The organism is Bradyrhizobium cosmicum (genome assembly GCF_032290525.1).
GTDB lineage: Bacteria > Pseudomonadota > Alphaproteobacteria > Rhizobiales > Xanthobacteraceae > Bradyrhizobium > Bradyrhizobium cosmicum_A.
The window spans coordinates 1-54,198 of the sequence record NZ_JASXTA010000035.1; the positions used below are offsets into that span (position 1 = coordinate 1).

The following is a 54,198-nucleotide window of genomic DNA, read 5'->3' on the forward strand; positions in this document are numbered from 1 at the left end:
GGCACGACGGCGAGCCCAGTGGACAAAGTACCAAGGTCGCGTCGAAGCTGAGCGGCTGGTCTTTATCGACGAGACCTGGACCCGGACCGACATGGCGCCCTTGAGGGGATGGGCTCCGCGCGGGCACAGACTCAGCGCCAAGGTTCCTCACGGCCGCTGGAAAACCATGACCTTCCTGGCGGCTCTGCGCCATGACCGGATCGACGCGCCATGGTTCATCGAGGGACCAATCGATGGCGTAAGCTTCCGGATCTATGTCGAGAAGGTTCTCCTGCCGACCCTTCGTCCTGGCGATATCGTCGTCCTGGACAATCTCGGCAGCCACAGAAGCAAAGCCGTGCGCCAGCTCATCCGCTCCGCCGGAGCCAAACTGTTCTTCCTGCCAAAATACTCACCCGACCTGAACCCGATCGAACAGGTCTTTGCCAAGCTCAAACATCTGCTCCGCAAGGCAGCCGCACGAACCGTCGATGCGGTCTGCGCCGCCATCGGCGAGCTCCTTGACGCCTTCACGCCTGAAGAATGCGCCAACTACCTCAAAAACTCAGGCTATCGAAGCTAATGCCATCACGCTTTAGGAAAGATTAGGCCGCGCAGGCGGTGTAGACGGAACGCTTGCGGCGGATCGGCCAGGAGAATTGCGGGCCGGGCTCGCCGTGATCCGCGCTGCCGCCGAAATACTGGATGATCTCGCGGCAGGGCTCGCAATTGAAGAGGTTACGCGACGCGGATGCCTTGGTCATTTCCTTCAGGCAGTTCGGGCAATGGGGTTTCATGGGGTGTCCCGGAAAAAAGGAATTCTCAGTGCTGCCGCGGCGAGTGGAGCGAATGGTCCGCGTCGGAATTGTCGGGTCCGGCATCGTCGTTCGGTGCGCCCGCGGCATGCTCGAGGCGGCCAAAGAAATAATCGAGGTTCGGATGCGGGCGGCGCGGGATACGGCATCGGCGCTTCGGCTGACGTTTCACGATCGCGACTTGCATGGCATCAATTCCGGTGAAGGCGGGGATGAGCGATGCGGCCCGAACGTGCCGTGACTTTCACCGGTCCGGCAGATGGGCCAAACACAACAAATGCACAAAAACCAAGCCACAACGCCACGCCAGTCCAAACCAGGGTCGTCGTCATGATGTGCTCCCGTCAAAAGCAGGCGAGAATCACTTGTGGTGATTTGCACGAATCAGGGAAGCCCGGATGAGTACGGATTTTGGTTGCAATTTTAGGCGTCGCGCGTCGCAACACCCGAAGGGCCCGCAGGTTTTTGCGCGTGCGGCCGCTGCATCGTGCCTGCGCGCGCGCCTTCGAGGATATCGCGGACGCGCGGAGCGTTTCGAACACAGCGAAATCCATAGCGGCCGGTGTAGTCGGTATCGGGCGAACGGGTCGACCGCCCTGATGCGAAGTTGAGGTGACCGGCGCCGCGGCCGATGTCGAGGATTTCGAAGACCGCATCCATCGCCTGGAACGACGTCTGGCTGACCGTCCGTCTGCCCCAGGCCGTTCGCAGGATCAGCGTGCGGCGATCGGTGATCAGGTAGAGCGTTTGCAGGTCGTGCAGCAGCATCACGAGCGGGGCCGCGACCATCGCAACCCCGAGCATCACGAGAGGTTGGGCTGCCTGGCCGACCCAACCGTTTCTGATCGCGATAGCGGTCAGCAACAGCCAGGGGAATCCGATCCACCAGAGAAATCGCCACATGATCATGCGGACGACACCGTCGGGCTGGCCCTGCCAGATCACCTGCTCCCCGTCCTGCAGGGTTTCGACGAGCAGGCGCCGCAGGCCTGCGGAAAACAGAGTAGCGCGGATTTCATCCATTCGCATTGGTCGCAGCGGCGACGAGGCCGGTTCGGACCGCGACGAACTGTCAGATCGCTTCGCCGCGCGCCGTTGCCGCTGCGTTGCGGATCGCGGCGATGTTGGTCTTGTAGGCCTCCTGCGTGCCGCCCTTGAACACGGAGGTGCCGGCGACGAAGGCGTTGGCGCCGGCCGCCGCCAAGGGGCCGGCGACGTCGGGACCGACGCCGCCATCGACCTCGATGTCGATCGGACGGCCCGCAGTCATCGCGCGGATGTCGCGGATCTTGCCGATGGCGGAGGGGATGAAGGCCTGGCCGCCGAAGCCGGGATTGACCGACATCACCAGCACGAGGTCGACGAGATCCAGGACGTATTCGAGCGTGCTGATCGGCGTTCCCGGATTGAGCGACACGCCGGCCTTCTTGCCCAGCGCGCGGATCGCCTGGAGCGAGCGGTGCAGGTGAGGACCCGCCTCGGCATGCACGGTGATGTGGTCGCAGCCGGCCTTTGCAAAGGCCTCGAGATAGGGATCGCAGGGCGAGATCATCAAATGCGCGTCGAAGATCTTCTTGCTGTGCGGGCGCATCGCCTTGATGACGTCGGGGCCATAGGAAATGTTCGGGACGAAGTGGCCGTCCATCACGTCGAGATGGATCCAGTCGGCGCCGGCGGCGTCCACCGCGCGCACCTCTTCGCCGAGCCTGGAGAAATCCGAGGCCAGGATCGAGGGCGCAATGGCCAGGGGGCGGTGGGCGAAGGCTTGGGTCATGGCGCAGTTTCCCGTCGCGGCCGTGAGAGAACAGGCCTCGCCTAACATGGGCCTGTGCGCCGGGCAATGCAGGGGCGACGGGCTTCCCGTGGGCGGAAATTTCTGCCGTCTGCGGCATGAATTGCCGATGTTCCCGAGCTCCGCGCGGCGCGAGGGAAGCGGATTTCATTGAGCTTTTCGCGCTGGCACGAGGCTTGCTGACCTTCCAGCGAACATTTGCTGCGGCATGCCGCATCGGTTGGAGTTGTGCAATGTTGGCTGCTCTTGGTGCTGTAGGCAGTGCGCTCGACGCGCTGCAGTCGCTGACGAACTCGAAATTGTCATCGTCGAGCCAGAAGGCCGGGTCGACGCAAAAGACCGGATCGCAAGACGCGACCGGCCGGTTCGCCGTCGACAACCCCGCCAACATCGTGACCTCGCTGGTCGCCTCGAGCAAAGGTCCACAGCTCGCGCCGGAGACGATGAGCGCATTGCTTGCCATGCAAGGCCTGTCTTCGGACAGCGCGAGCAGCACCATCAATTCGGCGTCATCCAGCTCGGCATCGTCGAGCTCGGCATCCTCGAAGACGATGAGCCGCGAGGACGCGCTGAAGGACCTGTTCTCGCAGATCGATGCGGACGGTGACGGCAAGATCACCAAGTCCGAATTCGAAGACGCGCTTGGCGCCGGCGGCACCAACCTGGCGCAGGCCGACGACGTGTTCTCCAAGCTGGATGCGAATTCCGACGACAGCGTGAGCCTCGGAGAGTTGTCGAAGGCGCTGAAGGGCGGCCATCACCACGCGCAGGGTTCGGGCGGCTCCGGCGATGGATCGGAGTCCTCGTCGAAATCCGGCGGCGGCTCGACGTCGACCACGACGACGGGCGCAGACGGATCGACCACCACCACCGTCACCTATGCCGACGGCTTCAAGATGTCGACGACGGTCCCCGGCGCCTCCAGCTCGTCAAATGCGAACGGCGGGGGCAATTCGCCTTATGACTGGTTCGGCCAGATGATGCAGCGTCAGGCGCAGGCCTCGGCGGGATCTGCGGCATCATCGATGTCGATGAGCGTGTGAGCCGTATCCCCGGCCAACTGACATGGGCGTGATGTCACGATAGGCGTAACGATCACGGATTTCGTGATTGAAAAACGTGCCCTTTGAATATGCATTCCTGAACGCGGCGGCGACCTCAGGCGGAACATCCTCGTAGACATAGAGGCGTCCGCTGACGAAAGTCACCTCGAGCTCGCGCGTGTCGGGCGCATAATGGAAGAAGCGGATTACGGAAGACGGCATGGCGGCGCACCTCGGCCCGCCGGGATAACGCCGTATCCGCCGTTTCGTTGCTAAAGCGCGATGAGATTGGGATGAATCGTCATCGCGCTTAAGGTTCTTGTTTGAGCATGATCTATTCGGAAAACCGCTTCGCACTTTTCCGGATCATCTTCTAGCCGAACCGATCCTTCCACGCCGGCTGCGCGCCGGGAAACGGCAGGGCCGTGGCGTTGTAGATGCCGCGTGCGATCGCGCGCGCGACCACGTTGGCGGCGATCGTGCCGAGCTCGGTGAGGCCGACCAGCGGCTCGACCGGCTTCTCGCCGGTCGCAGCCGCAAACAGCACGTCGCCATCGGTCGGTGCATGCACCGGATAGATCGCGCGGGCAAATCCGGTGTGCGCGATCATTGCAAGCCGCTTGGCCTGAGCCTTGGTCAGCGCGGCATCGGTGACGACGAGACCGATCGTGGTGTTTTCACGGGCGCTCGCGGCGGGGCCGCCCTTGATGCGCATCGCCAGCATGTCCGGCGTGAATTTGGGCGGCAGGCCGCGCCCGCCGAACTCGCCGTTTTCTTCGAACGGCGCCGCCCAGAACCAGGGTCCCTCGCCGACGGTGGCGCTGCCGACTGCGTTGACCACCATGATCGCGGCGACCTTGATGCCGTTGGCGAGAACCGCCGAGGCCGAGCCGAGCCCACCCTTGAAGGTCGCGGTGGTGGCCCCCAAGCCGGCGCCGACGCTGCCCAGCGCGAAATCATGACCTGCCGCGACGGCTGCGGCGTAACCGAGGTCGCGATAGGGCGCGAAGCGCCCCCAGGCCTTGTCGCCGCCGTTGAGCAGGTCGAACACGATCGCACCCGGCACGATCGGGATCACCGCTTCGCGAATCCGCAAGCCGCGGCCCTGTTCGGCAAGCCACGCCTGGATGCCGCCACCGGCCTCGATTCCAAAGGCGGAGCCGCCGGACAGCGCAATCGCATCGACGCGCTCGACCGTGCTGGCGAGATCGAGCAACGCGTCCTCGCGGGTGCCGGGTCCGCCGCCGCGCACGTCGATCGCCGTGACCGCCGGGGAATCGAAGATGATCGCCGTGGTGCCGGAGGCGAGTTTTGCGTTTTCGGCGTGGCCGACGCGGACGCCGGCGATATCGGTGAGCAGATTTTTCAAGGGGCACTCCATGCGCTACGGGATGAGCGATAGCGCACCGATGCCGCGCGCTCAACTCGCCAGCGCCGTCCTGAGCATCTTGGCGAGCTCGGTTTTGCGGTAGGGCTTGGCCAGCAGCAGCACGCCGGAATCGAGCCGGCCGTGGTGGACGATGGCGTTCTCGGTGTAGCCCGAGGTGAACAGCGTCTTCAGGTCGGGACGCCGCCGCCCCGCCTCGTCCGCGAGCTGGCGGCCGTTCATGTGACCCGGCATGATGATGTCGGTGAACAGCAGGTCGATGCCCTGGTCGGCATCGATGATGGCGAGGGCTTCGGCCGCGTTGGCGGCTTCCAGCGCGGTATAGCCGAGGCTCTTGATCTGGGTCACGACGTATTGCCGCACCAGCGCGTCGTCCTCGACGATCAGGATCTTCTCGTCGCCGCCGGCGATGGGCACGTTCTGGAGTGCCTCGAAATCGGTCTCCTGCGCGCCGCTCGAGCGCGGCAGGTAGATCTTCACGCTCGTGCCGTGGCCTTCCTCGCTGTAGATCTTGATGTGTCCGCCGGACTGCTTGACGAAGCCGAACACCATGCTGAGCCCGAGCCCGGTGCCCTTGCCGACCTCCTTGGTGGTGAAGAAGGGATCGAACACCCGCTCGATCAGCTCGGGTGGAATGCCGGTGCCGGTGTCGCTGACCGCGATCATCACATAGCTGCCGGCGACGACGTCGGGATTCATGCTGGCATAGCCGTCGTCGAGGAAGATGTTGCGGGTCTCCAGCACCAGGGTGCCGCCGTCCGGCATGGCGTCGCGGGCGTTCAACGCGAGATTGAGGATCGCGGTGGAGAGCTGGCCGGGGTCGACGAGCGCCGGCCAGGCATCCTCGGTGAGCTGCGGCATGATGGTGATCTGCTCGCCGAGGGTCGGGTGCAGCAGCTTGGCGGCCTCGAGCGTCAGCGCATTGACGTCGATCTCGCGCGGCTGGAGCGGCTGCTTGCGGGCAAAGGCGAGCAGGTGCTTGGTCAGTTGCGCGCCGCGCTCGGCGGCGTCGTCGATCAGCTTGGTGATGGCGGCGAGCTCGGGACGGTCGGCCACCGCATCCGCGAGGATGCCGATCGTGCCGGTGATGACGGTGAGCACGTTGTTGAAATCGTGGGCGACGCCGCCGGTCAGCTGGCCGATGGAGTCCATCTTCTGGATCTGCCTGAGCTGGGCTTCGGCGGTCTGCTTCTCGGTGAGGTCGCGGCCGATGAAGAAATGGCGCTTCACCGGCTCCGACCAGGTGCCCATCCAGTTCAGCGTCACCTCGTGACCGTCGTAGTGGTAGTAGCGCGCCTCGAAGCTGCGCTTGACCGCGCCACGCCGGGCCGCGCGCATCTCGCTCCGCGTCCTGTCGAGGTCATCAGGATGAATGAACTCGATGGCGCTGTGCCCGATCATGTCCTCCGGATTATACCCGAGGATGTCCTTCACGCTCGGGCTGATCTGGATGAAATTGCCGTAACCGTCCGTCACGAGGATCAGGTCCTGCGAGGTCTCGAAGATGCGCTGGCGCTCCTCGATCTCGCGATTGAGAGCGGTCTCCGCCCGCTTCCGCTCGGTGATGTCGCGTGCGACCTTGGAGGCGCCGATGATCTTGCCGTCGCTCGATCGCAGCGGGACCTGACTCAGCACGACATCGATCAGCTGGCCGTTCTTGTGCAGCCGCACGGTCTCGTGCTGGTCGATGACCTCGCCGTTGCGGGTGCGGGCCAGCATTTCGGCGGCGTCCTCGCGCTGCCCCTCGGGCATGATGATATCGACCTGGCGGCCGATCGCCTCGTTGGCGGAGTAGCCGAAGACGCGCTCGGCCGCATGGTTCCAGGACGTGATGGTGCCATCGAGCGACTTCGTGATGATGGCGTCGTTGGAGGATTCGACGACGGCGCTGAACAGCCGCTCGCGCTCGGCATAATAGTTCCGTTCCGAGCTCGACTGCCGCTGTAGGGCGCCGACCATGCCCGCCATGTTCGCCTGGAGGCGCACGTTCTCGATGAGCAGCACCGCGAGCACGAAACTCGACGCACAGAGGCCGTAGAGCCGGCCGGCGTAGAAGCCGAGGTCGAAACGCGCGACGTTGACGATCGCCGACAGCGCGATGTCGAACAGCCAGGCGCACATCGTGACCATGAGCCAGACGTCGATCACCGTGTGTGGCTTGCGAAACCACAGCGTGACCAGGGCCGCAAAGCTCAGGGACCACACGAACGACACCACGCCGATCATGGTGGTGGTGTAGTGGCCGTCCTTCAACAAGACCGGCAGCAGGTCGTGCTGTGCAGTCACCAGCCAGGCGAAGACGGCGACCGCAATGAGCGCGCCGGCGACGGAGAGTGCAATTGCGTGCGCCGTCGAGGCGGCAACCCTGTTACCGCCGTTGTCGTCCCTCAGCCAGGCATAGGCCAGCACGAAAAGCGGAAAGCCGCCGTGCCAGATCATGTAGAGCCAGACGGTGGTCTGCGAACCGGCGCCGAACAGCCCGGCCGGAGCGAACAGCCCGGGAAAGGTGAGGGCGTGGGTCACCGCCGCCGCCGCCGTGAACAGGTAGCCGGTCGACAACAGCAGCAGCGCGCGGCCGCGCAATACGGCGAACTGCGACAGCAGCAAGACGCCAGTGATGATGTCGCTGACCGCGAGCGCCGACTGGTAGCTCGCCACGAAGGCCGGCACCTGCACGAGCGGCAAGCCGGCAAACGGTACGGCCAGCGCGAACAGGATCGCGGAGATGCCGACGATCGCCAATGCCGCCGTGCGATCGCTCCGCGTGGCCGGCAACGTCGACAGGAAAGTGCTTCGGTCGTTTGGCGCTAGCACGTCGATCTCTCGTAAGCCGGCATGATGACCTCGTACGCGAATCTCTTGCGGCGGGGTAGCCTACGTCATGGTAGCCGGCTCCGGGCGCGCATCCTGACGGAAAGCGCTTGCGACTCAACCGAGGGTTACAGCTTACTTAACTCGATGGGGGATTTGGAATAGGTATCTGGTAAGGGGTGCTTTACTGGACGGACTCATACTGCCCTGCCGCCCCTTGCTGTGAACTGAACCAGTTAATGATACGAAACCGGGAGTTGTTCCCATGCCCCGCGTCCTCGTTGTCGACGACCAGAAGGCCGTCCGCGCCATGGTCGCGATCGTGCTTCGGGTCAACCACTATGACGTGGTCGAGGCCGAGAGCGGCGCAGCGGGCGTGAAGGCCTTCGGCGAGGGCCCTTTCGATGCTGCCATTATCGACATTTTCCTGGCCGACACCAGCGGCGTTGACGTCATGCTGGCCATCCGTGAGCAGATTCCCGGCTTTCCGATCGTCGCGATCTCCGGCATGACCGCGCTGGATTTCATGGGCGAGGCGCCCGATCTGGCCGATGTGGTGTGCCTGCAAAAGCCGTTTCGGCCGAACGATCTCCTGCACGCGCTCCGGACGGCACAGGCAGCAGCAGGCGGCGAGCTCTCGGCAGCCGTCTGACCCTCCGGCAAAAAGCAACGCCCCGGCGAACCGGGGCGTTAGGATCGATCGAGTTAAAAGGTCAGGCTTCCTGTCTCAGGTGCCATTGCCCTTGATCTCGGCGTAGCCGCCCTTGGCGTCCCATTTGTAGACGACATAGTCGAGCAGCTTGATGTCGCCCTTGGAGTCATACTCGATCGGGCCGATCACGGTGTCCCACTTGCCGGCCTTGATTGCCGCCATGACCTTCTTCGCGTCGGTCGTGGCAGCCTTCTTCGCCGCCTGCGACCAGACCTGCATCGCCGCGTAGGTGTAGAGCGTATAGCCTTCGGGGTCGATGTTCTTGGCCTTGAAGGCGTCGACGATCTTCTTCGCGGTCGGCTTGTTGCGCGGATCGGGGCCGAAGGTGAACAGCGTGCCTTCGCCGGCCGGGCCGGTGATGGAGGCGTACTCCTTGTCAGCGAGCGCATCGCCGGCCATCAGGATCGTCTTGAGGCCCTGGTCACGCATCTGGCGCAGGATCAGGCCGCTTTCCTGATGGTAGCCGCCGACATAGACGAGGTCGATGTTGTCGCGCTTCAGGCGCGAGACGATCGCGTTGAAGTCCTTGTCGCCCTTGTTGTAGGACTCGTACATCTTCTCGGTGATGCCGGCCTTGTTGAGCGCCTTCTTGGTCTCGTCGGCTAGACCCTTGCCGTAGGTGGTCTTGTCGTTGAGAATCGCGATGTTCTTGCCCTTGAAATTCTTGGCGATGTACTGCGCCGCGACCAGGCCCTGCTGGTCGTCGCGGCCGCAGACGCGCGCCACGTTCCACAGCCCGCTGTCGGTGAATTTCGGATTGGTCGAGGCCGGGGTGATCTGGAGTACGTTGCCGTCGGCATAGGCCTCCGAGGCGGGGATCGACGAGGACGAGCAATAATGCCCGGCGACGAACGGGATTTTCGCGCCAGCGATCTTCTCGGCGATCGATCGCGCCTGCTTCGGATCGCAGGCGTCGTCCTCGACGGCGAGCGCGAGCTTCTTGCCGTTGACGCCGCCGGCGGCGTTGATGTCAGCCACGGCCATCTCGGCGCCGTTCTTCATCTGGCGGCCGAAGGCGGACTCGCCGCCGGTCATCGGGCCTGCGACTGCGACGGTGACATCCTGCGCGAATGCCGCGCTCGACAGCGCGATCGACGCGCCGAATGCCAAACCGATGAGCTTCAGTGATTTCATGAGATACCTCGCGGGTGGTCGCCTGTGGAAGTTGCCGGGTGCGCCCGGTCCAAACCGGCGCCATTCTTGAATGAATCTCGGGAGAAGTCACCGGCAAAATACGGGCACGGGTGGAGATATCTCGCCACATTCGGCCGCATGTGCTGCGCCGCCGGGCAGCTTCAGCCGTGCCGGCCGCCTTCCAGGTAGGCGGCGCGAATCTCGGGGCGCTGCAACAACTCGGCGCCGGTCCCGGCCAGCGTGATCAGGCCGTTGACCATGACGTAGCCGCGATGGGCGAGCTTCAGCGCATGGTTGGCGTTCTGCTCGACGATCAGCACGGTCAGGCCGTCCTGCCGGTTCAGGGTGCGGATCGCGTCGAAAATCTGGCGCGCGATCAGCGGCGCCAGTCCGAGCGAGGGCTCGTCGAGCAGCAGCAGGCGGGGGCGGCTCATCAGGGCGCGGCCGATCGCCAGCATCTGCTGCTCGCCGCCGGACAGCGTTCCGCCGCGCTGGGCGTAGCGCTCCTTCAGGCGCGGAAACAGCGTGAACACGCGCTGGAGCGTGGACTCGCGTTCCGCATCCGTGCATTCGGTGGCATCCGCCCCCATCTGGAGGTTTTCCGCGACGCTCATGCGCGGGAAGATGCGGCGGCCTTCCGGCGATTGCGCGATGCGCAGATGCGCGATCTCGTGGGTGGGAACGTCGGTGATGTCGCGGCCTTCGTACAGGATCTGGCCGGCGCGGGCGCGCGGCTTGCCGAAGATCGTCATCATCAGCGTCGATTTGCCGGCGCCGTTGGCGCCGATCAGCGCCACGATCTCGCCAGCCTCGATCTCGACGTCGACGCCCTTCAGCGCCTCGATCTTGCCGTAGGCGGCACGGAGGCCGCGGATCGCGAGCAGGGGAACGGGCGATGTCACAACCCGCTCTCCATCACGGCCACGGCCTCTTCCTCGTCGGCGCCGAGATAGGCTGCGATCACCTTGGGATCGTCGCGGACCTCGCGCGGCGTGCCTTGCGCGATCTTGACGCCATGGTCCATCACCACGATGTGGTCGGAGATCTCCATCACCACCGACATGTCGTGCTCGATCAAGAGGATCGAGGTGCCGAGCTCGTTGCGGATCGAGAGCAGGAGCTCGCTCAGGGCCGCGCTCTCGCGCGCATTGAGGCCGGCGGCGGGCTCGTCCAGGCACAGCAGCGCGGGCTCGGTGCACATCGCGCGCGCGATTTCGAGCCGGCGCTGGTCGCCATAGGCGAAATTGCCGGCGGCGTCGTCGGCGCGGTCGAGCAGATTAACACGCTTGAGCCAGTCGGTGGCGAGGTCGATCGCGCGCTTCTCGGCCTCCCGGTAAACGGGGGCTCCGACGAGACCCAGCAAGGTGAATCCGGAGGCGCGCATTAGGGCGTTGTGCTGTGCAACCATCAGGTTTTCCAGCGCGGTCATGCCCGGAAACAGGCGGATGTTCTGGAAGGTGCGCGCCACCTTGGCCTGCTTGGCGATGCGAAAATCGTTCAGCCGCTCGAGCGCGATCAGCTTGCCGTCGTCATGGGTCAGGCGAATGGCGCCGCCGCTCGGCTTGTAGAAGCCGGTGATGCAGTTGAAGACGGTGGTCTTGCCGGCGCCGTTCGGCCCGATCAGGGCGGTGATCTTCTTGCGCTCGGCGGCGAAGGAGAGGTCCTGCACGGCCACGATGCCGCCGAAGCGCATGGTCAGCCGGTCGACGCCGAGTATCGTGTCGCCGCTCATCCGTGCCCTTCCTTGACGAGGTCGGAGGAGATCGCGTGTGCCTTGGTCAGGTACACGGTGGGTGCGCGGTGGCCGATCAGACCGCGCGGTCGCCAGATCATGATCAGCACCATCGCCATGCCGAACACCAGCATGCGGTAGGTCTCGAGGCTGCGGAACAGCTCGAAGCCGCCGATCATGGCGAGCGCGGCGAGCGCCACGCCGAGCTGCGATCCCATGCCGCCGAGCACGACGATGGCGAGCACCAGCGCCGATTCCTGGAAGGTGAAGGATTCCGGACTGATGAAGCCCTGGCGCGTCGCGAAGAACGCACCGGCAAAGCCGCCGAACATGGCGCCGGTCGCGAACGCCGTGAGCTTGGTCGTCGTGGTGTTGATGCCGAGCGCGCGGCAGGCGACCTCGTCCTCGCGCAAGGCTTCCCAGGCGCGCCCGATCGGCAGCCGGCGCAGGCGGATCGTGACCCAGTTGGTGAGCAGCGCCAGCGCCAGGATCAGGTAGAACAGGAAGACGATGCGATGGGTCGACGAGTACTCGATGCCGAGTTTTGCCGCCAGCCCGTCATCGCTGTTGTCGAGCGGAATGCCGAAGAAGGTGGGGCGGGGAATGCCGGAGACGCCGTTGGGACCGCCGGTGAGCTCCTGCCAGTTGATGATGACGAGGCGGATGATCTCGCCGAAGGCGAGCGTCACGATGGCGAGGTAGTCGCCGCGCAGGCGCAGCACGGGGAAGCCGAGCAGTACGCCCCAGAACGCGGCGAGGATGCCCGCGAGCGGCAGGCAGACCCAGAACGACCAGCCGAAATTGGTGGCAAGCAGCCCGTAGGAATAGGCGCCGACCGCATAGAACGCGACGTAGCCGAGATCGAGCAGGCCCGCGAGCCCGACCACGACGTTGAGACCCCAGCCCAGCATGACGTAAGTGAGCACGAGAATCGCGAGGTCGAGGATGTAGCGCTGGTCGTAGAAGATCACAGGCACCAGCACCGTGAAGGTCAGGAGCGCCGTCGCGAGATAGCGGCCGACGAACGACATTCCGCTCCGCACTGCCGGCGGCACCAGCCTCTCGGTGCCGGTCGGGCCGATCCATTGCCGGAGCAGTTCGATCACGATCGAGCCGCCGAACACCGCGGCGACGAGGGAGGCGAGCTCGCCGAAGCGCGTCCAGTAGGTGAGCTGGCCCTCAGAGCCCGCCTCGGTGCGGATGCCGACCATCAGCGAGAACAGCACCAGCGCGATCAGTGCGTTGATGAAGGCGGTCTTCAGAAGGGCGGGGATGCCGGCGGTGCGACTTGCGTGCTTGGTTTCGTGCGGGATGGGTGTCACGCGGCGGTCCGTCAGACTTTTTCGACTTCGGGACGGCCAAGCAGGCCGGTCGGCATGAAGATCAGCACCACGATCAGGATCGAGAACGCCGCGACGTCCTTGTACCCGACCGAGAAATAGGCCGACCAGAAGGTCTCGATCAGGCCGATCGCGAGGCCGCCGAGCATGGCGCCGGGCAGCGAGCCGATGCCGCCGAGCACGGCCGCGGTGAATGCCTTGATGCCGGCGACGAAGCCCATGAAGAAATCGACCGTCCCGTAATAAAGCAGGTACATCAGGCCGGCGACCGCGGCGAGCCCAGCGCCGATCACGAAAGTCATGGAGATGGTGCGATCGACGTCGACGCCCAGCAGCGCAGCCATGGTCTGGTCCTGCTCGCAGGCGCGCATGTCGCGCCCGAGCCGGGTACGCGACACCAGCCAGGTGAAGAGTGCCAGCAGCACGACGGTGGTGACGACCACCATGATCTGGATATTGGAGAGCTGAATGACAAAGCCGTCGTTGCTCTCATGCAGCGTATAGCCGCCCGTGATGAAGGGCGGGATCGGCTTGACGCGGGCGCCTTGCGCCACCTGCGAGTAGTTGGTCAGCACGAAGGACATGCCGATCGCCGACAGCATCGGCGCAAGGCGGAACGAGTGGCGCAGCGGCCGGTAGGCGATGCGCTCGATGGTCCAGCCATAGAGGGCGGTGATCGCCATCGAGACCAGCAGCACCACCAGCAGGATCACCGGGATCGCGGTGAGGCCGGTCGAGATCAGAAGCAGGAAGGTGATCAGGGCGATGAAGCCGCCGATCATGAAGACGTCGCCATGGGCGAAGTTGATCATGCCGACGATGCCGTAGACCATCGTGTAGCCGATGGCGATCAGTCCGTAGATGGAGCCCAGGACGAGACCGTTGATGAGCTGCTGGGCGAAATAATCCATGGGTTGCCGTTACCAAACCTGACGCGGTTCAAAGGGAGCTCTTCGAGAGAGAGTTTTGAGTTTCTTCTCGGGCCCCGGCAGCCCTCAAGCATTCTTCCCGTTTTGTAACAGGAGGGAACTGGCCGCTGCAACAGCCCATGGCTCGGCAGGGAAGGATTGTACAGAGCATTTCGGTCACCGATGCCGTGTCCCGGTTCCGCGGCTGCGAGGAACCCGGTTCCGCACAGAACCAAAATGGATGTCGGCCGTTGTCTCCCTCTTACGTCCAACAAGGGAGTTTCCCGCGATGACGAAGCAGCAGAACCAGAATCCGGGCCAGCAGAACCAGACCCCAGGCCAGCGCCCCGGGCAGCAGGGCGGCGGCCAGAAGCCCGGACAGCAGCAGCAGAACGACCCGATGCGGCAGGGTGATCGGCCCGGCCAGCAGGGTGGTCAGCACGGTGAGGACAAGTAGTTTGGGAGCCCCGGAGTGATGAAGGGCCCCGCCGCAAGGCGGGGCCTTTTCTATGGCGGCGTGGCCAACCGGCCAGTTAAGGTAAACAAAGGGTTTAAATTGCCGCCACAGTCTGATGCGAGTTAGCTCCCCGCAAAGCCTTCGATCGAAGGCGCATGGCAGGCGAAGCGGGAAGCGGCATGTTCAGGAATTGGCAAATCGGCTCGATCAACGGCGCGCTGCTGGCGGCCTATTTCATCCCGGCCTGGAGCCTCGTCGCCTTCAACATCATGGTGGCACCAGTGCACGGCCTCTACGAGCGCCCGAGCGTTGCCGTCGCGCTGTTCCTCAGCGATCATCTCCAGATGGCGGGGATGGACACTGTGCGCGCCGCCTGGCTGCTGGCGCTGGGACGGCTGACCGTCGTGGCGTTCTTCGCGATCTATCTCGCGCTTCTCTGTATTCCCCGAATCCGCAAGAACGGCGGCAGCGACGAGGCGCTCGGCATTGCGCTTGCGATCGGCAGCCTGATCTCGTTTGCAAGCATGGTGATGGCCTCGAAGGTCGGAGAGATGGCCGCGCTGCGGCTGCACGCCACCGAGCTGCTGCTGCTGCTCGGCGCCGCGATCGTCGTGGTGATCGAACGGCCCGAGGCCGCGCCCAAGATCGTTCCGAAGACCGTCGAGACCGAGGCGTCGCTAGGTCTCGAGCAGGCCGAGCTCCTGCACAATCGCTGAGGCCTCCTTGACGGCGTGGTTCACCGCCGGCACGCCGCAATAGATCGCCTGCTGGAGCAGGATCTCCTTGATGTCGTCGGGCGTGAAGCCGCCCTCGGCGAGCGCTGCACGTACATGCAGGCGGAATTCGTCCCATTGCCCGAGCGCGACCATGGTGCCGATCACCAGCACCCGCCGCGTACGCTCGTCGAAATGGGGCCGCGTCCAGATCTCGCCCCAGGCATAGCGCGTGATCATGTCCTGGAAGTCGGTGTTGAAGGCGTTGCGACCCGCGATCGACTTGTCGACCCAGGCATTGCCCAACACCTTCCGGCGCACGTTCATGCCGGCATCGCGGCGCTTGTCGTCGTCCATGGTGTTTCTCCGGATCAGTGATTCCGGGACGATGCGAAGCATCGAATCCGGAATCTCGAGATTCCGGTTTGCCTCTTCGAGGTGCCCCGGAATGACGGTGATAGTGGCTAGCGCTGCGTCAGAAAACCCACCACCGCGTCAGTAAACGCATGCGGCTGTTCGACATTGGAAATATGGGCGGCGTCGATGATGGTCATGCTGGCGCCGGGAATGTTGGAGCGGATCAACTCGCCCGCCGCGATCGGCGTCGCCACGTCGTGGCGGCCGGCGATCACCAGCGTCGGGCTCTTGATGTCAGACAGCAGCGCGCGCTGGTCGAGCGTCGACAGCGCCTCGCAGCAGGCCAGATATCCCTCGACCGGGGTCGCGAGCAGCATCGCTTTCATCTTTGCGGTGACCTCAGGCTGGCGCTCGCGGAAATCCTGGGTCAGCCAGCCCGCGATCACGGCATCGGCGACCGCGGCGATGCCGCCCTTCTTCACGGCGTCGATGCGCTCCAGCCATTTGGTGGGTTCGGCGTAGTAACAGGAGGTGTTGGCGAGAATCAGCTTGCCGAAACGCTCAGGGGCATTCGCGCCCAGCCATTGCCCGACCATGCCGCCCATCGACAGGCCGCACCAGTGCACCTTCTCGATGTTGAGGTCGTCGAGGATCGCGAGCACGTCGCGGCCGAAGCGGTCCAGCGTGTAGGGGCCGGGCGGAACGTTCGACTTGCCGTGGCCGCGGCGGTCGTAGCGGATGACGCGGAACACCTGCGTCAGCGCCTTCATCTGCGGCTCCCACATCTGCAGCGTGCAACCGAGCGAATTGGACAGCATCAAGGTCGGTCCGCCGTCGCGGCCCTCGACGGAGACGTTGATCAGGCAACCGTCGGCATCGATCATGGGCATGCGGTCTCTCCGTCGTATTTGCCGTTTTTATTCGCGGTCGAGGCTGTCGAGCAGCCGGTCGATCAAGGCCTGGGATACCCCTTGATAGGCCATCGGCTCGAACAATGCCGCAATTTTTTCCGGTGTGAGATGTGCGGTAACCTGCGAATCGGCCGACAGCACCTCGCGCAGATGCTTCTTCTCGGCGACTGCGCGCTTGCTCGCCGCCTCGATCAGATGATGCGCGTCGCCCTTGCCGATCTTGTCGGCCAGCGCGAAGGTGACCGCCTCGGCCATGATCAACCCCTGCGTCGCGTCGAGATTCTTGCGCATGCGCGCGGCATCGACATCGAGGCCCTCGGCGATGTCGACGATGGCGGCAAGCGCGCCGGAGGTGATCAGCATCAGTTGCGGCAGCGTCGGCCATTCCGCGTGCCAGGGTCCGGCGCTGCGCTCGTGGTCCTGCACCTGTGCGGCAAAGATCGTCGCGGCGAGTTGCGGAGCCATGGTCGCACATCCCAGCGCACTTGCGGCCGCGACCGGATTGCGCTTGTGCGGCATGGTCGAGGAGCCGCCGCGGCCTTCGCCGGCGGGCTCGAACGCTTCGGCGACGTCGGTCTGCATCAGCAGCGAGACGTCGCGCGCGATCTTGCCGCAGCTTCCGGCGAGAATCGCGAAACCCGATGCGGCCTCCGCGATCCGGTCGCGATGGGTGTGCCAGGGTGCTTCCGGCAGCGGCAGGTCGAGCTCCTGCGCAAGCCGCTCCGCAACGACGAGCCCCTTGTCGCCGAGGGCGGCGAGCGTGCCGGCAGCACCGCCGAATTGCAGCGCAAGGCCCTCGCGCGAGAGCCTGCGCAAGCGGCAACGCGCGCGGGCAAGGCTCGATGCATATTCAGCGGCCTTCAGGCCGAACGGCATCGGCAGCGCGTGCTGGAGCCAGGTCCGCGCCACCATCGCGGTGTTGCGATGGTTGCGCGCGAGTGCGGCAAAACCCTTGATGGCGCGGCTGAGGTCGCCGTCTAGCGCATCGATGCCGGCGCGAAGCGTGAGCATGGTCGCGGTGTCGATCACGTCCTGGCTGGTCGCACCCCAATGCACGTAGCGCGCGGCGTCCGTATCGGCCTTGCCGACATTGGCGGTCAGCATCTTGACCAGGGGTATCGCCAGATTGCCTGACCGGGTTGCAGCCTCGGCGAGCGCGGCCATGTCGAAGCCATCAGCCTGGCAGGCGGCCTCGATCGGGCCCACGGCGGATGCGGGAATCACACCCGTGGCGGCCTCGGCCCGGGCCAGAGCTGCCTCGAAATCGAGCATGTTCTGGAGGGTTGACCGGTCGTCGCAGACCGCGCGCATCGGTGCGCTCGACAGCATCGGCGCGAGCAGAGGGGAGAGGGATGTACTCATGTTGTGCGCGACCTAATCACCATGCCCGGGCTCTGCCAATCCCAAACCATCGGCGCAAGCTTTTTGCAGTTGCGAATATGCATTGCACGTGACCGGGTGCCACCCTTTCCTTTGCGGCTGCCGTGCGTTACTTGATCGGCATCATAGTTGCGCGACCCAAGTCGAATTCCCGGGAGGTAACCCCATGGCCATGACAATGAACGGCGAAGTCCAGCTTGCGGCGCCGCGCGAGGCCGTGTGGGAGAAGCTCAACGATCCCGAGGTGCTGAAGGCCTGCATCCCCGGCTGCGAGGAGCTGGAGAAGACCGATGATGGCGGCTTTCGCGCGACCGCGAAGATGAAGGTCGGTCCGGTGTCGGCGCGCTTCAAGGGCAAGGTGATGCTGAGCGATCTCGATCCGCCGAACGGCTACAAGATCTCCGGTGAGGGCGAGGGCGGGGTGGCCGGATTCGCCAAGGGCGGCGCGGTGGTCAAGCTTGCGGAGAAGGATGGCGGCACGCTGCTCTCCTACGAGGTTGAGGCGCAGATCGGCGGCAAGTTGGCGCAGCTCGGCCAGCGCCTGATCAACGGCACCGCCAAGAAACTGGCCGACGAGTTTTTCGCGAACTTCGCCAAGGCGGTACAGGGCTGAAACCTATCGCCTTTCGGCATGGCGCCTTGCGTCCGGGGTGATGTTGCCCCGGGACATAATGGCCCATATGATGGGTTGGAATAATTATAAGAACCGCTTCGACGGGACCCGTCGGGGCGCTGATAGAGAGTGCTTATGGCAAAAATCTCCCTCATCGTGAACGGCAATCCTGTTACGGCCAACGTCGATCCCCGTACCCTCCTGGTGCAGTTTCTGCGCGAGAATCTGCGCCTCACCGGCACCCATGTCGGGTGCGATACCTCGCAGTGCGGCGCCTGCGTCGTGCATCTCGACGGCAAGGCCGTGAAGTCCTGCACCACGCTTGCCGTGATGGCCGACGGCCACGAGGTCAAGACTATCGAGGGGCTGGCCGCCGACGGTGCGCCGCTGCATCCGATGCAGGAGGCCTTTCGCGAGCACCACGGCCTCCAATGCGGCTTCTGCACGCCGGGCATGATCATGACCGCGATCGACATCGTCCATCGCAAGGGCCACGAGCTCGACGACCACACCATCCGCGAGGAGCTGGAAGGCAATCTCTGCCGGTGCACCGGTTACCAGAACATCGTCGCCTCGATCTCCGCCGGCGCCAAGGCGATGGCGAAATCCGATCTCGCCTAAACCGCGCACGCATCCCGCGATCAGGACATTCAGATGTACGAATTCAAATACCATCGCCCCGGGACCGTTCGTCAGGCCGCCAACCTCCTGGTGAAGAACGAAGACGCCAAGCTGGTCGCAGGCGGCCACACGCTTATTCCCGTCATGAAGCAGCGTCTCGCCAGTCCCCCGCATCTGGTCGACCTCTCCCATATCGAGGGGCTCAACACGATCGAGATGAAGGGCCGCGCGCTGGTGATCGGCGCCACCGCGAAGCACGCGGAGGTCGCGACCTCCGCGATCGTCGGTGAGGCGATCCCGGCGCTTGCCAATCTTGCCGGCGGAATCGGCGATCCGGCCGTGCGTCACAAGGGCACGATCGGCGGCTCGCTCGCCAACAACGATCCGACCGCGGACTATCCGGCCGCGGTGCTCGCGCTCGGTGCCACCATCGTCACCAACAAGCGCCGCCTCAAGGCGGAAGAGTACTTCCAGGGCCTGTTCACGACGGCGCTGGAAGCCGACGAGATCATCACCAAGGTGATGTTCCCGCTGCCGAAGAAAGCGGCCTACGTCAAGTTCCGCAACCAGGCCTCGCGCTACGCGCTGGTCGGCGTGTTCGTGGCACGGCGTCCGTCGGACGTGCGGGTCGCCGTCACCGGCGCCGGCTCCGAAGGCGTGTTCCGCGTCACCGCGTTCGAGGAAGCGTTGAAGAAACGTTTCGCGTCGAAGGCGCTTGACGGCATCGAGGTGCCGGCGGACGGCCTCAACAGTGACATCCATGGCAGCGCCGAATACCGCGCGCACCTCATCGGAGTGCTGACGCGGCGCGCTCTCGATGCCGCCAATGCCAAGGGGTGAGGTGACCTCACGCCTCGGCCGAAACTAGTCCCCGGTGGGGCGTAGCGAGACTGGCTTTTTTCATGACTTCAGCGGCCACTACCTCCGGGGCCATGCCGGCATCGGTCGATGCGATGCTCGAACTCCTGACGTCGCGCGGCTATCTCGCCGAGCGGTCGCTGGCGACCGTGACCTACCTGTCGTTGCGCATGGGCCGGCCGCTGTTCCTGGAAGGCGAGGCCGGCGTCGGCAAGACCGAGATCGCAAAGGTGCTGTCGGCGGCGTTGGGGCGGAAGCTGATCCGTTTGCAGTGCTACGAAGGCCTCGACGTCTCCTCCGCGGTCTACGAGTGGAACAGCGCGGCGCAGATGATCGCGATCCGGATGGCGGAAGCCGCCGGTGACACCGATCGCGATCAGCTATCGAGCGATATCTTCGCCGACCGCTACATGATCAAGCGGCCGCTGCTTCAGGCCCTGGAGCCCGACGTCGCTGGCCCGCCGGTGCTGCTGATCGACGAGCTCGACCGCGCCGACGAGGCGTTCGAAGCCTACCTGCTCGAGATTCTCAGCGACTTCCAGGTGACCATCCCCGAGTTCGGCACCGTGAGGGCGCCGCATCCGCCGATCGTCATCATCACCTCCAACCGCACCCGCGAGATCCATGACGCGCTGAAGCGGCGCTGTCTCTATCACTGGGTGGACTATCCCGCCGCCGATCGCGAGCTCGCGATCGTCAAATCGCGCGTGCCCGGCATCTCCGCCAAGCTCTCGCAGCAGGTGGTGCGCTTCGTGCAGGCCCTGCGCAACCAGGATTTCTACAAGTCGCCGGGCGTCGCCGAGACCATCGACTGGGCCACCGCCCTGTCCGAGCTCGATGCCCGCTCGCTGACCCCGCAAGTGGTCGGCGATACGCTGGGCGCGCTGCTCAAGTACCAGGACGACATCACCCGGATGCAGGGCGACGCCCTGCAGAAGGTGTTGAAGGAAGCGACGAGCGATTAGCCGTCATTCCGGGGCGCGCGCGAGCGCGAACCCGGAATCTCGCGCCACAATCTCTGGATTCCGGGTTCGTCGCTTCGCGACGCCCCGGAATGACGGAGCGAGGATAGACCATGGCCATCAACCACCTTGCGCCTGAGCAAACCGAGCAGTTCGCCGACAACATCGTCGGCTTTGCCCGTGCGCTGCGCGCCTCGGGCATGCCGGTGGGTCCAGGCGCCGTCATCGATGCCATGAGCGCGCTCCAGGCGATCGACATCGGCAACCGCGCCGACGTCTTCACCACGCTGGAGGCGATCTTCGTCAAGCGGCACGAGCATGCGCTGATCTTCAAGCAGGCCTTCAACCTGTTCTTCCGCGCCTCGGAGGAATGGAAGCACATGCTGGATTCGGTGCCGCTGCCGGAGCAGGCCAAGAAGAAGCCGCAGGCCGGCGCACGCCGCGTCCAGGAGGCGATGTCGCAGCCACGCATGACCGAGACACCGCAGCACCAGGAGCAGGATCTGCGGCTGTCGGTCTCCGACAAGGAGATTCTTCAGAAGAAGGATTTTGCGCAGATGAGCGCTGCGGAGATCACCGAGGCGCTCCACGCCGTCGAGCGGATGCGATTGCCGCAGGCCGAGCTTCTGACGCGCCGGCACCGGCCTGATGCGCGCGGGCTTCGCCTCGATTTGCGCCGCACCCTGCGTGCGTCCTTGCGCACCGGCGGCGACATCATCGACATCCACCGCCTCGGGCGGATCGAGAAGCCGGCGCCGATCGTGGCGCTGCTCGACATCTCGGGCTCGATGAGCGAATACACCCGCCTGTTCCTGCATTTCCTGCACGCCATCGGCGACGCACGCAAGCGCGTCTCGGTGTTCCTGTTCGGCACCCGCCTCACCAATGTCACCCGGGCGCTGCGCCAGCGCGATCCCGACGAGGCACTGGCGAGCTGCTCGGCCTCGGTCGAGGACTGGGCCGGCGGCACAAGGATCTCGGCCTCGCTGCACAACTTCAACAAATTGTGGGCGCGGCGCGTGCTCAGCCAGGGCGCCATCGTGCTCTTGATCTCCGACGGGCTGGAGCGGGAGGCCGATTCCAGGCTCGCGTTCGAGATGGACCGGCTGCATCGCTCCTGCCGGAGGCTGATCTGGCTGAACCCGTTGCTGCGCTTCGGCGGCTTCGAGGCCAAGGCCCAGGGCATCAAAATGATGCTCCCGCACGTTGACGAATTCCGCCCGGTGCATAATTTGAGTTCGATCCAGGAGCTGATCACCACGCTCTCCCGGCCGCTGCCGCCGCATCACCGCAGCCTGATCCGCTCCGCAGCTTGAGAGGCAAGTCATGCTCGATCGCGACGAGGATATTCTGAAGGCGGCGGAGGACTGGCAGAAGGCCGGCCGCGGCGTCGCGCTGGCCACCGTGGTCGAGACCTGGGGCTCGGCGCCGCGCCCGGCGGGCTCGAGCCTTGTGATCAACGATGAGGGCACGTTCCTGGGCTCGGTCTCCGGCGGCTGCGTCGAGGGCGCCGTGGTCACCGAGGCCATGGACGTGATCCAGAGCGGCAAGCCGAGGATGCTGGAGTTCGGCGTCGCCGACGAGACCGCCTGGAATGTCGGGCTGTCCTGCGGCGGCACCATCCGCGTCTTCGTCGAGAAGGTCGGCTAGCCGTGAAGCTCGCAATCTTGCACGAACTCAATGCCGAGCGCGCGGCGCGCCGGCCGGTCATTCTGGTGACGGATACCGAGAGCGGCGAACAGCGCTTGGTGAAGGCCAAAGACTTTGCGAAAGACCCGCTCGGCGCCGAGCTGGAAAAACAGCTTCGGATGGGCAAGAGCGCCAATGTCGAGGCCGGCGGCAAGAAGCTGTTCCTCAACGTCTACGCGCCGACTGCCAAGCTCGTGATCGTCGGCGCAGTCCATATCAGCCAGGCCTTGGCGCCGCTGGCACGCTCGCTCGGCTACGACGTCACTGTCGTCGATCCCCGCACGGCCTTTGCGAGCCCCGAGCGCTTCCCCGATATTCCTCTCGTCGCCGAATGGCCCGACACGGCGCTTCCGCCGCTGAACGTCGACGCCTATACGGCGTTCGTCGCGGTGACGCACGATCCCAAGATCGACGACCCCGCGCTGCTGCACGCTTTCGAACGCAACTGCTTCTATATCGGCGCGCTCGGCTCGCGGAAGACGCATGCCAAGCGCGGCGACCGGCTGCGGGCGCTGGGCGCCAAGGAGAGCGACATCGCGCGCATCCATGCGCCCATTGGGCTTGCGATCGGCGCGGTCTCGCCGTCGGAGATTGCCGTGTCGATCATGGCCGAGATCACGGCGGTGCTGCGCCTGCCTCCCAAGGAAAAAGAAGAAGCGGCATGAAGTTCGGACCGGCGAGCCCCAGGGATGCGATCGGCGGGGTGACCGTCCACACCCTGCGCCAGGGTCCGCTGGTGCTGAAGAAGGGCACGACGATCGGGCCCGCCGAGGTCGAGGCTCTGGAGCGCGCCGGCATCAAGGACGTCGTCGTCGTGCGGATGGAAGAGGGCGACGTCTCCGAGGACGTCGCGGCCGCCAGCATCGCGCTCGCCGTCGGCGGCGAGGGCATTCATGTCGAGCGCGCCTTCACCGGCCGCGCCAATCTGTTCGCCGCGCAGCCAGGCGTGCTGGTGATCGACCACGCCGCGGTCGACCGCATCAACAGCATCGACGAGGCCATCACCTTTGCGACGCTCACCGCCTACAAGCCGGTGGTCGAAGGTGAGATGGTCGGCACCGTCAAGATCATCCCGTTCGGCGTCGAGGGAAATTTGCGCGACGCCGCGGTGGAGGCAGCGGGCAGGGACGTGCTGAAGATCGCGCCTTACGTCATCAAGCGCGTTGGTGTGGTCTCGACGCTGCTGCCGGGTCTGTCATCGAAGGTGATCGACAAGACGCTGCGCGTCACCGCCGAGCGGCTGGCGCCGGCCGGTGCCGGCATCATTGCCGAGCGTCGCGTGCAGCACGAGGAGCGGGTACTGTCGGCGGCGATCGAGGAATTGCTCGGCCTCGGCGCCGAACTCGTCATCGTGTTCGGCGCCTCCGCGATCGCCGACCGCCGCGACGTGATCCCGGCTGCGGTCACCGAAATCGGCGGCGAGATCGAGCATTTCGGCATGCCGGTCGATCCCGGCAACCTGCTGCTGATCGCCCGCGCCGGCGGCGTGCCGGTGCTGGGCGCGCCGGGCTGCGCCCGCTCGCCGGTCGAGAACGGGTTTGACTGGGTGCTGATGCGGCTCCTCGCCGGCATCAAGGTGACGCGGTCCGAGCTGATGGGCATGGGCGTCGGTGGTCTCCTGATGGAGATCGTCACCCGACCGCAGCCGCGCGCCAAGCCGGAGATCGAGGGCAACAGCCACGTCGCCGCCATCGTGCTCGCGGCGGGCCGTTCGACCCGCATGGGCGGGCCGAACAAGCTCTTGGCCGAGCTCGACGGAAAGAAGCTGGTGCAGATTGCGACCGAGCAGGCGCTGGCTTCCAAGGCATCCGAAGTGATCGTCGTCACCGGCCACCAGACCGAGCTGGTCGAGCAGGCGTTGCAAGGTCTGAAGGTGAAGTTCGTCAAAAATCCGGACTTCGCCGGCGGCATTGCGAGCTCGGTCAAGGCCGGTATCGCGGCCGTATCCGAAGCTTGCGACGGCGCCGTGGTTTGCCTCGGCGACATGCCGCTGATCGACGCCGGCCTGATCGACCGCCTCATCGACGGCTTCGCACCGGACCGAGGCAATCTCATCGTTGTGCCCGTCAGCGAGGGCCGCCGCGGCAATCCTGTGCTGTGGTCGCGTCGCTTCTTCAATGAGTTGATGACGCTCGACGGCGATGTCGGGGCGCGCCACTTGATCGCCAGGCACACCGAAGCGGTTGCCGAAGTGCCCGTGGACGGCGAGAGCGCCTTCCTCGACATCGACACGCCGCAGGCGCTGGAAGCGGCGCGGCGGGGATGATGGTGCGTAGGGTGGGCAAAGGCGCGTAGCGCCGTGCCCACCATCTCTCCATGCAGTGATCTGCAATTGGTGGGCACGCTTCGCTTTGCCCACCCTACGGCACCTACGGCACTTTTCATTCGTCCGATTTCAACGCCTCGTTCACCATCTGGAAACGACCGCCGCTTAGAGTCGCTCCCACCTGCCTTGGGGGGAGGGGTTTTTTCATGGCTTCGAATGTCGTCGCGCGCCGTTGCGCGATGTTTTTCTTTGCGCTGTCGGTTTGTGTCGCCGGTGCGCGCCACATCACGGATGCACATGCCGCCGGTGCGTTTGCGGTCGGCAAGTGCGGGGCCTATGGCCAGGCCTTTGATTACGGCGCCGAGCACGAGGCCCGCGCCGCGGCGCAGAAGCAGTGCAAGGGCGACTGCACGACGGTAACGATGAAACGCGCCTGCGCTGCGATGTCGGTCGATCTTTCAAATCCTTGCGGCGCCTATGGCTATGCCGTCAAGCCGAAGATCTCGGCCACGCTCAACGCCGCCACGCGCGAATGCTACAAATACGGCGGCAAGGAATGCGTGATCCGCGCCTGGGCCTGCGACGCGAAAGGCTGATTCCTCTTGCCGTCATTCCGGGGCGATGCGTAGCATTGCCCAAGGAATGACATTCGAGGAATTGCATGCAGTTCGACACCAAGATTGCCGTCGTGATCCGCACCGATCTTCAAGCCTGGCAGAAGCTCAACGTCGCGGCCTTTCTCACCAGCGGCATCGCGGCCGCGTTTCCTGACTGTATCGGCGAGCTCTATGAGGACGCCTCGGGTACGCAGTATCTTTCGCTGATCGGCCAGCCGATCCTGATCTACGGTGCCGATGGACCTGCACTGGCGCGCGCGCTCGACCGCGCGCTGACGCGCAACGTCAAGCCGGCGGTTTACACCGAGGACATGTTCAGGACCACCCATGATGCCGCCAATCGCGAGGCGGTGAGGGCGGTGACGCGGGCCGATCTCAATCTCGTCGGGATTGCGATGCGCGCGGAGCGCAAGGTGGTCGACAAGATTCTCGATGGGCTGAAGTTTCACAGCTGAATGAAAGTGCTGGTTGTTTAGCCTCTCCCGCAAAGCGAGCGGGAGAGGGAGCGCACCCCAAGTGCGGCCAGCGCCTCAGCCCGGCGGCATGCCTTCGAACATCGTCAGGCCAGGGTCGACGCGATCCCAGTCATGGCCGCGCGCGGCGAAAGTGACCGCCTGTGGCTTGTAGCGGGCGGGCTCGTCGAGGCTTGCTGCGCGGATCGTGAACACGTCGGGCTGTGCCGCGAAGGTCATGTACACAGGCACGCCGCATTGCGTGCAGAAGCCGCGCGTCTTCACGTTGCCGCTGTTGGCGACCATGTCCCAATGCTTGGCCTCGCCGGTCAGCGTGACGCCGGCGCGCGCGAAGCTCATGTACGAGCCGTGGCCGCTGCCGCTTTCGCGCTGGCAGTCCCGGCACTGGCAGTGATTGCTGAACAGCGGCTCACCAGCAATCGAATAGCGGATCGCACCGCAGGCGCAGCCGCCGGTATAGGGGTTATTCATCGCGATATCTCCTCACTCTTCGCCGCTGATCTCGTCGAGCTGGCGGACGACCTTCTTCCAGCCGCCACTCATGCCCGTGTAGGCCGACTCGTTTCTGGGCAAGACGAAGCCGGCATGAACCAGACGAATCCGCGTGCCGGCCTCGACCGGGGTGAGGGACCACGTCACGACGGTGTCGAGCGGCGCGCCGTAGCCGGTGTTGCGCTCATCGCCGCCCTTCCAGGCGTAGACGAGGCGGCGGTTCGGCACGACCTCCAGAACCCGGCAATGGATGACGCCGTCCCACGAACCGCCGGGCGTGGTCTGGAAGGTGAAGATGTTGCCTTCGACGGCCTCAAAGCCGCTTGGCTTCATCAGCCAGCGCGCGATCAACTGGGCACTGGTCAGCGTCTTCCAGATCGTCTCAGGCGCGTGAGGGAGTACTTCGTCAATGACGATGTCCCGGAAGTTATCCTGGACGTTTCCTTCTACGTTTCCTTCTAGGTTTCCTTGGGCGGTTCCTTGGCTCTCGGCTTTCAACTCGGCTGCACTCACGGATCGATCTCCTTCAAGAGGTCACGCAGATTCTGGAAGCGCTCGCGCCAGAAGACGCCGTAGTGATCCATCCAGGTCACCAGCGGCTCGAGTCCTGCAGGCGCGGCGCGGTAGTAGACGTTGCGACCCTCGGCGCGCTCGGCGACGAGTCCGGCCTGCTTCAGCGACTTCAGGTGCTGCGAGATCGCGCCCTGGGTCACGCCGCTGCCGCGCGTCAGCTCGGCGACGCTGATCTCCTCGCGCTCGAAGACGCGTTCGAACACGGCGCGCCGAGTCGGATCGGCGAGGGCGCGCATCACGGTGGTGACGGGGTTTGGGGCGGCTTCAATCATGGGATTCAAATTAGTCCACGCTAATCAATTAGTCAATGCTAATTCGTTCCAATTCCTGGATCAGGCGAATTTCTCTTGCGTATGACTGACCAGTCAGTCATTACTAGAGGATGACAAAGAAGCCGACGAAAGCCACGCCGTCTCCAGGTCGCGTCAGCGCGCAAGGGCAGGTGCCCGACGCCCGCGAAGCTGCCCCCGCCTCGAACCGCGCCGCGCGCGCGGCCGAGCGGCGCGCGGCGATCGTGGAAGCGGCACTGGAGGAGTTCATCGCGCGCGGATTCGCGGCGACCCGGCTCGACGACATCGCAAAGCGTGCGGGCGTGGCCAAGGGCACGATCTACCTGCACTTCAAGGACAAGGAATCGATGTTCGAGGAACTCGTCCGCACCGTGATGGTGCCGGTGGTGGAGCGGCTGACGGTTTTGCCACCGCCGACCGGCTCAGTGCGAGATCTCGTCGAGACCTTCGCCCGCAACTTCCTCAAGGAGGTCGCGAACACTCGCCGCGGCGATCTGGTGCGCCTCATCGTGGCGGAGGGGCCGCGCTTTCCGTCCGTCGCCGATTTCTATTACCGCGAGGTCGTTTCGCGCGGGGTCGGCGCCATGCGTGCGCTGATCGAACTCGGCATTGCCCGCGGCGAGATCCGCGAGAAGGACCTTGCACGCTATCCGCAGATCCTGGTCGCGCCGGCGATGATCGCGGTGATCTGGCAGAGCCTGTTTGCACGGCACGCGCCGCTCGACGCGCAGGACATGCTGCGCGTCCATCTCGATCTGATTTTTGGCGAACGGAGCACGACATGAGGTCGTCGCAAGCTATTTTCAGTCTCGCGTTGACGATCCTCCTCGCAACCGGTCTTGCCGGCTGCACGGAGAAGCGCGATCCCGGCTTCCAGGGCTGGGTCGAGGCCGACATGATCTTCGTCAGCCCGGACGAAGCCGGCCGGGTGACGAAGCTGGGCGTCCGCGAGGGCGACGAGGTCAAGGTCGGCGATCAGCTCTATTCCGTCGACGACGACCTTCAGCTTGCCGATCTCAACCAGAACAAGGCGACGCTGGCGAACGCACAGCAGACCTACGACCGCGCGGCTTCGCTGAGCAAGACCGGTTCCGGCACGCAGGCCAACCTCGACTCCGCAGTGTCCGCCTTGCGCGTTGCGGAAGCGCGGGTGGCGACGTCGGAGACGCGGATGGCACGGCGCAAGGGCTTTGCGCCCGTTGCCGGCACCATCCAGCAGATCTATTTTCGCGAGGGCGAGATGGTCGCGGCGCAGCGGCCGGTGCTCTCGATCATGCCTCCCGGCAACATGAAGCTGCGCTTCTTCGTGCCCGAGACCGAGCTGCCGAAGCTTGCGATCGGCGACACGGTGCGGATCTCCTGCGACAATTGCGCGGCCGATCTCACCGCGAAGATCTATTTCATCGCGACCTCGGCCGAATATACCCCCCCTGTGATCTACAGCCTCGATGAGCGCAACAAGCTGGTCTATTTGATCCAGGCGCGGCCCTCGCGGCCCGATGCCCTGCGGGTCGGACAACCGATCAACGTCTATCTCAATCCGAAAACGCCGGTGGCGGACAAGCGATGAGCGGTGACAACGGTATCGCGATCGACGTCAAGGGCCTGACCAAATCGTTCGGCGGCCGCGAGGTCGTGCACGATCTGTCGATGCAGGTGAAGCGCGGCTCGATTTACGGCTTCCTCGGTCCCAATGGCTCGGGCAAGACCACGACCATCCGCATCCTCTGCGGCCTGCTCACGCCCGACAGCGGCGAGGGCACCTGTCTCGGGTACGACATCCGCCGCGATGCCGAGAAGATCAAGCGCCAGGTCGGCTACATGACCCAGCGCTTCAGCCTCTACCAGGATCTCTCCGTCCGCGAAAACCTCGAATTCGTCGCGCGGCTCTATGGCCTCACCGACGCGCGTGGCGCCGCGCGCGACATGATCAAGCGGCTCGGGCTCTCGGGTCGCGAAGAGCAGCTCGCGGGCGAGCTCTCCGGCGGCTGGAAGCAGCGCCTTGCGTTGGGTGCCTGCACGCTGCCCAGCCCGAAACTGCTGCTGCTCGATGAGCCCACCGCCGGCGTCGATCCCAAGGCGCGGCGCGATTTCTGGAACGAGATCCATGCGCTCGCCGCCGACGGTCTCACCGTGCTGGTTTCGACCCATTACATGGATGAGGCCGAGCGTTGTCACGAGATCGCCTATATCGCCTATGGCCATTTGCTGGCGCGCGGCACGGTGGAGGAGGTGATCGCGAAATCCGCGCTGACAACCTACACCGTGACCGGGGAGGACCTGAACGAGCTCGCGGCCGCGCTGGTCGGCAAGCCAGGGGTGGACATGGTGGCGCCGTTCGGCACCTCGTTGCACGTCTCGGGGCGCGACGTCGCGGCGCTCGAAGCCAGCATCGCGCCGTGGCAGGAGCGAAGCGGCCTGCACTGGCAGAAATCGTCGCCCTCACTCGAAGACGTGTTCATCGAACTGATGGGCCGCTCCAAGGACAATTTCCAATGAGCGCCGTCGACGGACCGAGCCCCGCGCGCGAGATCCGGGAACGCTTCGGCTTCCTGAGGCGCTCCTATGCGATGCTGATCAAGGAGTTCATCCAGCTCAGGCGCGATCGCGTGTCCTTCGCCATGATCGTGATGCTGCCGGTGATGCAGCTCATGCTGTTCGGCTATGCCATCAACACCACGCCGCGTAATCTGCCCAGCGCCGTGCTGCTCCAGGAGGATTCGGATCTCGCCCGCTCGATCCTGAAGGCGCTGGAGAACACCGCCTATTTCCGCTTCCTCTATGAGGTGCACGATATCGACGATTTCGACAATCTGCTGAAATCCGGCAAGGTGCTGTTCGGCGTCGAGATCCCGCGCGGCTTCGAGCGTGCGGTGCGGCGCGGCGACAAGCCGGCGCTCTTGGTTGCGGCCGACGCCACCGATCCGGTTGCGGCGAGCGCCGCGATCGGCTCGCTCGGCATGGTCGTGCAGACCGCGCTCAAGCACGATCTCTATATCGGCGATCCCCCGGAGATGCCGTTCGAGATCCGCGCGCATGCCCGCTACAACCCGGCCGCGGCCTCCAGCCTCAACATCGTGCCGGGTCTGGTCGGCACCATCCTCACCATGACCATGCTGATCTTCACCTCGCTCTCCGTCACGCGCGAGGTCGAGCGCGGCACCATGGAGAGCCTGTTGTCGATGCCGATCAGGCCGGTCGAGGTGATGTTCGGCAAGATCATCCCTTACGTGCTGGTCGGTTTCGTCCAGGCCTTCCTCATCATCGGCATCGGCGTCGGGCTGTTCGGCGTGCCCGTGCTCGGCAATTTGTTCCTGCTGGCGCTGCTCTCGACGCTGTTCATCACCACCAATCTGGCGATTGGCTACACGATCTCGACGCTGGTGCAGAACCAGCTCCAGGCCATGCAGATGTCGATGATGTTCTTCCTGCCGAGCATCCTGCTCTCCGGCTTCATGTTCCCGTTCGCCGGCATGCCGGTCTGGGCGCAATATCTCGGCGAATGCCTGCCGCTGACGCATTATCTGCGTATCGTCCGCGCCATCATGCTGAAGGGCGCGACCATGGAGAATTTGCGCTTCGACACCCTGGCGCTGGCGGCCCTGATGCTGGTCGCCATGACCATCGCCGTGACGCGCTTCCGCCGCACGCTGGATTGAGGCACAATGCCCCGGAATCGAGGGGTGGAATGGTCAGGTTTGCGAGCAGGAAAACGCGGCAGCATGCTGCATTGTCGGAGGATTTCGAGCGCGAGCTGACCCGGGAAGTGCTGCGCACCGAGCTTTTGCGGGTGCGGGCGCTGATCATGACGGGCTGCGTCATGATGGTGTTCCTTACAGCGATCTATCTGTTCGAGCCCGCTGTCGTGAACCGGGTCTGGCGCGGTACGGAGGGGCTTGTCGAGGTCTACGGCCTTCTTATCGGCTTCATCCTGTTCGAGGCCTGGGTCCACACCCAGATCAGGAAAAATCTCAAGCTCCGTCGCGATTTGCCCGTGGTCCGGCGCTATATCGGCGCGCTGATCGAGACGTCGCTGCCGACACTCATCCTGATCCTCCAGATCCGAAGCATGGGGGCGAGCCAGGCGCTCGGCTTCGTCGTGCCGTTGATCTATTTCATCTTCGTCATCCTCTCGACCCTGCGGCTCGATTTCTGGCTCTCCACGTTCACCGGTTTCGTCGCCGCGGCCGAACTGCTCACCGTCGCGCTGATCTACGATTCCACGAGCGCGGCCGGTGAGCCGCAGATCTATTTCCATGCGGTGCGCAGCACCATCATCCTGATCTGCGGCGTGCTCGCAGGCTCCGTCGGCGCACAACTCCGCCGGCAATTTGCAGCGAGCATCGCGGCCGCCACCGCCCGCGACCGCGTGACCAATCTGTTCGGCCAGCACGTCTCCCCGCAGGTGGTGGAGCGGTTGATGGCGGCGGGGACCAGCACGAGCGGCGATCTCCGCCGTGCCGCCGTGATGTTCGTCGACTTCCGCGGTTTCACCGCCGGTGCCCAGACGCGCACGCCGCATGAGGTGGTCGACCGGCTCGATGGGGCCTTCGCCGTGCTGGTCGACATTCTCGACCGCCAGGGCGGCATCGTGAACAAGTTTCTCGGCGACGGCTTTCTCGCCCTGTTCGGCGCGCCGCTGGAGGCTTCCGACGCCGCAAATCGCGCGGTCGCCGCGGGCCGCGAGATGCTGACCGCGATGGACCGCATCAACGCGCAAACCAGCTGGCCGCTCAGGATCGGCATCGGCATCCATTTCGGCGAAGTCGTCGCCGGCAATATCGGCTCGCCCCGCCGCAAGGAATACACCGTGATCGGCGACACCGTGAACTTCGCCTCGCGGCTCGAAGCATTGAACAAGGAGTTCGGTTCGCAACTCCTGATCTCCGCATCCGTGCGCGAGGCGCTCGGCGACGACGGCAAGGATGCCGTCGCGCTCGGCGAAGTCGAGGTGCGCGGCTACGAGCAGAAGGTGCCGGTATTTCAATTGGGGTAGCGCGTCTTCAAATCTGACTCGCGTTTCGTTGAAGCGGATCGCGCGCCGTTGAACGTGCGTGATGAACCATCTCTGCTAGCCTTCGGGTCTCGCATGCTGGAAGCCGAACATCTCGCCTTCCGTCTGTAACCCGGAGAAAGCCAATGACCCGAATGACCCTTGTTGCGGCCGCCCTGATCGCGGCCGCAATCACCCAGACCCAGGCCGCATCTGCGCGCCACACCGCTCCCCAGCGCAGCGCCGCAACGCAGGTGACGACCGACTCCTGCGTCAGGGCGCCGGCTGAGGGCGCCTATGCATCTGAGCCCTACAAGCAGCCGCCCTGTCTGCCGAACACGGGCTATTCGTCCCCTTACGCGTACGGCTACTAACGATCGCGACAGACGATGCCGGGCCGGTGAAGTCTGCCAGACCGGCATCGCGAACGTCTTCAACTTCGCTTCCAGCACGACATTGCGATTGCTCCGAATGCTCCGAATTTTGGGGCATGACGAGCGATGTCACGGGCTTGTAGACTGCTGCGCGATGCGACCGGCCGCGGCCGCGACTTGCATGAGGAAGCGAAAGATGCAGCGCCGCTACATCACCGTCGACGTGTTCACCGGCCGCGCTTTCGGCGGCAACCAGCTCGCCGTGGTTCTCGACGCCGGCGGGCTATCGACTGCGCAGATGCAGGCGATCGCGACCGAGATCAACTATTCCGAGACGACCTTCGTGCTGCCGCCGCGCGACAAGGCCCATGACGCCGAGGTGCGCATCTTCACGCCGGTGGTGGAGATTGCTTTTGCGGGCCATCCCAATGTCGGCACCGCCTTCGTGCTTACCTCGATGGCGAAAGAGCCGAAGCCGCGCCTGCTGTTCGAGGAGAAGGCCGGGCTCGTGCCGGTCGAGATCGTGAAAGAGCAGGGCCGGGTGGTCAGAACCGAGCTAACCGCGCCGCAGCCGCTCGCGCGGCATGCGCCGCTGTCACCTGCTGAAGCCGCGAGCTGCATCTCGCTCAGCGCGGATGACATCAAGACCGATAACCACGCACCGCATGTCGTCACCGTCGGAAACGCGTTTCTGGTGATGGAGCTGCATTCGCGCGAGGCGCTGAAGCGGGCCCGGCCGGATGCTGCGGCCTATGGCAAGATATTGCCGCGTGATGGTGCCCGCTCCGTGTGGTTCTATACGCGCGACGTGCCCGCGGCCGAGGCGCCTTGCGAGCGGCAGGCGCGGATGTTCATGCGCGGCGCCAGCGGTCTCGTCGAGGACCCCGCGACCGGCAGCGCCACCGTTGCCGCCGCCGCGCTGCTTGCCGATCTCGATCCGATGGGTGATGGTGAATTGAAACTCACGGTCGGTCAGGGCTTTGACATGGGTCGGCCGAGCCTGTTGCTGACCCGCGTGCGCAAGCAGGACGGCAGGATCGTCTCCGCCCATGTCGGCGGGCAATGCGTGCAGATGATGGAAGGGACGTTCCGGCTGGCGGGGGAGGAATGAGGTCTCTCCACTTCTCATTCCGAACTCGCTCCGCAGACGGCCCCGTCATCCTGAGGTGCGAGCCCTTGCGAGCCTCGAAGGATGGACGGCCGAGATGCAACGCCGGCGGCACGCCGTCGTCCTTCGAGGGCCGCTGAAGAAGCGGCCGCTACGGATGGGGCGTCGTTTTGCCCTTCCCGGCCTTGGCGGCGGCTACGCCTGCCGCCCCGCCAAATTCCTCACCGCGACGCCGTCGCGCTCCTCGATGATTTCTGCGATCATCTGGCGGTGGCAGTGGGTGTGATCGCGCTCGTAGCAGAGCAGGCACACCGGGCCTGCCTTCTTCACCAGCGCCGAGAGCTCGTCCATCTCTTCGCGCGCCTGCGGCGTCTTCAGATGCTTGGCGTAGATCTTCTCGAGCACATCGTATTGCCCGCTGCGCGCGGCGAGGCGGCCTTCCTTCGGCGTGCCGAGAGCGGCGAGATGGACATAGGCGATGCCGCGCTCGTCGAGCCCGGCAGAGAGCTGCTTCTTGGAAAAGCCGGGCCGGCGCGATGACGTCACCGCGCGCACGTCGACCACGAGCTTGACGCCGGCCTGTTCAAGCTCGTCCAGCACCGCCTTCGGCGGCGTCTGCTCATAGCCGATGGTGAAGAGCTGTTTCGCCTTTGCCATGAACCATCCTCAGCTCACTCGCGCGATCAGTTCCATGGCGCCGGCCGGTGCGCGCACCTTGCCCTCGTGGATGACGTAGGCGAACACGTCGCGCGGCTGCTTCTTCGGCTTGGCGTGGTCGACCTTCGGCAGGTCGTCGGGTTCACCGCCGTCGGCCCAGGCCTGAAAGCGCTCGGCCCAGGCATCGAGCTGTTTCGGCGGATAGCAGGTCTTGATCTCGTCATTGCCCTTCTGAAGCCGGGCATAGACGAAATCGCCGGCGACGTCGGCGATCGCCGGATATTTGCCGTGCTCGGCGAACACCACGGGCGTCTCGAATTCGCGGATCAGTGCGACGAAATCAGGCGTGCAAAAACTGTCGTGGCGGACTTCCACCACATGACGCAACGCGCGCCCCTCGAGCTTGCGCGGCAACAGATCCAGGAACTTGCCGAAGTCGGCGCCGTCGAATTTCTTGGTCGGCGCGAACTGCCACAGCACGGGGCCGAGACGCTCGCCGAGCTCCAGCACGCCGGAATCGTAGAACCGCTTGATGGAATCGCCGGCCTCGGCGAGCACGCGGCGATTGGTGGCAAAGCGCGGTCCCTTCACCGAGAATACGAAACCATCGGGCACTTCGCTCGCCCATTTGCGAAAGCTCTCCGGCTTCTGCGAGCCGTAATAGGTGCCGTTGATCTCGATCGAGGTCAGCTTCGAGGCGGCGTACGACAGTTCCTTCGCCTGCGTCAGCTTCTCCGGATAGAACACGCCGCGCCACGGCTCGAAGGTCCAGCCGCCGATACCGATGAAGATGTTGCCGGATTTTTTGGACGCGGTTTTTGCTTTGGCCACGGGAATGTCTCGCATCGACGGGGGAGGGACCTCATCCTAATCAAAGCAAATGTGATTGGCCAGTTGGCCCGTCCCGTCTAGGCTCGCCATAGGCCCGCGAAAAACGGAGAAGGAGATGCGGATGATGATGGTGGGAGCGGCGCTCGTCATGATGACATCTGCTGCCATGGTATCTGCTGCTCTGGCGGACGACGACGACGCAACGGGATCACAGAAGCTCGCCCAGCAGGGCCGTGACGATTATTGGCATTGCCTCGCCCGGGAATATTCGCGGGGCTCCAATCAGGGAATGTCAGAACAGGATTTTGCCCGCTCGGTCGCCGGCGCCTGTCCGTCGGAGCGGCAATATTACCGGGTGGCGCTGCTCGACTATCTCACCACGCAATATCCGGCCATCGACGCCGGCGCCCATCTCGCGACCGCGAACAGGGCGGTCGAGTCGGCGCAGAAGGATATCGTCACAGCCTTCGTCAAGCACCGGCCACCGCAGAAATAGACACCGAACGGTTGCCGTCCAGGAGCCCTTCCGGCGCCGCGCTCATTCATGGTATTACTCGGCCCATCTGAAACAGGGACGGGTTTCCATGTCGTCTGAGTCGATGGGTGGCATTCTGGGCGCGATCGTTGCGGCGGTTGTTCTTGCGGTCGCCGTCGTCTTCGGGCCAATCGGTCAGTACGGCAAGCCGCCCAGGCCGGCGAAGGTCGAGCCGGCCGCGGCGCCCGCAGTCCCCGCCGCACCGGCGCCACGAGGCCCGATCATCAAGGAAGTCCCGAACTAGCAACGGGGCGAAAAAGGGTGCTTTGGCCCCTTGCGAAGCGGGTTTTCCGTTCCTATCTAGCTTTTAACGGCGACGTTGAGCGAAAACTCCGGCGCTGGAACGACCTTGGAATAGCTTGGCCTGCGCCGGATGTACGCGCGGTCCGCCGTTCCGGGGTCGTTGGCATTTTAGGGCCTCTTTGGGCCATTCCCCACACAATCCCCGGCTTGGCAGCGCAGGACGCGGCGGATATACGCTGCCGTCATGAATGAAGCGATCAGACCGGGCGCCGACAACCCGCCGCAGGCTCACGAAGGGCCGGAACTGTCGGTCATCGTCCCGACCTTCAACGAGCGCGACAATGTCACGGTGCTGTACCGGCGGCTGGAGGCGACGCTCGTCAACGTCGCCTGGGAAGTCGTGTTCGTCGACGACAATTCGCCCGACGGCACCTGGGACGTCGTGCGCGCGCTGGCGCAGCGCGACAGCCGCGTCCGCTGTGTCCGCCGCATCGGCCGCCGCGGTCTGTCGGGCGCTTGCATCGAGGGCATCCTGGCCTCGAGCGCGCCCTTTGTGGCCGTGATTGACGCCGACCTTCAGCACGACGAGTCGCAGCTGCCGAAGATGCTGTTGCTGCTCGCAAGCGACGAGGCCGATCTCGTCGTCGGCAGCCGCTACATCGAGGGCTACAAGAGCGAAGGGTTCAACAAGCAGCGCGCCGGCGCCAGCGCGCTGGCGACCGAGGTCGCCAGGAAGATGCTGCGGGTCGAGATCGCCGATCCCATGAGCGGCTTCTTCATGGTCCGCCGCGACCGTTTCGAGCAGCTCGCGCCGAAACTGTCGGTGCACGGCTTCAAGATCCTGCTCGACCTCGTCGCGAGCGCAAACGGTGGCTTGCGAGCCGTTGAAATTCCCTACACGTTCGGTCAGCGCCAGCACGGCGAGAGCAAGCTCGATTCGATGGTCGCGCTGGATTTTCTCGGTCTGTTGCTGGCCAAGTTCACAAACGATGCTGTCTCGCTGCGCTTCATCCTGTTCGCGATGGTCGGCGGCATCGGCCTCGTGGTGCATCTGGCCACGCTGTTCATCGGCCTTCAGCTGTTCAAGGCGCCGTTCGCCGAGGCGCAGGCCGCCGGCGCCATCGTCGCCATGACCAGCAATTTCGTCCTCAACAACTTTCTCACCTACCGCGACCAGCGGCTGAAGGGCTTTGCGCTGTTGCGCGGCCTGATCGCGTTCTACATCGTGTGCAGCGTCGGCCTGCTCGCCAATGTCGGCGTCGCCTTCTCGGTCTACGACCAGGAGCCGATCTGGTGGCTGGCCGGCATGGCCGGCGCGCTGATGGGCGTGGTGTGGAACTACGCGATGTCCGGACTGTTCGTCTGGCGCAAGAAATAGCGCACGATGGGCGGAGCTGACGCGCGGATCGTCCGCAATACCGCGCTGGTGATCCTCGCGCTGGTGGCCCTGCGGCTCGTCGCGGCCGCGTTCACGCCGATCACCTTCGACGAAGCCTATTACTGGATATGGTCGAAGAACCTCGCGGGCGGTTATTACGACCACCCGCCGATGGTCGCCTACGTCATTCGCGCCGGCACCATGATCGCCGGCGATACCGAGCTCGGCGTTCGCCTCGTCTCGATCCTGCTTGCGCTGCCGATGAGCTACGCGATCTACCGCTCCGCCGCGATCCTGTTCGGTGGCGCGCGGGTGGCGGCGAGCAGCGCAATCCTGCTCAACGTGACGATGATGGCCTCTGTCGGCACGCTGATCGTCACGCCGGACGCGCCGCTGCTGGTGGCCTCCAGCTTCGTGCTGTTCTTTCTCGCCAAGGTGCTGGAGACCGGCCGCGGCGCCTGGTGGCTCGCGGTCGGCGCAGCCGTCGGTGCGGCGCTGCTGTCGAAATACACGGCGATGTTCTTCGGGCTGGCGATCCTGATCTGGCTCGCTTCCGTGCCGAAGCTGCGGCGCTGGTTTGTCTCGCCCTGGCCGTATCTCGGCGGCCTCGTTGCGCTCGCGCTGTTCTCGCCGGTGATCTTCTGGAATGCGGATCATCAATGGGTCTCGTTCGCAAAGCAGCTCGGCCGCGCCAAGATCGAGGACTTCCGCCCCGTCTTCATCGCCGAGCTGGTCCCGACCCAGATTGCGTTCGCAACCCCGCTCGTCTTCATCCTCGGCGCCATGGGCCTGCACGCGCTGACCTGGCGCCGGGCCGGCGCGCTGGCCTCACGGGTGCTGATCGAGACCATGTTCTGGACCATCGTCGCCTATTTCGTCTGGCATTCGCTGCACGCCCGTGTCGAGGCCAACTGGTTCGCGCCGGTCTATCCGCCCTTCGTCGTTGCGGCGGCGGCTGCCGCAAATCTCGTGCAGTGGAAACCGCGCGCACGCCGCCTGGTCGATTTCTGCCTGCGCTGGGCCGCACCAACAGGCATCGTGATGTTTGCAGCCCTGATCGTGCAGGCCAACACCGGCTGGCTGTCGGGCTATCGCCGCGATGCGACCGTGCGCAGCGTCGGCGTCGGCTGGCGCGAGCTTGCCGCAGGGATCGAAGCCGTGCGCGTGCGTAATGGCGCCACCTGCGTGCTAGCGCAGGACTACGGCACCACGGGCTGGCTCGCCTTCTACCTGCCGCGCGGCACCTGCGTGGCGCAGCAGAACCAGCGTATCCGCTGGGCCAACATGCCCGAACCCGATCCGAAGCTGCTCGCCGGCAAGCTGCTCTTTGTCGACGAGTTGCGCCCGGATGGCCATCCCGCCCTCAACGAGCTCTTCGCGCGTGTGACGCAGGTTGCGCAATTGCAGCGCAAGCGCGGCCCGCTCGTGGTCGAGACCTACGGCATCGATCTGCTCGACGGTGCCAGGGGCGACGTGCTGGATCGCTCGCCGCCGCCGGAAGCGCGATAGCTGCCTCAGTCGAGCATCTCGGCCTTGGCCGCAGCCTGGTCCGGCCTGTTCTGGTCGCGCCAGAACCAGACGGTCACGACGCCGGCGCGGCCGCGGACCTGGGTGAGCAGCGGGCCCGACAGAACGCCGTCGCCCTGGAAGTCGGCCGCATCCAGCAGCGTATCGGTCAGCGCGAGCCGCGCATCGTGCTGGGCGGCGACCTCCATCAGCCGGCTGGCGACGTTGACGGTGTCGCCCGTCGCCGTGATGTGCTGGTGGCTTTCGCCGAGGCGGGAGGCGACGATCGGGCCGAAATGCGTGCCGATCTTGAAGCCAAGCTGACCCGCGATGGCGGGCGGCAACGAGGCAATCCAGCGTTCGACGCTGCGATGCAGGTCGATCGAGCATTTCAGCGCGCGCGCCGCGTCGTCGGGCATCGCGCCGGGGAGGCCGAACAGAATCATGGCGCCGTCGCCGAGAAAGCCGGTGATCATGCCGCTGCTATCGACCGCGGCCTTGTCGATCAGCGCGTGAAACCCCTTCAGCAGATCCTGCAGCTCGTCCGGATCGATCTTTTCGCTGAGTGCGGTGAAGCCCGAGAGATCGATGAAGACGACGGCAGCGTCTTGCCGGACCGGCTTGGACAGGAAATCCGGATCGCGCGCCAGCCATTCCTGCACGGCGGGCGCCTGGAATTGCGCGAGCGACCGGCTCTTGGCGGCGAAATACTGAGTGCGGCGGCCGCCGGCCCACAATTGCACGCCGGCAAAGGCCGCAACCGGCGGCACTGCGGCCACGAGCGTGGTCGCCGCATTCAGCCAGACGCCATGCGTGAACGCGAACAGATTGAGCCCGGCCCAGGCCATCATCACCACGGCGGCCGCCACGATGCCGGGCGCGCTGCGCCGCCAGGCCAGCAGGCTGATCAGCAGCAGCGGCAGCAGGATCGCCGTGAGTGCATCGGCGATGCGGACCTTGCGGTCGCGCACGATGCCGTCGCCGGCGACGAGATGGGTGATCGCGGTCGCGACCACCTCGACGCCGGGCATCAGCGAATCGAACGGCGTCGGATAGAAGTCGCCGCCGCCGGCGACCGAGGCGCCGATCACGACGATTCGGTTCTCGATGGCGGCGCGATCGAGCGTGCCGTCGAAGATGCTCTGCGCGCTGACGGTGCGGATGGTGCGGCGCGGTCCGTAATAGGTGATCGGCAGCGCGAAATCGCTGTCGGTCGGCGCCGCGCGATCGCCGAGCATGAGATGATCCGGTGCGATCGTCAGCGGCTTGTCGAGCGCGCGCGCCGCGACCCGCAACGGGAACGACAGCTCGACCTTGTCGCGCGTCCGGAACAGCATCGGCACCGAGAGCGGCGAACCCGATTGTCCCGTCGCGACGTTGACGACGCCGACCTCGGCGTGATCGGCGAAGGCGGGTAACGGCAGGAGGAAGCGCTCGGCCTGCGGCAGGACGGCGAGGGGACCCTGGCTCCCTGGCTCCACGGTCTCGCTGGCGGACGGAAAGATCGCCGCGGCGGCGAGGACCATGGGACCGGTGGCCAGCGTGCTGGCGAGCGTCGCGTCGCCGATCGCAGCGCTGCGGTCCACCAGCAACAGGTCGATGCCGACGACCTTCGGCTTGAACTGCACGATGGTATCGACGACTCGGGCGAGATCTGCGCGCGGCAACGGATAGCTGCCGCCGCGCTTCACGACGGTATCGTCGATCGCGACGATGGTGACGAGATCGGGTGGAGCCTTCACGCCGCGGACCTGGGTGCGCCAATCCGTCAGCGTCGCTTCGAGACGGTCGAGAAAGCGCAGATGGCCGTTGGCGTGGCCGGCATAGATGCCCGCGCCCCACAGCGCGGTGAGGACGAGTGCCACCAGGATCTGAACGCGTCTCGTCATGACGTACTGCAATCTTCTTTGTCGCCCGCGCCTTGCTGCGCGGGTCTTAAATTGTCCAGGCCTTGTTGGCCCCGTCTTATTGACCAAGCCTTATTGACCAAGTCTCGCCATCAGCGCGTCGACGCGCGGCTGGCCCCATGTCTTCACGGTCAGCGGACCGGTTGCTTCGACATCGACGCCTTCGCCCGGACCGAGCACGACGCCGCCTCGACGAGCCCTGCGGACCACGCCGACACGGCCGTCGGCGACGAACACGGAGGTCTTGGCATCAGCGACGTCGACGGTCCATTTGGTGCCGCGCACCGCGGCGATCGCTTGCGGCGTCAGCACCTTGAAGGGATTGCCGCCGGGCTTCTTGGGCACCTCGACCAGCAGCGCTTTGCTGCTCAACTCCACGGAGTCTATATGTCCGTCGCGGTTAGCGTCCTTAAGTTCAAATCTGGCGCCGCTTTCGGCAACGATCGTGATGCCGTTGTCGCAGCGCCAAATTTGCGTGCCGGCAGCCGACGGCGATGCCGTGCAGCCCGCATTGGCGGCAGGTTGTGCAGTTGCAGATCCGATCAATAGAAACGACGTCGCCAGAGCGAAAAACCCTGCGCGCGCGAACCCTCTCATGCCAGCCTCCGTTTGCGTGCCCGGCACAGTTCAAGGCGATGTTGATACGGTACCGTATCACACGCAGAGGCTGCCGAAAAGTGCCGCTCTCGCAGCTATTTCCTCGCTGCGGCCTTTTCCAGACTGGCGTGATCAACTTTCAGTCAGGCGGTCGGATGCGCGCGCCAGCCTCGCGCAACGTTTCCCCGCTATCCTCCGGATATTGAAGACCACGAAAACGACTTGGTTGGTGGGTCTAGAGAGGCGGCCGGTGAGGTTCGCTGAGCGATCCGAACCGGCCGAGAATTATAGTTAACAATGTCGCCTAAGTCCGTAGTTCTGCGAGCTTTTTTCTCGAAATGGTACAGCGTTAACGCGTTGCCTAACATCGGCCCGAACTTAATCCGCATTTAACTAAAAGTCGCCTTAATGACGCTCCGACCTCCTGCGAGATGCTGTTCCCGGATCGTGACCAGCGGCACTTCGAAGGGGGACTGAGTGACACCGTCCTGGACGCAAGGCGAATGAGTACGAGTATCGCTGCGCAGAGTAACGCGGCACGGAAGTCCAAGAATTTCTCGAAGCACAATTCGCGGAAATCTTCCCGGAAAATGACCACGACCAATTGGCTTGGCGCCGCGGCGATCGGCTGCGCCGTGATGGGCGCCGGCTGGACCATCTACAGCAACGTCTTTGGGGCGAGCGTCTATCCGACCGTCGGCAGCATCGGCTATGACGAGCCGGTGATCAAGCGCGCCCCCAGGGTCGCGCTGCGCGAAGCGGGCGACGCCATCAAGGAGACCTTTGCGCTGCTGCCCGACCGGCTCCAGGTCGCAGCCCCAATCTCGCGCGAGGCGTTCAACGAGCGCTTTGCTGCGGCTGCGACGCGCGGCGTGGAGTCGAATGCGGCTAGTGCCGTGCCCGCAACCCAGGTCGCTATGGCCAGGGAAACGTCGAAGGACGCCCCGAAGCAGAGCGTGATCGCAAAGGTCGCGGAAGCTTTGAAGCCGGCTGCCCCGGCCAGGACGACCGACAAGGCTGCGGACAAGACCAAGCGCGCGCCGGATGCCCAGATGCAGCTCGCCTCGGCCGATCCGGCCGAGATCGTGCCGGCGCCCGAGGCGAAGCCGAAATCGATTGCCGATCGCGCCAAGGCTGCGGTCATGTCGATCACCGGGCCGCGCCAGTCGATGGTCGAGAAGCTCTGGGGCAAGCGTGAGCCGTCCGGCGGGCTTCTCGCCTATGCGTCCGCCGATGCCAGCGTGACCGCCTCGATCGCGCCGAGGGAGCAGAATCCCATGCTCGGCGGTTCGGCACCGTATGAGCGCGACACGGCGGTCTACGACATCAGCGCCAAGACGGTTTACCTGCCTGATGGGACCAAGCTCGAGGCGCATTCCGGCCTCGGCTCCAATCTCGACGACCCGCGCTCCTCGCGCCTGCGCATGCGCGGCGTGACGCCGCCGCACATCTACACGCTGAAGCCGCGCGAGGCGCTGTTCCACGGCGTGCCGGCGCTGCGCCTCACCCCGATCGGCGGCGAGAGCGCGATCTACGGCCGCGACGGCCTGCTCGCGCACACCTTCATGCTCGGGCCGAACGGCGATTCCAACGGCTGCGTGTCGTTCAAGGACTACTACGCGTTCCTCGATGCCTACCGCAACAAGGGCATCCGCAAGCTCGCGGTGTTGGCGCGGGTGGAGTGAGGCGCAACGCGCCTCACCACTCTCTCACGATCAGCGCTTGACGAACACCAGATTGCAGGGACGCGCCTCGTTGCGCTTGCCGCTGCCGCGGCTGCGTTCGAACTGGGCATCGACCGTGAAGGCGTAAGGCGAGCCGGGCGCAAGGTTGTTGAGCGTGTAGGCACTCACGCCCGTCGTTCCGCGCGCGCTCAAGGTCGTCTTGCCGTCGGCAGCGATCTGGCCGTCGATCTCCAGGTGGTTGACGCCTTCCTTGCCCTGCGCTTCGGCGTGAAATACGCCGTTGGTCACGGTGGCGGCAAGGGGCCGGGTGAATCCCTGCGCCTTGCCGGTCGGCGGGCAGTTCAGCGTCACGTCCCAGTTGCCGTCGAAATCCTTGCTGCTGCCGGTCCGGGCGTTGCCTGAGGGCGCCAGTGCCACCTTCTGCTTCAACCCTTCGACTCGCGTCCTGGCGAGCGTGGCGAAGATGCAGTTCGGGAACCTCGCGAGATGATCTTCATAGGCACCCACCGTGCCGATGCCGTCAGCGGCCTTCCAGTGCACCTCGGCGGCCGCGCAAGGGTCGGCCCGCGGCGCGGCCTGCGGCGCCGCAGGAGCGACCGTGACCGACACCGGCCCGTTCAGATAGAACTTGCCGATGATCGACAGCGACAGCTCCGGCAGCTGGGTCTTGCCGCTTGAATCATAGACGTCGCTGCTGATGTCGCGAAAGACCTCGCCGATTTCCTGCGGCTCCTCGATGTGCTTGAGGAACGCGGTCGTATAGGGGCTGTTGCGGCCGACGCCATCGGCCGCAACCTGCCCGGATTGCGTCGAGAAGGACACGATCGTGCCGCGCGGCGCCTCGACTTTCGACAACCCGCGTCCGATCGAGGTGGCGCGCGTCGAGCCGGCGGAGCGCTTCAGCATTTCCGCCAGCGGATTGTCGCGGCAGGAATCCAGCACGAGGATGCGCAAATTCTTGGCTTGCTGCAAATCGTTCACGATGTCGTCGACCCGTATGAAGCGCTTCAGGTCCGCCTCGTCAGTCAGCACGGCGTCGACCGGCATCAGATAGTTGACGCCGTTGTACTGCATCGCATGGCCGCTGTAGTAGAACATGGCGACGTCGGCCCGGCTCGCGGCGCGCGCGAAGCGGATGGTCAGGTCCTGCATGTCGGCCTGGCGCAGGTCGATGCCCTGAAACACCTCGAAGCCGCTGCGCTTGAGCGAGGCCGTGACGTCCTCGGCATCGTGCGACGGATTGGGAAGTTGTGCCGTGCTGACATAGGCGCCGTTGCCGATCACCAGCGCGACCCGCGTGTCCGCCGATGCGGGAGCAAGGCTCAGCCAGAAGGCGAGGAGGGGCAGGCAGATTCCGGGTACATGACGTCTGGAAAGAGCGCGCATGAATACCGTCCAAGGAAAAATCGAAAAATATCCCCCAGATTAGCGCATGCCGCGCCGGTATCAATGCCTTCGCCGTGGACGCTTCGGATGTGGCGGCCGTGACATCCTGTCACGCCGGGTTCGCCGCCGCCGTCTTGCGCAGCGCCATCTCGATCGCAACCGCTGCCCGCACGGCGGGCCGCGCCTGCATGCGCGCGAGATAGGCCGACAAGGGCGGCCATTGCGCGATGTCGACGCCTGCGGGACGGAGCAGCAACAGGGCCCAGGTGAGGTGGGCATCCGCGACCGTGAAGCGGTCTCCGACGAGGAATTCGCGATCTGCAAGGTGCGCTGATGGCACCGACAATGTCTGTGTGATCCTTGCGCGCGGCTTGGCGAGCGAGCCGTCGTCCTTGTACCAGAAGGCCGGAAACAGGAACGCCTTGTGGATCTCGGCGCCGGTGAAGCTCAGCCATTCCTGGAGGCGGTATCGGTCGGGGTCGTCGAACCCCGGCGCAAGGCCCGCCTCGGGTTTCAGATCGGCGATGTATTGCAGCACCGCCGCGCTTTCAGTCAGCCGCTCGCCGTTCTCCAGCACCAGGACCGGCACCGCGCCCTTCGGCGAGACGCTGCGGAAATCGCTGCCGTTGTCCACGACCGTCTTCGTCCAGATATGGGCGAGGTGATAGTGCGCATCGATACCGGCCTCCATCAGCGCGATGCGGCTCGCGAGCGAGCAGGCCATCGGAAAGAAATAGAGTTGCAGCATCGCTCACGCTCCGCCAGGCCAGCGCTTCACCCTGTGTGATGATCGCGAAACGGTCCGACAGTTCGGCCAGCGCGACCTCGTGAATGGTTCTCGCGGAGAGCGCGCCGCCGCGGCCGTCGGGCAGGTCGCGTGTGGCGCAGGCATCGGCTGCGATCGTGGTGCGCAGGCCGAGATCGAGCGCGGCCCGCGCCGTCGAAGAGACGCACATATGGGTCATGAAGCCCGCCAGCACGATGTTGGTGCGTCCGGTCGCAGCGATCCTGCTTTGCAGGTCGGTGCCGGCGAAGGAATTCGGCAGTGCTTTCTCAATCACGGGCTCGTTCGCGAGGGGCGCCAGGCTCGACACGATCGCGCCACGCTCGCCCTCGCGGTCGAACAGGCCGCCGGCGCGGCCCCTGTGGGCGACGTGGAAGATCGCAGCGCCGCTCGCCCTCGCGCGGGTGAGCAGCTTCGCGGCGACAGCGATCGCGGGCTCTGCGTCCGGCAGGGCGAGGGGGCCAGCGCGGTATTCGTTCTGGATGTCGATCAGCACGAGGCAGGACTCGGCGAGCCCAGGCGGATTGAGGTCGGCGCCGGACAATTCGAGCAGGGTTTTTGGAGGGGGCATGCAGGTCAGCCTTCTTGGGACGTCGGATGGCGCGACACTAGCGCGGCGGCGGCCTGCCATTGTGCAGGACTATTGCAGCATATGGCTGCAAATTTGCAGGGAGAGGCGCTGCCTGCTAGGCTCGCCCGCAATGAACTGGGACGATCTGCGCATCATCGCTGCCGTGAGGGACGAGGGCACCTATGCCGGCGCCAGCGCGCGGCTGCGCATCGACGAAACCACCGTCGGCCGCAGGCTCGCGCGCATCCAGCGCGATCTCGGCGTGCCGCTGTTCGATGCGGTGGACGGCTTGCGCCGTCCGACCCGCCATTGCGAGGCGGTGCTCGAGCACGTCGGTGCGATGGCCGCGCATGTCGCGGCGATCGATCGGATCGGCGAGAGCCAGCCCGGCCCGGTCGGCCGCCTGCGCATCGCCTCGACCAATGCGGTCGCCGAGGAGTTGCTGGCGCCGCACGCCAGCGCCTTCCTGCGCGATCATCCCGGCCTGACGCTTCAGTTTCTGACCTCCAGCGGCAACGTCAAATTCTCGCGCTGGCAAGCCGACCTCGCCATCCGCCTGCGCAAGCCGGACAAGGGCGACTTCACCATCTCCAAGCTCGGCGATGTCAGGCTGTATTTCTTCGAGCCCGCCGATCGGGCCGGCGGCGAGCCGGTCGCCTGCGTCTATCCGGACGAGCTCGATAACATTCCCGAACAGCAGTTCCTGCGGTCGAAACGCCTGAACAACATGCGTTGCGTCACCGACAATGTCCGCATCATCCGCGCCATGATCCAGTCGCATCAGGCCGTCGGCGTGCTGCCCGAGCACAGCTGCGGGCCGCTGCTCGCCGACCGCGGCCTGCGCGCGACGCTTCTGCCGAAACGCCGCGACGTGTGGCTCCTGGTGCAGAACCACCTCAAGCGCGATCCCGCGACACGGCTGACCATCGAATGGGTGCGTCACTGCTTCAGGGATTTGTCACGAAACTGATTGCGTGAACGCGATCGACGCGGGGCGCGACCAAGTCAAGGGATTGCACGCCCGTGCAGGTTGCGTAATCTCGCAGGCGAAAGTCGAGATCAGGGCAGACGCATGACCATCCTCCAGGAAACCCTACGGCCGCAGGCCAAACCGCGGGAATGGAAGGCGATCGTCGTCCTGATCCTGCTGATCCCGGTGCTGTGGTCGCCGCCGTTCCTGTTTCGCTTCTTCCTGTACCAGCCGTTCAGCATCCCCAGCGGTTCGATGCTGCCGACGCTGATGACCGGCGACTACGTGTTTGCTTCGAAGCGAGCCTATGGCTACGGGCCCTATTCGTTTCCCTTCGCGTCCTCCTTGATCTCCGGCCGCGTCTTCGCAGCGGAGCCCGAGCATGGCGACATCGTCGTGTTTCGCACGCCGAAGGACATTTCGGTCGACTACATCAAACGGGTGGTCGGGCTGCCCGGCGACCGCATCCAGATGCGGCAGGGCCAGCTCTTCCTCAACGATCGTCAGGTGACACGCGTTGCCCTGAAGGAGACGGACGGCGAATCCGCCTGCAACAGCGACGAGGCGAAGGTCAAAAGCTGGCGCGAGACGCTGCCGAACGGCGCGTCCTACATCACCTACGATTGCCTCGACAACGGCCATTACGACAACACCCCCGTCTACACGGTGCCGCCAGGCCATCTCTTCGTGCTCGGCGACAACCGCGACAACTCCACCGACAGCCGCGTGACGACCGCGATGGGGTTCGTGCCGATGGACAATCTCGTCGGCAAGGTGACGCGGATCTTCTGGTCACTGGACGACGATGGCGACCCGCGCTTCGAGCGGATGGGAAGGGTGTGGTGATTCGAGTTCGTCATTCCGGGGCGGCGCGAAGCGCCGAGCCCGGAATCCATAACCCCAGGCAGCTGTGATGGCCTACTACGTCTATATCCTTGCACGTAAGAAGTACGGCACGCTCTATATCGGCGTGACCAACGACCTCGTGCGTCGCGTGCACGAGCACAGGACCAAAGCCGTTCCTGGCTTCACGACGAAGTACGGCATCGACAAGCTCGTCCTGTTCGATATCTTCGACGACGCCGTAACTGCCATCACCCGCGAGAAAGAGCTCAAGAAGTGGCGACGCGACCGGAAGACGCGGCTGATCGAGGAGCAAAACCCGAACTGGGATGATCTCTATCCCGGGATAGCTAACTGAGGATCGTGGTTATGGATTCTCAGGTGCGCAATTGCGCACCGTAGCTCGCGCTTCGCGCGCCCCGGAATGACGGACTCAACAAAAACCCCGGCATCGCTGCCGGGGTTTCGTAGTCCTTGAGGTCGCTGGACCTTAGAAGTCCATGCCGCCCATGCCGCCGCCCGGGGGCATCGCCGGACCGGCGCCGCCCTTCTTGGGCAGCTCGGCGACCATGGCTTCCGTGGTGATCAGCAGGGCCGCAACCGAGGCTGCGTTCTGGATCGCGGTACGGACCACCTTGGTCGGGTCGATGATGCCCTTCTTGACGAGGTCGGCATATTCGCCGGTCTGGGAGTCGAAGCCGTAGGCGTACGACTTGTTCTCCAGCACCTTGCCGACGATCACCGAGCCGTCTTCACCGGCGTTGATCGCGATCTGGCGAGCGGGAGCCGACAGCGCCTTGCGGACGATCTCGACGCCGGTCTTCTGATCGTCGTTCTTGGTGCGCAGGCCCTTGAGCTGCTCGGAAGCACGGAGCAGGGCGACGCCGCCGCCCGGGACAATGCCTTCTTCCACAGCTGCGCGGGTCGCATGCATCGCGTCATCAACGCGATCCTTGCGCTCCTTCACCTCGACCTCGGTCGCGCCGCCGACGCGGATCACCGCGACGCCGCCCGCGAGCTTGGCAAGACGCTCCTGGAGCTTCTCACGGTCGTAGTCCGAGGTGGTCTCCTCGATCTGCGCCTTGATCTGGGCCACGCGCGCCTCGATGTCGGCTTTCTTGCCGGCGCCGTTGACGATCGTGGTGTTCTCCTTGTCGATCATCACCTTCTTGGCGCGACCGAGCATGTTGAGCGTGACGTTCTCGAGCTTGATACCGAGATCTTCCGAGATCGCCTGGCCGCCGGTCAGGATCGCGATGTCCTGCAGCATGGCCTTGCGGCGATCGCCGAAGCCCGGAGCCTTGACGGCCGCGACCTTCAGACCACCGCGCAGGCGGTTGACGACCAGGGTCGCGAGGGCTTCGCCTTCGACGTCCTCGGCGACGATGACCAGCGGCTTGCCGGTCTGCACCACGGCCTCGAGCAGCGGGAGCAGCTCGTTCAGCGAGGAGAGCTTCTTCTCGTTGATGAGGATGTAGGCGTCGTCCATCTCAACGCGCATCTTGTCGGCGTTGGTGACGAAGTAGGGCGAGATGTAGCCGCGGTCGAACTGCATGCCCTCGACGACGTCGAGCTCGGTCTCGAGCGACTTGGCTTCCTCGACGGTGATGACACCCTCGTTGCCGACCTTCTTCATGGCGTCGGCGAGGAACTTGCCGATCTCCGCGTCGCCGTTGGCCGAGATGGTGCCGACCTGGGCGATCTCGTCGTTCGAGGTGACCTTCTTGGAGTTCTTCTGGAGGTCCGCGACGACGGCCTCGACCGCGAGGTCGATACCGCGCTTGAGGTCCATCGGGTTCATGCCGGCGGCAACCGACTTGGCGCCTTCGCGCACGATCGCCTGGGCCAGCACGGTGGCGGTGGTGGTGCCGTCGCCGGCCGCGTCAGCGGACTTGGAGGCGACTTCGCGCACCATCTGCGCGCCCATGTTCTCGAACTTGTCCTCGAGCTCGATCTCCTTGGCGACGGTGACGCCGTCCTTGGTGATGCGGGGAGCGCCGAACGACTTGTCGAGCACGACGTTGCGGCCCTTCGGGCCGAGCGTGACCTTCACCGCGTTGGCGAGGATGTCGACGCCGCGCAGCATCTTGTCGCGCGCTTCAACCGAGAATTTGACTTCTTTGGCTGCCATCTGGATTTTTCCTTGAGGTTTTTGACGGGAGGGAGAGAGGGGCTGTTAGGCCGCCTTCTTCTTGGAAGCGGGGACGTCGAGAACGCCCATGATGTCGCTTTCCTTCATGATCAGCAGATCGACATTGTCGATCTTGACCTCAGTGCCGGACCACTTGCCGAACAGCACGCGGTCGCCGACCTTCAGGTCGATCGGGATCAGCTTGCCGGCCTCGTCGCGGCCACCCGGGCCGACGGCGACGATTTCGCCCTGCGAAGGCTTTTCCTTGGCAGTGTCGGGAATGATGATGCCGCCAGCGGTCTTCTCTTCTGCGTCAATGCGCTTGACCACGACGCGGTCGTGAAGCGGACGGAAGTTCATGCAGTCCTCCTAAGCATTTGCTCAGATTGATGATTTCAGGGTGTTAGCAATCGATGCCCGCGAGTGCCAATGCGGGTGAAGCTGAGATAAGCCAGGATTTTTGCGGGGGCAAGGGCTTCTAGCAGAAAAATAAGCACTCAGAAGGCCCGGGTGCCAGAATTCTTTACCATCGTTAACCGATCTTGGTCGGCTTCTTGGGGTCCGTATTAGCACGGAGCCGTCTCTGCTGCTAACGCATTGAATTTCAACAGCTTGTTAAACTTTTGGGCTTGAGATGGATTATCAGTTTGCGTCACATTTCTCGCATGTGAGCGCATCTCCACCGGGTGGCTCGTGAGCAGCGTACCGGCAAGCCACCCTTGAATGCGCTCCTGCAAAGGAGGTTGGCATGGGCTTGCGGAGTGGTGCCGTTTCCGACGATTTCCGGAAACAGGTGCTGGGTTATGGACTGACGACGGCACAGATTCTCTACCGGATGCCGGATCATCCCTCGCTGCTTCAGACTTACGTCTGGCAGAATTACGATCTGTTCCCGAAATTTCCGGCGCTGAAGGACTTCCTGGCGTTCTGGCAGCAGAAGCTCGACGGCCCGCTGTTCTCGGTGACCGTGGCGCACTCCAAGCTGATCAAGCCGGCCGAGCTGCGTGCCGTGGATGGCGTGTTCCGGCTGCATTGAGATAGAGCGCCGCTCTCGTAGGGTGGCAAAGGCGCGCACTTCGCGCGCCGTGCCCACCAAGTCTCCGCGATCGCATTCATGAATGGTGGGCACGCTTCTGCCTTCGCTCTTCGAGCTACGGCGGACAAGTCGCTTTGCCCACCCTACGATATCTCATTCCGTGCTAGCCTCTTCCGATAACAACAGGGAGGCAGCCCATGGCCAAGAAAGTAAAATCGCGCAGCGCGGCGCAAGCCGCGGTCAAGAAGCGGAGCGGAACCAAGGCCGCCGCGCGCTCTCCCGCGCGCAAGGCGGTGAAATCGAAAGCGCGCTCCGCGCCGACCAGGACGCCGGCGAAAAAGCCCGCCCGTCCCAGGCAGCGCATCGCCATCAGCCATCATCGAGAGGAAGACTTCAAGGCCGACGGCCTGCGCGCCTACGCGAAATATCGCGACCTCGGCATTGCCGAAGCAACCCACGGTCTCGCGCAAGCCCACGTGATCCGCCTTCAGAGTCCCTGCGATCCGGCCGAGGTGTCAAAACTGCACTTCCACGCCGTCGACTTCCAGATGGTCTACGTCCTCAAGGGCTGGGTGAAGACCTACATGGACGGCCAGGGCGAGACCCTGATGAAGGAGGGCAGCGCCTGGACCCAGCCGCCGAAGATCAAGCACATGATCCTGGATTATTCGGATGACGTCGAACTGCTGGAGGTGATTTTGCCGGCGGAGTTCAAGACCGTGGAGTTGAAGGCGTAGCTCCTCGTCATTCCGTGGCGCGCCTCTTGGCGCGAACCCGGAATCCATCGGGCCACATTGCGCGCGGTGAAATGGATTCCGGGTTCGCGCTATGCGCGCCCCGGAATGACGGCCGGGGAGAGCCTAACTCACCACCCCCACCACCGCCCCCATCAGACACGTCGTCAGCGTGCCCGACACGATCGACTTCAGCCCGAGCGCGTTGATCTCCGCGCGCCGCTCCGGCGCCATCACGCCCAGGCCGCCGATCATGATGCCGAGGCTGGCGAAGTTGGCGAAGCCGCACATCGCATAGAGCATGATCAGGCGCGAGCGCGGATCGAGCGCATCGGGCGAGAGCTTTGAGAAGTCGACATAGGCGATCAGCTCGTTGAGCACGGTCTTGGTGCCCATCAGGCTGCCGGCCGTCACCGCCTGGTCCCAGGGCAACCCCATCAGCCAGCACACCGGTGCCATCACCAGGCCAAGCAGGCGCTGGAGCGAGATCGCAGCGCCGCCGATGTTTGGCAGCAGGCCGAGGATGGCATTGACGAGATAGACCAGCGCCACCAGCACCAGGAGCATTGCGACGATGTTGAGCAGCAGCTCGAGGCCGGCGGTGGTGCCCTTCACGATCGCGTCCATCGGGCCGGAGATTTCCATCTCGGGATCCTCCAATGCGCCGCCTGTACGCCTGTCGCTGGTTTCAGGCACCATGATCAGGCTGACGAGGATCGCGGCCGGCGCGCCCAGCACGGACGCAATGACGAAATGCGCGGCGGCATCGGGGATCAGCGGGGCAAGCAGCGTCGCATAGAGCACCAGCACCGTGCCGGCAATGCCGGCCATGCCGCCGGTCATCACCAGGAACAGTTCGCTGCGCGTCATCTGCGCCAGATACGGCCGGATGAACAGCGGCGCCTCGACCATGCCGAGGAAGATGTTGGCGGCGGTTGAGAGGCCGACCGCGCCGCCGACGCCGAGTGTCCGCTCCAGCAGCCACGCCATGCCGCGCACGACCGGCGGCAGCACCCGCCAATAGAACAGCAGCGTCGTCAGCACGCTCATGACCAAAACGATCGGCAGCGCCTGGAACGCCAGGATGAAATCGGCGCCCGGCACCTTCACATCGAAGGGCAGGGTGCCGCCGCCGACATAGCCGAACACGAAGGAGGAGCCGGCGTGCGAGGCCGCCGAGATCGCGCCGACAGCATCGTTGATGGCCCCGAAGGCGCGCGCGACCACGGGCACCTTCAGCAGCACGATCGCGGTGACGAAGGTCGCGACGAGGCCGATCGCAGCCTGCCGCAACGAGACCGCGCGCCTATTCTCCGCCACTGCGAAGGCGAGCAGCAGCAATGCGAAAACGCCGAGTGCCGATTGCAGCCGCAGCATGATGTCCCCAAGCCCCCGGTGATTATGGCCGTGCGTGCGTTGCAAACGCAATGCCGGGAATGTTGCCGGCGGTCCCGCTGTTGACAAGCAGGCCCGCGTCAGCCACCCGGGGCACGGCGAGATCAGGGGGCGGACGGTCCGAGCGTGACCCAAGAGGCGATGACAGAGCAGCCAGTTTCGGTGAATCCGCCGGTCAGCGCCCGCGCGCTGCTCTCCCACCGCGCCTTCCTGTTCTTCCTGCTCTCGCGCAGCCTGTCGCGCTTTTCCAGCCAGATCGCGGCGGTCGCGATCGGCTGGCAGATCTACGATCTCACCAACTCGGCGTTCGACCTCGGCATGGTCGGCCTCGTGCAGTTCCTGCCGACGGCGCTGCTGGTGTTCGTCGCCGGCCACGCCGCCGATCGCTATGAGCGCAAGCGCGTCGTCCAGCTCTGCCAGCTCGTGGAAGCGGCAACCGCGCTCTATCTCGCCGTCATCACCTATCTCGGTGCCGTCAGCGAGGTGCAGATCTTCATTGCGACCTTCGTGCTCGGCATTGCCGGCGCCTTCGAGAGCCCGACCACCGCGGCGCTGCTGCCGCTGATCGCGCCGCAGGGCTCGCTCCAGCGCGCGACGGCCGTGTCCAGCGGCGCGGCGCAAGTCGCGACCATCACCGGTCCCGCGCTCGGCGGTCTTGCTTACGCGATCGCGCCGCATCTCGCCTACGCCGTGATGCTGCTGTTCTGGATTCTTGGCATGATCCTGACTGGATTCATCCGGCCGCGGCCGCAGGCGATCATCAAGGCGGGGACGGGCTCGGACAACATCTTTGCCGGCGTCCGCTTCATCCGCAGCAATCCGGCGATTCTCGGCACCATCTCGCTCGATCTGTTCGCGGTGCTGTTCGGCGGCGTCACCGCGCTGCTGCCGATCTACGCCCGCGACATCCTCCAGACCGGCCCGATGGGACTCGGGATCTTGCGCGCTGCGCCGGCGGTCGGCGCGCTCTTGATGACGATGGTGCTGGCGCGCCACGCCATCTCGCGACACGTCGGCCTGCGCATGTTCCAGGCCGTGATCGTGTTCGGCCTCGCCACGATTGTGTTCGCGCTGTCGTCCTGGATGTGGCTGTCGGTGCTCGCGCTCGCCGTCCTCGGTGCCGCCGATACGATCAGCGTCGTGATCCGCTTTTCGCTGGTGCAATTGTCCACGCCCGACGAGATGCGCGGCCGCGTCGGCGCGGTGAACTTCCTCTTCATCAACGCCTCGAACCAGCTCGGCCAGTTCGAGAGCGGGGTCGCAGCCGCGCTGCTCGGCGCCATGCCGGCCGCCGTCCTCGGCGGCGTCGCCACGGTCGCGGTCGCGCTGCTCTGGATGAGGCTGTTTCCGAGCCTGCGGAAGGTGGAGAGCTTGGAATAGGAGAAGGTCTCGTGTCCCAGACGCGGCGCAGCGCGTAGCGGTGCGCCGCAGAGCCGGGACCCAGAAGGCCAAGAACGAGATCGCGGAGGCGTGGGCCCCGGCTCAGCAGCGCGTCATTGCATGCCGCGCTGCGTCCGGGGCACGAGAGCGGCGGCTAAAGCGGGATGGGGTTAGGCTGAATCGATTTGGGATTCCCAAATCAGTGTGTTTCTGATTCACCATGCTGGCT

60 protein-coding genes and 1 pseudogene are annotated in these 54,198 nt (G+C 64.9%); 34 read left to right on the plus strand and 27 right to left on the minus strand.

Features of this window, described 5'->3' with window-relative positions; genetic code table 11:
- The coding region (locus tag QSV46_RS36260) for an IS630 family transposase (RefSeq protein WP_314963095.1) at nt 1–562 on the plus strand (562 nt) is incomplete at its 5' end.
- A gap of 22 nt (nt 563–584) precedes the next feature.
- On the opposite strand, the gene QSV46_RS36265 is transcribed toward QSV46_RS36260, so the two are convergent.
- Nucleotides 585–776: a hypothetical protein gene (locus tag QSV46_RS36265; protein ID WP_314963096.1), complete on the minus strand. Its 192-nt coding sequence runs from the start codon at nt 774–776 to the stop codon at nt 585–587.
- A 52-nt stretch (nt 777–828) separates the two neighbouring features.
- On the opposite strand from QSV46_RS36265, the gene QSV46_RS36270 reads away from it, so the two are divergent.
- Nucleotides 829–1,035, plus strand: coding sequence for a hypothetical protein (locus tag QSV46_RS36270; protein ID WP_314963099.1), 207 nt, complete (start codon nt 829–831; stop codon nt 1,033–1,035).
- A 182-nt stretch (nt 1,036–1,217) separates the two neighbouring features.
- Here QSV46_RS36270 and QSV46_RS36275 read toward each other — a convergent pair whose 3' ends face one another.
- On the minus strand, nt 1,218–1,817 hold the full coding sequence (locus QSV46_RS36275; RefSeq protein ID WP_314963103.1) for a hypothetical protein: 600 nt from the start codon (nt 1,815–1,817) through the stop codon (nt 1,218–1,220).
- Between the two features lie 49 nt (nt 1,818–1,866).
- Entirely contained in the window at nt 1,867–2,568 is a 702-nt protein-coding gene (gene rpe, locus QSV46_RS36280; RefSeq protein WP_314963106.1) for a ribulose-phosphate 3-epimerase, read from the minus strand.
- A gap of 251 nt (nt 2,569–2,819) precedes the next feature.
- On the opposite strand from rpe, the gene QSV46_RS36285 reads away from it, so the two are divergent.
- Nucleotides 2,820–3,629, plus strand: coding sequence for an EF-hand domain-containing protein (locus QSV46_RS36285; protein ID WP_314963109.1), 810 nt, complete (start codon nt 2,820–2,822; stop codon nt 3,627–3,629).
- Here QSV46_RS36285 and QSV46_RS36290 read toward each other — a convergent pair.
- From QSV46_RS36290 to QSV46_RS36300, 3 genes are all read right to left on the minus strand, one after another.
- Nucleotides 3,606–3,851 carry a KTSC domain-containing protein gene (locus QSV46_RS36290; protein WP_314963112.1) on the minus strand — a complete coding sequence of 82 codons (246 nt, stop codon included), beginning with the start codon at nt 3,849–3,851 and terminating at the stop codon, nt 3,606–3,608. The genes QSV46_RS36285 and QSV46_RS36290 overlap by 24 nt on opposite strands.
- A gap of 151 nt (nt 3,852–4,002) precedes the next feature.
- A complete protein-coding gene (locus QSV46_RS36295; RefSeq protein WP_314963115.1) occupies nt 4,003–4,998 on the minus strand; it encodes a P1 family peptidase in 996 nt (331 codons plus the stop codon).
- A 51-nt stretch (nt 4,999–5,049) separates the two neighbouring features.
- On the minus strand, nt 5,050–7,830 hold the full coding sequence (locus QSV46_RS36300) for a PAS domain S-box protein (protein ID WP_314963116.1): 2,781 nt from the start codon (nt 7,828–7,830) through the stop codon (nt 5,050–5,052).
- A gap of 262 nt (nt 7,831–8,092) precedes the next feature.
- On the opposite strand from QSV46_RS36300, the gene QSV46_RS36305 reads away from it, so the two are divergent.
- Nucleotides 8,093–8,479, plus strand: a complete 387-nt coding sequence (locus QSV46_RS36305; RefSeq protein WP_314963119.1) for a response regulator — start codon at nt 8,093–8,095, stop codon at nt 8,477–8,479.
- 75 nt (nt 8,480–8,554) lie between these two features.
- On the opposite strand, the gene QSV46_RS36310 is transcribed toward QSV46_RS36305, so the two are convergent.
- The 5 genes from QSV46_RS36310 to QSV46_RS36330 form a co-directional block, all read right to left on the minus strand.
- On the minus strand, nt 8,555–9,673 hold the full coding sequence (locus tag QSV46_RS36310; protein WP_314963122.1) for a branched-chain amino acid ABC transporter substrate-binding protein: 1,119 nt from the start codon (nt 9,671–9,673) through the stop codon (nt 8,555–8,557).
- Between the two features lie 161 nt (nt 9,674–9,834).
- On the minus strand, nt 9,835–10,575 hold the full coding sequence (locus tag QSV46_RS36315; RefSeq protein WP_314963127.1) for an ABC transporter ATP-binding protein: 741 nt from the start codon (nt 10,573–10,575) through the stop codon (nt 9,835–9,837).
- On the minus strand, nt 10,572–11,405 hold the full coding sequence (locus QSV46_RS36320; RefSeq protein WP_314963129.1) for an ABC transporter ATP-binding protein: 834 nt from the start codon (nt 11,403–11,405) through the stop codon (nt 10,572–10,574). The genes QSV46_RS36315 and QSV46_RS36320 overlap by 4 nt, the downstream gene beginning before the upstream one ends.
- Nucleotides 11,402–12,727: a high-affinity branched-chain amino acid ABC transporter permease LivM gene (gene livM / locus QSV46_RS36325; protein ID WP_314963131.1), complete on the minus strand. Its 1,326-nt coding sequence runs from the start codon at nt 12,725–12,727 to the stop codon at nt 11,402–11,404. The genes QSV46_RS36320 and livM overlap by 4 nt, the downstream gene beginning before the upstream one ends.
- Before the next feature lie 11 nt (nt 12,728–12,738).
- Nucleotides 12,739–13,656, minus strand: coding sequence for an ABC transporter permease subunit (locus QSV46_RS36330; RefSeq protein WP_314963132.1), 918 nt, complete (start codon nt 13,654–13,656; stop codon nt 12,739–12,741).
- A gap of 286 nt (nt 13,657–13,942) precedes the next feature.
- Here QSV46_RS36330 and QSV46_RS36335 point away from each other — a divergent pair, with 286 nt between their 5' ends.
- Both QSV46_RS36335 and QSV46_RS36340 read left to right on the plus strand, forming a co-directional pair.
- Nucleotides 13,943–14,110, plus strand: a complete 168-nt coding sequence (locus QSV46_RS36335) for a hypothetical protein (protein WP_314963134.1) — start codon at nt 13,943–13,945, stop codon at nt 14,108–14,110.
- Between the two features lie 179 nt (nt 14,111–14,289).
- On the plus strand, nt 14,290–14,826 hold the full coding sequence (locus tag QSV46_RS36340) for a hypothetical protein (RefSeq protein WP_314963136.1): 537 nt from the start codon (nt 14,290–14,292) through the stop codon (nt 14,824–14,826).
- Here the strand turns inward: QSV46_RS36340 and QSV46_RS36345 are convergent.
- From QSV46_RS36345 to QSV46_RS36355, 3 genes are all read right to left on the minus strand, one after another.
- Nucleotides 14,788–15,180, minus strand: coding sequence for a carboxymuconolactone decarboxylase family protein (locus QSV46_RS36345; protein ID WP_314963138.1), 393 nt, complete (start codon nt 15,178–15,180; stop codon nt 14,788–14,790). The genes QSV46_RS36340 and QSV46_RS36345 overlap by 39 nt on opposite strands.
- A gap of 107 nt (nt 15,181–15,287) precedes the next feature.
- Nucleotides 15,288–16,070, minus strand: a complete 783-nt coding sequence (gene pcaD, locus QSV46_RS36350) for a 3-oxoadipate enol-lactonase (protein WP_314963142.1) — start codon at nt 16,068–16,070, stop codon at nt 15,288–15,290.
- Nucleotides 16,071–16,097: 27 nt separating this feature from the next.
- Nucleotides 16,098–17,453, minus strand: a complete 1,356-nt coding sequence (locus tag QSV46_RS36355) for a 3-carboxy-cis,cis-muconate cycloisomerase (RefSeq protein WP_314963145.1) — start codon at nt 17,451–17,453, stop codon at nt 16,098–16,100.
- 184 nt (nt 17,454–17,637) lie between these two features.
- Between QSV46_RS36355 and QSV46_RS36360 the strand changes: the two genes are divergently transcribed.
- The 10 genes from QSV46_RS36360 to QSV46_RS36405 all read left to right on the plus strand — a co-directional run bounded on the left by QSV46_RS36360 (nt 17,638) and on the right by QSV46_RS36405 (nt 25,552).
- Entirely contained in the window at nt 17,638–18,084 is a 447-nt protein-coding gene (locus tag QSV46_RS36360; protein WP_314963148.1) for a carbon monoxide dehydrogenase subunit G, read from the plus strand.
- A gap of 135 nt (nt 18,085–18,219) precedes the next feature.
- Nucleotides 18,220–18,705, plus strand: coding sequence for a (2Fe-2S)-binding protein (locus tag QSV46_RS36365; protein WP_014494194.1), 486 nt, complete (start codon nt 18,220–18,222; stop codon nt 18,703–18,705).
- Nucleotides 18,706–18,738: 33 nt separating this feature from the next.
- A complete protein-coding gene (locus QSV46_RS36370; RefSeq protein WP_314963166.1) occupies nt 18,739–19,545 on the plus strand; it encodes a xanthine dehydrogenase family protein subunit M in 807 nt (268 codons plus the stop codon).
- A 62-nt stretch (nt 19,546–19,607) separates the two neighbouring features.
- Nucleotides 19,608–20,528, plus strand: coding sequence for a MoxR family ATPase (locus tag QSV46_RS36375; protein ID WP_314963169.1), 921 nt, complete (start codon nt 19,608–19,610; stop codon nt 20,526–20,528).
- A 110-nt stretch (nt 20,529–20,638) separates the two neighbouring features.
- Nucleotides 20,639–21,841, plus strand: a complete 1,203-nt coding sequence (locus QSV46_RS36380; protein ID WP_314963172.1) for a VWA domain-containing protein — start codon at nt 20,639–20,641, stop codon at nt 21,839–21,841.
- 10 nt (nt 21,842–21,851) lie between these two features.
- Nucleotides 21,852–22,175, plus strand: a complete 324-nt coding sequence (locus QSV46_RS36385; RefSeq protein WP_007602422.1) for an XdhC family protein — start codon at nt 21,852–21,854, stop codon at nt 22,173–22,175.
- Nucleotides 22,176–22,177: 2 nt separating this feature from the next.
- Entirely contained in the window at nt 22,178–22,879 is a 702-nt protein-coding gene (locus tag QSV46_RS36390) for an XdhC family protein (protein ID WP_314963185.1), read from the plus strand.
- On the plus strand, nt 22,876–24,480 hold the full coding sequence (locus QSV46_RS36395; protein ID WP_314963188.1) for a molybdopterin-binding/glycosyltransferase family 2 protein: 1,605 nt from the start codon (nt 22,876–22,878) through the stop codon (nt 24,478–24,480). The genes QSV46_RS36390 and QSV46_RS36395 overlap by 4 nt, the downstream gene beginning before the upstream one ends.
- A gap of 206 nt (nt 24,481–24,686) precedes the next feature.
- Nucleotides 24,687–25,076, plus strand: a complete 390-nt coding sequence (locus tag QSV46_RS36400) for a DUF4189 domain-containing protein (RefSeq protein ID WP_007611990.1) — start codon at nt 24,687–24,689, stop codon at nt 25,074–25,076.
- A 65-nt stretch (nt 25,077–25,141) separates the two neighbouring features.
- The gene (locus tag QSV46_RS36405) at nt 25,142–25,552 is read left to right on the plus strand and encodes a DUF2000 family protein (protein ID WP_314963194.1); all 411 of its coding nucleotides are present in this window, start codon (nt 25,142–25,144) and stop codon (nt 25,550–25,552) included.
- Nucleotides 25,553–25,627: 75 nt separating this feature from the next.
- On the opposite strand, the gene QSV46_RS36410 is transcribed toward QSV46_RS36405, so the two are convergent.
- The 3 genes from QSV46_RS36410 to QSV46_RS36420 are packed head-to-tail and all read right to left on the minus strand — an operon-like array spanning nt 25,628 to nt 26,907.
- The gene (locus QSV46_RS36410; protein WP_314963196.1) at nt 25,628–26,041 is read right to left on the minus strand and encodes a GFA family protein; all 414 of its coding nucleotides are present in this window, start codon (nt 26,039–26,041) and stop codon (nt 25,628–25,630) included.
- 12 nt (nt 26,042–26,053) lie between these two features.
- Complete coding sequence (locus tag QSV46_RS36415; RefSeq protein ID WP_409997255.1) at nt 26,054–26,575, minus strand: SRPBCC family protein; 522 nt, start codon at nt 26,573–26,575, stop codon at nt 26,054–26,056.
- Nucleotides 26,572–26,907, minus strand: a complete 336-nt coding sequence (locus QSV46_RS36420; protein ID WP_314963199.1) for a metalloregulator ArsR/SmtB family transcription factor — start codon at nt 26,905–26,907, stop codon at nt 26,572–26,574. The genes QSV46_RS36415 and QSV46_RS36420 overlap by 4 nt, the downstream gene beginning before the upstream one ends.
- 110 nt (nt 26,908–27,017) lie before the next feature.
- Here QSV46_RS36420 and QSV46_RS36425 point away from each other — a divergent pair, with 110 nt between their 5' ends.
- From QSV46_RS36425 to QSV46_RS36455, 7 genes are all read left to right on the plus strand, one after another.
- Nucleotides 27,018–27,710, plus strand: a complete 693-nt coding sequence (locus QSV46_RS36425; RefSeq protein WP_314963202.1) for a TetR/AcrR family transcriptional regulator — start codon at nt 27,018–27,020, stop codon at nt 27,708–27,710.
- Complete coding sequence (locus QSV46_RS36430; RefSeq protein ID WP_314963204.1) at nt 27,707–28,495, plus strand: efflux RND transporter periplasmic adaptor subunit; 789 nt, start codon at nt 27,707–27,709, stop codon at nt 28,493–28,495. Before QSV46_RS36425 ends, QSV46_RS36430 begins: the two co-directional genes overlap by 4 nt.
- Entirely contained in the window at nt 28,492–29,424 is a 933-nt protein-coding gene (locus QSV46_RS36435) for an ABC transporter ATP-binding protein (protein ID WP_314963207.1), read from the plus strand. The genes QSV46_RS36430 and QSV46_RS36435 overlap by 4 nt, the downstream gene beginning before the upstream one ends.
- Nucleotides 29,421–30,584, plus strand: coding sequence for an ABC transporter permease (locus QSV46_RS36440; protein WP_314963210.1), 1,164 nt, complete (start codon nt 29,421–29,423; stop codon nt 30,582–30,584). Before QSV46_RS36435 ends, QSV46_RS36440 begins: the two co-directional genes overlap by 4 nt.
- A gap of 29 nt (nt 30,585–30,613) precedes the next feature.
- Entirely contained in the window at nt 30,614–31,921 is a 1,308-nt protein-coding gene (locus tag QSV46_RS36445) for an adenylate/guanylate cyclase domain-containing protein (RefSeq protein WP_314963212.1), read from the plus strand.
- A gap of 143 nt (nt 31,922–32,064) precedes the next feature.
- Nucleotides 32,065–32,292: a hypothetical protein gene (locus tag QSV46_RS36450; RefSeq protein ID WP_314963215.1), complete on the plus strand. Its 228-nt coding sequence runs from the start codon at nt 32,065–32,067 to the stop codon at nt 32,290–32,292.
- A 196-nt stretch (nt 32,293–32,488) separates the two neighbouring features.
- Nucleotides 32,489–33,403 carry a PhzF family phenazine biosynthesis protein gene (locus tag QSV46_RS36455; RefSeq protein WP_314963218.1) on the plus strand — a complete coding sequence of 305 codons (915 nt, stop codon included), beginning with the start codon at nt 32,489–32,491 and terminating at the stop codon, nt 33,401–33,403.
- Nucleotides 33,404–33,595: 192 nt separating this feature from the next.
- On the opposite strand, the gene QSV46_RS36460 is transcribed toward QSV46_RS36455, so the two are convergent.
- A complete protein-coding gene (locus QSV46_RS36460; RefSeq protein ID WP_314963221.1) occupies nt 33,596–34,057 on the minus strand; it encodes a DUF488 domain-containing protein in 462 nt (153 codons plus the stop codon).
- Nucleotides 34,058–34,066: 9 nt separating this feature from the next.
- Nucleotides 34,067–34,903, minus strand: a complete 837-nt coding sequence (locus QSV46_RS36465; RefSeq protein WP_314963223.1) for a DUF72 domain-containing protein — start codon at nt 34,901–34,903, stop codon at nt 34,067–34,069.
- 100 nt (nt 34,904–35,003) lie between these two features.
- Here QSV46_RS36465 and QSV46_RS36470 point away from each other — a divergent pair, with 100 nt between their 5' ends.
- From QSV46_RS36470 to QSV46_RS36485, 4 genes are all read left to right on the plus strand, one after another.
- Entirely contained in the window at nt 35,004–35,384 is a 381-nt protein-coding gene (locus QSV46_RS36470; protein ID WP_314963226.1) for a hypothetical protein, read from the plus strand.
- A gap of 88 nt (nt 35,385–35,472) precedes the next feature.
- Nucleotides 35,473–35,667: a hypothetical protein gene (locus tag QSV46_RS36475; RefSeq protein ID WP_314963229.1), complete on the plus strand. Its 195-nt coding sequence runs from the start codon at nt 35,473–35,475 to the stop codon at nt 35,665–35,667.
- A 243-nt stretch (nt 35,668–35,910) separates the two neighbouring features.
- Nucleotides 35,911–37,044, plus strand: coding sequence for a glycosyltransferase family 2 protein (locus QSV46_RS36480; RefSeq protein WP_314963232.1), 1,134 nt, complete (start codon nt 35,911–35,913; stop codon nt 37,042–37,044).
- Between the two features lie 6 nt (nt 37,045–37,050).
- Complete coding sequence (locus QSV46_RS36485; RefSeq protein ID WP_314963235.1) at nt 37,051–38,553, plus strand: glycosyltransferase family 39 protein; 1,503 nt, start codon at nt 37,051–37,053, stop codon at nt 38,551–38,553.
- A 5-nt stretch (nt 38,554–38,558) separates the two neighbouring features.
- Here the strand turns inward: QSV46_RS36485 and QSV46_RS36490 are convergent, their stop codons facing one another.
- Both QSV46_RS36490 and QSV46_RS36495 read right to left on the minus strand, forming a co-directional pair.
- Nucleotides 38,559–40,439 (minus strand): adenylate/guanylate cyclase domain-containing protein, encoded by a 1,881-nt coding sequence (locus tag QSV46_RS36490; RefSeq protein ID WP_314963237.1) that lies wholly within the window; start codon nt 40,437–40,439, stop codon nt 38,559–38,561.
- A gap of 90 nt (nt 40,440–40,529) precedes the next feature.
- On the minus strand, nt 40,530–41,054 hold the full coding sequence (locus tag QSV46_RS36495; RefSeq protein WP_314963240.1) for a FecR domain-containing protein: 525 nt from the start codon (nt 41,052–41,054) through the stop codon (nt 40,530–40,532).
- A 590-nt stretch (nt 41,055–41,644) separates the two neighbouring features.
- Between QSV46_RS36495 and QSV46_RS36500 the strand changes: the two genes are divergently transcribed.
- A complete protein-coding gene (locus QSV46_RS36500) occupies nt 41,645–42,739 on the plus strand; it encodes a DUF2778 domain-containing protein (protein ID WP_314963243.1) in 1,095 nt (364 codons plus the stop codon).
- 30 nt (nt 42,740–42,769) lie between these two features.
- On the opposite strand, the gene QSV46_RS36505 is transcribed toward QSV46_RS36500, so the two are convergent.
- From QSV46_RS36505 to QSV46_RS36515, 3 genes and pseudogenes are all read right to left on the minus strand, one after another.
- Nucleotides 42,770–44,125 carry a caspase family protein gene (locus QSV46_RS36505; protein ID WP_314963246.1) on the minus strand — a complete coding sequence of 452 codons (1,356 nt, stop codon included), beginning with the start codon at nt 44,123–44,125 and terminating at the stop codon, nt 42,770–42,772.
- 109 nt (nt 44,126–44,234) lie between these two features.
- Nucleotides 44,235–44,873 (minus strand): glutathione binding-like protein, encoded by a 639-nt coding sequence (locus QSV46_RS36510; RefSeq protein ID WP_314963249.1) that lies wholly within the window; start codon nt 44,871–44,873, stop codon nt 44,235–44,237.
- Nucleotides 44,874–44,892: 19 nt separating this feature from the next.
- Nucleotides 44,893–45,480, minus strand: a pseudogene (locus tag QSV46_RS36515) (cysteine hydrolase family protein); the annotation flags it as partial.
- 130 nt (nt 45,481–45,610) lie between these two features.
- On the opposite strand from QSV46_RS36515, the gene QSV46_RS36520 reads away from it, so the two are divergent.
- From QSV46_RS36520 to QSV46_RS36530, 3 genes are all read left to right on the plus strand, one after another.
- Nucleotides 45,611–46,450 (plus strand): LysR family transcriptional regulator, encoded by an 840-nt coding sequence (locus tag QSV46_RS36520; protein ID WP_314963252.1) that lies wholly within the window; start codon nt 45,611–45,613, stop codon nt 46,448–46,450.
- A 102-nt stretch (nt 46,451–46,552) separates the two neighbouring features.
- Nucleotides 46,553–47,296, plus strand: coding sequence for a signal peptidase I (gene lepB / locus QSV46_RS36525; protein ID WP_314963255.1), 744 nt, complete (start codon nt 46,553–46,555; stop codon nt 47,294–47,296).
- A 67-nt stretch (nt 47,297–47,363) separates the two neighbouring features.
- Nucleotides 47,364–47,651: a GIY-YIG nuclease family protein gene (locus QSV46_RS36530; RefSeq protein ID WP_314963258.1), complete on the plus strand. Its 288-nt coding sequence runs from the start codon at nt 47,364–47,366 to the stop codon at nt 47,649–47,651.
- A gap of 132 nt (nt 47,652–47,783) precedes the next feature.
- On the opposite strand, the gene groL is transcribed toward QSV46_RS36530, so the two are convergent.
- Nucleotides 47,784–49,424, minus strand: coding sequence for a chaperonin GroEL (groL, locus tag QSV46_RS36535; protein ID WP_314963261.1), 1,641 nt, complete (start codon nt 49,422–49,424; stop codon nt 47,784–47,786).
- 45 nt (nt 49,425–49,469) lie between these two features.
- Nucleotides 49,470–49,784 carry a co-chaperone GroES gene (locus tag QSV46_RS36540; protein ID WP_007611913.1) on the minus strand — a complete coding sequence of 105 codons (315 nt, stop codon included), beginning with the start codon at nt 49,782–49,784 and terminating at the stop codon, nt 49,470–49,472.
- A 388-nt stretch (nt 49,785–50,172) separates the two neighbouring features.
- Here QSV46_RS36540 and QSV46_RS36545 point away from each other — a divergent pair, with 388 nt between their 5' ends.
- Entirely contained in the window at nt 50,173–50,460 is a 288-nt protein-coding gene (locus QSV46_RS36545) for an usg protein (RefSeq protein ID WP_314963266.1), read from the plus strand.
- Between the two features lie 197 nt (nt 50,461–50,657).
- Nucleotides 50,658–51,197: a cupin domain-containing protein gene (locus QSV46_RS36550; RefSeq protein WP_314963268.1), complete on the plus strand. Its 540-nt coding sequence runs from the start codon at nt 50,658–50,660 to the stop codon at nt 51,195–51,197.
- A gap of 123 nt (nt 51,198–51,320) precedes the next feature.
- Here the strand turns inward: QSV46_RS36550 and QSV46_RS36555 are convergent, their stop codons facing one another.
- Nucleotides 51,321–52,571 carry a NupC/NupG family nucleoside CNT transporter gene (locus QSV46_RS36555; RefSeq protein WP_314963271.1) on the minus strand — a complete coding sequence of 417 codons (1,251 nt, stop codon included), beginning with the start codon at nt 52,569–52,571 and terminating at the stop codon, nt 51,321–51,323.
- Between the two features lie 159 nt (nt 52,572–52,730).
- Between QSV46_RS36555 and QSV46_RS36560 the strand changes: the two genes are divergently transcribed.
- The gene (locus QSV46_RS36560; RefSeq protein ID WP_314963274.1) at nt 52,731–53,969 is read left to right on the plus strand and encodes an MFS transporter; all 1,239 of its coding nucleotides are present in this window, start codon (nt 52,731–52,733) and stop codon (nt 53,967–53,969) included.
- The last annotated feature ends 229 nt before the right edge of the window (nt 53,970–54,198 follow it).

Bases quoted from the DNA above. Each gene is read 5' to 3' on its own strand.
- QSV46_RS36265 (WP_314963096.1), bottom strand. From the start codon at position 776: ATGAAACCCCATTGCCCGAACTGCCTGAAGGAAATGACCAAGGCATCC.
- QSV46_RS36270 (WP_314963099.1), top strand. From the start codon at position 829: ATGGTCCGCGTCGGAATTGTCGGGTCCGGCATCGTCGTTCGGTGCGCC.
- QSV46_RS36275 (WP_314963103.1), bottom strand. From the start codon at position 1,817: ATGGATGAAATCCGCGCTACTCTGTTTTCCGCAGGCCTGCGGCGCCTG.
- rpe (WP_314963106.1), bottom strand. From the start codon at position 2,568: ATGACCCAAGCCTTCGCCCACCGCCCCCTGGCCATTGCGCCCTCGATC.
- QSV46_RS36285 (WP_314963109.1), top strand. From the start codon at position 2,820: ATGTTGGCTGCTCTTGGTGCTGTAGGCAGTGCGCTCGACGCGCTGCAG.
- QSV46_RS36290 (WP_314963112.1), bottom strand. From the start codon at position 3,851: ATGCCGTCTTCCGTAATCCGCTTCTTCCATTATGCGCCCGACACGCGC.
- QSV46_RS36305 (WP_314963119.1), top strand. From the start codon at position 8,093: ATGCCCCGCGTCCTCGTTGTCGACGACCAGAAGGCCGTCCGCGCCATG.
- QSV46_RS36310 (WP_314963122.1), bottom strand. From the start codon at position 9,673: ATGAAATCACTGAAGCTCATCGGTTTGGCATTCGGCGCGTCGATCGCG.
- QSV46_RS36320 (WP_314963129.1), bottom strand. From the start codon at position 11,405: ATGAGCGGCGACACGATACTCGGCGTCGACCGGCTGACCATGCGCTTC.
- QSV46_RS36330 (WP_314963132.1), bottom strand. From the start codon at position 13,656: ATGGATTATTTCGCCCAGCAGCTCATCAACGGTCTCGTCCTGGGCTCC.
- QSV46_RS36335 (WP_314963134.1), top strand. From the start codon at position 13,943: ATGACGAAGCAGCAGAACCAGAATCCGGGCCAGCAGAACCAGACCCCA.
- QSV46_RS36340 (WP_314963136.1), top strand. From the start codon at position 14,290: ATGTTCAGGAATTGGCAAATCGGCTCGATCAACGGCGCGCTGCTGGCG.
- QSV46_RS36345 (WP_314963138.1), bottom strand. From the start codon at position 15,180: ATGGACGACGACAAGCGCCGCGATGCCGGCATGAACGTGCGCCGGAAG.
- pcaD (WP_314963142.1), bottom strand. From the start codon at position 16,070: ATGCCCATGATCGATGCCGACGGTTGCCTGATCAACGTCTCCGTCGAG.
- QSV46_RS36355 (WP_314963145.1), bottom strand. From the start codon at position 17,453: ATGAGTACATCCCTCTCCCCTCTGCTCGCGCCGATGCTGTCGAGCGCA.
- QSV46_RS36360 (WP_314963148.1), top strand. From the start codon at position 17,638: ATGGCCATGACAATGAACGGCGAAGTCCAGCTTGCGGCGCCGCGCGAG.
- QSV46_RS36365 (WP_014494194.1), top strand. From the start codon at position 18,220: ATGGCAAAAATCTCCCTCATCGTGAACGGCAATCCTGTTACGGCCAAC.
- QSV46_RS36370 (WP_314963166.1), top strand. From the start codon at position 18,739: ATGTACGAATTCAAATACCATCGCCCCGGGACCGTTCGTCAGGCCGCC.
- QSV46_RS36375 (WP_314963169.1), top strand. From the start codon at position 19,608: ATGACTTCAGCGGCCACTACCTCCGGGGCCATGCCGGCATCGGTCGAT.
- QSV46_RS36380 (WP_314963172.1), top strand. From the start codon at position 20,639: ATGGCCATCAACCACCTTGCGCCTGAGCAAACCGAGCAGTTCGCCGAC.
- QSV46_RS36385 (WP_007602422.1), top strand. From the start codon at position 21,852: ATGCTCGATCGCGACGAGGATATTCTGAAGGCGGCGGAGGACTGGCAG.
- QSV46_RS36395 (WP_314963188.1), top strand. From the start codon at position 22,876: ATGAAGTTCGGACCGGCGAGCCCCAGGGATGCGATCGGCGGGGTGACC.
- QSV46_RS36400 (WP_007611990.1), top strand. From the start codon at position 24,687: ATGGCTTCGAATGTCGTCGCGCGCCGTTGCGCGATGTTTTTCTTTGCG.
- QSV46_RS36405 (WP_314963194.1), top strand. From the start codon at position 25,142: ATGCAGTTCGACACCAAGATTGCCGTCGTGATCCGCACCGATCTTCAA.
- QSV46_RS36410 (WP_314963196.1), bottom strand. From the start codon at position 26,041: ATGAATAACCCCTATACCGGCGGCTGCGCCTGCGGTGCGATCCGCTAT.
- QSV46_RS36420 (WP_314963199.1), bottom strand. From the start codon at position 26,907: ATGATTGAAGCCGCCCCAAACCCCGTCACCACCGTGATGCGCGCCCTC.
- QSV46_RS36425 (WP_314963202.1), top strand. From the start codon at position 27,018: ATGACAAAGAAGCCGACGAAAGCCACGCCGTCTCCAGGTCGCGTCAGC.
- QSV46_RS36430 (WP_314963204.1), top strand. From the start codon at position 27,707: ATGAGGTCGTCGCAAGCTATTTTCAGTCTCGCGTTGACGATCCTCCTC.
- QSV46_RS36435 (WP_314963207.1), top strand. From the start codon at position 28,492: ATGAGCGGTGACAACGGTATCGCGATCGACGTCAAGGGCCTGACCAAA.
- QSV46_RS36440 (WP_314963210.1), top strand. From the start codon at position 29,421: ATGAGCGCCGTCGACGGACCGAGCCCCGCGCGCGAGATCCGGGAACGC.
- QSV46_RS36445 (WP_314963212.1), top strand. From the start codon at position 30,614: ATGGTCAGGTTTGCGAGCAGGAAAACGCGGCAGCATGCTGCATTGTCG.
- QSV46_RS36450 (WP_314963215.1), top strand. From the start codon at position 32,065: ATGACCCGAATGACCCTTGTTGCGGCCGCCCTGATCGCGGCCGCAATC.
- QSV46_RS36455 (WP_314963218.1), top strand. From the start codon at position 32,489: ATGCAGCGCCGCTACATCACCGTCGACGTGTTCACCGGCCGCGCTTTC.
- QSV46_RS36460 (WP_314963221.1), bottom strand. From the start codon at position 34,057: ATGGCAAAGGCGAAACAGCTCTTCACCATCGGCTATGAGCAGACGCCG.
- QSV46_RS36465 (WP_314963223.1), bottom strand. From the start codon at position 34,903: ATGCGAGACATTCCCGTGGCCAAAGCAAAAACCGCGTCCAAAAAATCC.
- QSV46_RS36470 (WP_314963226.1), top strand. From the start codon at position 35,004: ATGCGGATGATGATGGTGGGAGCGGCGCTCGTCATGATGACATCTGCT.
- QSV46_RS36475 (WP_314963229.1), top strand. From the start codon at position 35,473: ATGTCGTCTGAGTCGATGGGTGGCATTCTGGGCGCGATCGTTGCGGCG.
- QSV46_RS36480 (WP_314963232.1), top strand. From the start codon at position 35,911: ATGAATGAAGCGATCAGACCGGGCGCCGACAACCCGCCGCAGGCTCAC.
- QSV46_RS36485 (WP_314963235.1), top strand. From the start codon at position 37,051: ATGGGCGGAGCTGACGCGCGGATCGTCCGCAATACCGCGCTGGTGATC.
- QSV46_RS36490 (WP_314963237.1), bottom strand. From the start codon at position 40,439: ATGACGAGACGCGTTCAGATCCTGGTGGCACTCGTCCTCACCGCGCTG.
- QSV46_RS36495 (WP_314963240.1), bottom strand. From the start codon at position 41,054: ATGAGAGGGTTCGCGCGCGCAGGGTTTTTCGCTCTGGCGACGTCGTTT.
- QSV46_RS36500 (WP_314963243.1), top strand. From the start codon at position 41,645: ATGACCACGACCAATTGGCTTGGCGCCGCGGCGATCGGCTGCGCCGTG.
- QSV46_RS36505 (WP_314963246.1), bottom strand. From the start codon at position 44,125: ATGCGCGCTCTTTCCAGACGTCATGTACCCGGAATCTGCCTGCCCCTC.
- QSV46_RS36510 (WP_314963249.1), bottom strand. From the start codon at position 44,873: ATGCTGCAACTCTATTTCTTTCCGATGGCCTGCTCGCTCGCGAGCCGC.
- QSV46_RS36520 (WP_314963252.1), top strand. From the start codon at position 45,611: ATGAACTGGGACGATCTGCGCATCATCGCTGCCGTGAGGGACGAGGGC.
- lepB (WP_314963255.1), top strand. From the start codon at position 46,553: ATGACCATCCTCCAGGAAACCCTACGGCCGCAGGCCAAACCGCGGGAA.
- QSV46_RS36530 (WP_314963258.1), top strand. From the start codon at position 47,364: ATGGCCTACTACGTCTATATCCTTGCACGTAAGAAGTACGGCACGCTC.
- groL (WP_314963261.1), bottom strand. From the start codon at position 49,424: ATGGCAGCCAAAGAAGTCAAATTCTCGGTTGAAGCGCGCGACAAGATG.
- QSV46_RS36540 (WP_007611913.1), bottom strand. From the start codon at position 49,784: ATGAACTTCCGTCCGCTTCACGACCGCGTCGTGGTCAAGCGCATTGAC.
- QSV46_RS36545 (WP_314963266.1), top strand. From the start codon at position 50,173: ATGGGCTTGCGGAGTGGTGCCGTTTCCGACGATTTCCGGAAACAGGTG.
- QSV46_RS36550 (WP_314963268.1), top strand. From the start codon at position 50,658: ATGGCCAAGAAAGTAAAATCGCGCAGCGCGGCGCAAGCCGCGGTCAAG.
- QSV46_RS36555 (WP_314963271.1), bottom strand. From the start codon at position 52,571: ATGCTGCGGCTGCAATCGGCACTCGGCGTTTTCGCATTGCTGCTGCTC.
- QSV46_RS36560 (WP_314963274.1), top strand. From the start codon at position 52,731: ATGACAGAGCAGCCAGTTTCGGTGAATCCGCCGGTCAGCGCCCGCGCG.